The sequence below is a fragment of the Streptomyces sp. KL116D genome, from assembly GCF_030766975.1.
Classification (GTDB): domain Bacteria; phylum Actinomycetota; class Actinomycetes; order Streptomycetales; family Streptomycetaceae; genus Streptomyces; species Streptomyces longispororuber_A.
The window spans coordinates 1-57,546 of record NZ_JASERH010000035.1 but is presented as its reverse complement, the minus strand read 5'-3'; the positions used below and the strand labels follow the sequence as shown (position 1 = coordinate 57,546).

The window sequence follows — 57,546 nt, the reverse complement described above, 5'->3', positions numbered from 1 at the left end:
CTTGGATCAGCAGGTCAGTTGGGGCGCTTGGCGTGGTACACGATTTCGATCATGGTGTGGTCGGGATCGTGGATGTAGCAGAACTTCGACTGGTTCTCGGGGCGCTGGATCGGGCGGGTGTGCCGGACGCCCAGCTCCTTGAGGTGGGCGAGGAAGTCGTCCCAGTCGTCGACCTCGACGGCGAAGTGGTAGGGCGCCATGCGCTCCATCTCCTCGACCGGGGTGAAGTGCAGGTCGAAGGCGCCCCGGGTCATCAGCACCACGCGGGTGTTGGACTTGGGCATGATCCGCTTCATCCCGAAGACGGCCGTGTACCAGGCCGCGGTCCTGTCGGGGTCGGTGGTGGGGAAGTTGACGTGGTGGATGTAGCGGGGTTCCTTGCTCACGGGCGGGTCCTTTCGGGAGGGCTTTCCAGGCGGACGGGGTTGGAGAGCACGCCGATGCCGCTGATCTCGACGTCGACGGTGTCGCCCGGCTCCAGCCGGCAGGTGGCCTCCGCGCCCATCCACAGCACGTCGCCGGGGTGCAGCGTGAGGTGCCGGCTCATCTCGACGATGTAGTCGTAGGGGTCGAAGACCATGTCGCCGGTCGGGAACGCGGCGCGGACGGCGCCGTTCACCCGGAGCGTCGTGGTCTGCGCGAGGGCGTCGACGTCGGTCTCGATCCAGGGGCCCATCGGCTTGAAGGTGTCGCTGTTCTTGGCGCGCCAGAACGTGCGGTCGGTGTGCTGCCAGGTGCGGGCGCTGATGTCGTTGCCGATGGTCCAGCCGAAGATCCCGGCCCGCGCCTGGTCGTACGAGGCGTGCCGCAGGGTCGCCCCGATGACGGCGACGAGTTCGGGTTCGGCCTCGAACCGGCCGGTGACGTCGGCGGGCCGCACCACGGGGGAACGGTGGCCGGTGAGCGCGTTGTTGGCGCGGTAGCCGACCTCCGGCCGGTCGGGGGTCGCGGCGTTCGCGTGGGCGATGTGGCGCGGGTAGTTGAAGCCGACGGCGTAGAAGACGGGCGGGACCACCGGGGGCAGCCAGCGGACCGTGGCCAGGGGCGCCGTGCCGGTGACCGTGGGCGTGCCCTCCAGCGGGGAGGCGGCGAGCAGCTCGACCACGTCACCGGTGACGCGCCCCCAGCGGGCCCGCCCGCCGGCCTCGACGCGGGTGTATCTCATGGGTGTTCACTCCAGCCGGTGGGAGACGCGCTTGGTGACGAGGTAGGCGTCGAGGGCCTCGGGGCCGCCCTCGCGCCCGTAGCCGCTCTCCTTCACCCCGCCGGAGGGCGCCTCGTGGACGGAGCCGCCGCAGTGGTTGATCGAGAGGATCCCGGCCTCCAGTTCGGCGGACAGCTTCGCGGCGGTCGCGGCGGACTCGGTGAAGCCGTACGCGGCGAGCCCGAACGGCAGGGAGTTGGCGACGGCGAGCGCGTCGTCCAGGTCGCGGAAGGGCAGGATCGGCGCGAGCGGCGCGAACGGCTCCTCGGTGAGGATCTGCGCGTCGTCCGGTACGTCGGTGAGGACGGTCGGCGGGAAGAAGTAGCCGGCCCGGTCGGGGCGCAGCCCTCCGGTGCGCACGGTGGCGCCGCGGCGCACGGCGTCGGCGGTGAGGCGTTCGGCGGCGGCCAGCCTGCGGTCGTTGGCGAGCGGCCCCATGGTGGTCGTGCCGTCGGCGCCGTCGCCGACCACGACTTCCTCCGCCGCCTTCACGAACGCGGCGGTGAAGTCGTCGTAGTGGCTCTCGTGGACCAGGAAGCGGCTGGGCGAGGTGCACACCTGGCCCGCGTTGAGGAACTTGGCGCGGGCGGCGCGGCGGGCGGCGCGCACCGGGTCGGCGTCCGCGCAGACGATGACCGGGGCGTGGCCGCCGAGCTCCATGAGGGACGGCTTCATGACGGTGCCGGCCTGGGCGGCGAGCAGCTTGCCGACCGGTACCGACCCGGTGAACGCGACGAGCCGGGTGACCGGTGAGGCGATCAAGTGGGCGGAGACGGCGGCCGGTTCGCCGAAGACCAGGTTGAGGACACCGGGCGGCAGGCCCGCGTCGGCGTAGCAGGCGACCAGGGCGGCAGCCGTCGCCGGGGTCTCCTCGGACGCCTTGATGATCATCGAGCAGCCCGCGGCGAGCGCGGAGGAGATCTTCCGGTTCGGGCCGCCGACGGGGAAGTTCCACGGCACGAACGCGGCGACCGGGCCGACCGGTTCGCGGCGCACGGACAGCAGCGTGCCGGGCGCGGCGGGGATCGTGCGGCCGTAGGCGCGGCGGGCGTCCTCGACGTGCCAGCGCAGGGTGTCCGCGGTGCGGATCGCTTCGCCGGTCGCCTCCTTGACCGGCTTGCCCTGCTCCAGGGTCATGACGCGGCCGATCTCCGGGGCGCGTGCGGTGATCAGGTCGGCGGCCCGGTGCAGGATCGCGGTGCGCTCGGCGACCGGGGTGCCGCGCCAGGTGCGAAAGCCGTGGTCGGCGGCGGTCAGGGCGTCGTCGAGGTCGGCGGTGGTGGCGAGCGGGACGGCGCCGATGACTTCTTCGGTGGCGGGGTTGACGACGGGCGCGCTCGCTCCGGAGCCGGAGTCGCGCCACTCGCCGGATATGTGGAGGCGGACGGTGGGATAGGTGGCGGTCATGAGGGCTGAACCTCTCGTGTCAACGCCGTTGCAGGCTGAGGATTCGTCGACGGGTGCGGGTCTCGTCGTGGCTGGTCGCGCAGTTCCCCGCGCCCCTAGGCCCGATTGGTGCGCAGCGACCAGAGGGTGTGCGGCGGAGCCGTCTCGTGGACGCGGGTCTCGTACGAGGCGTCGGCGCGGTCCATGTCGCAGGCGTACTCGACGCGGCCGCCGCAGGGTGCGTGCAGGAAGCGGAAGATGTTGGAGCCGATGGTGTGCCGGCCGAGCTTGCGGGCCTCGCGCCAGCCCCGGGCGATCATGTGGTTGCCGCCTTCGATGACGTCGTCGACGCCCGGGACCTCGTACGCGACGTGGTTGACGCCGGCCTTGTCGGGGCGGTGGCAGAGCAGGAACGTGTGCTGGTCGTCGTCGCCCGGCGCCTGCAGGAAGACGCCCATCGGCTCGACGACGTCGGTGGGGCGGAAGCCGAGGAGGTCGGTGTAGAAGGCGACCGCGGCCTCGCGGCCCGCCTTGGGGATGTTGAGGGCGACGTGGCACATCCGCAGCGGCCTGACCCGGCCGACCGGCTCCAGCGGGGTGTTCCAGCGGGTCACGCTGCCCGAGACGTTGGCCGGGCGCGGGGTGACGTGCAGCGGGCGGGGCCGGGCGAGGGTGAGGCCGACGCCGAATCCGGTCTCGTCGACGGTGTGGTGCACGCCGTCCGCGCTCGCGCGGACCGTCCGGTCCGCGCCGAGTCCGGTGACGAGGCGGTCGAGGGCGTCGGCGGTGTCCACGCCCCAGACGACCTCGCGCAGCGTCGGGCCGCTCTCGACGGGCGGCGGGAGGTGTGCCGCGGGGTCGGTGTCCAGCTGGACCGTCTGTCCGGCGAGCGTCTCGCACACGGCGTGTTCGGCGGTCCGCTCCACCAGGACCAGTCCGAAATCCTCGAAGAACCGCACAGCTTCTTCGAGCATTTCGGCGTCTGCGACGCCGTAGGTGACGGACTCTATTCGCTGGATCCCCATCGGTTCCTCACTCCAGATCTTTTTCCCCGGCGATCGTAGATTTGCTCACCGGCCGTCTCAACGGCCTTGCCGCGCAGGGTCCGCAATCGTTGGTTGCGTGCGCGGTCGGGTCAGACGGATTCGGCGGCGATCCGCGGAATGGGGTTCTTGGAGAACCATCGGGTGAGGAACTCCAGGAACACCGCGACCTTTTTGGGCGTGGACTGTCCCGGCCCGTAGATCGCGTACAGCGGGCGGTCGGGGACGCCAAGGCCGGGCAGCAGCACTTCGAGCGCGCCCGACAGCAGGTCGTCGTAGGCGGGGCGCTGCGGCAGCAGTCCGATGCCGCGGCCGTGCACGGCGGCCTTCTGCAGGGCGATGTACGAGTTGGACGAGAAGGCCACGTTGCGGATCTTGTGCAGGGTCGAGGCGTGGCCGTGCCCGACGCGCCACACCGGGTCGTTGAGGTGCACCAGGCAGTCGTGGCCCGCGATCGCGTTGGGCTCGGCGAGCCGGCCGTGCCGCTCCAGGTAGTCCGGGGCGGCGCAGAGCACGAAGGGCAGCGAGGCGATCTTCTTCAGGCGCACTCCGGAATCCCGGAGGTCCCGGGTGTGGAACGCCACGTCGAATCCACTGTCCAGGAAGTCGTACGTCCGGTCGGACATGCCGCCGAGTTCGAAACGCACCTGGATCTTGGGGTGTGCGGCGGAAAAGGCGGCGATGGCGTCACCCAGGTCGAGACTTCCGATCCATTTGGGGCAGATGATGCTGAGCGCCCCTTCGGCCCGGTCGTGGAGCCGCCCTATGGAGACGTCCTCCGCCGCTATTTCCTCGAGTATCCGTGAGCAGAATTCGGCATGGCGCAGCCCTTGTTCGGTGAGGCTGACCGAGCGGGCCGTGCGATTGACGAGGCGGACGCCGACCTGCCGCTCCAGTTCGGCGACGTGCCGTGACACCAGGGAGCCCGACGAACCGAGCTTCTTGGCGGCGCCGTTGAAGCTGCCGGTCTGGGCGACGGTCACGAAGCTGTGCATGAGCAGCAGGCGGTCCATGTTCCCTCGATTTCAGCTGTTTCTCAGAAAGCACTGATTACTTGGGGCAGTACTGGGGCGCCTGGTCAACGTTGTCCGCGGTGATCAAAGTAAGGGGGACCTTACTGACTTTGTCAACCTTTTTGTCACCAAGAAGGTCGACGGTCTGCTCGACCGCCGTCTCGCCGATCGTGAGGGCCGAGTTGGACACCGTGGCCTGGAGCCGGCCGTCCTTGACGGCGGCGATCCCGTCCTCGGAGCCGTTCACCGAGACGATCTTGACCTTCTTGGCGCCGGCCGCGTCGAACGCCTTGCGCACGGCGAGGGCCATCTCCTCGTTCGCGACGAACGCGTAGTCCAGGTCGGGATGGGCCTGGATCATGTTCTCGGCGACGTCCTGCGCCTTGGCCGGGTTGAACATGCCGGGCTGGTTGGCGACGACCTTCGCGCTGCTCGGGAGCTGCTTCTCGAAGCCGCCGACGAGCAGGTCGGAGGCGGCGCCGGGGGCCCCGGCCACGATCCCGACGGTGACGTCCTCGGACCCCGCGTCCTTCGCGATCCAGTCGGCGTCCATCCGGCCGACCTCGGTGAGGTCGACGACGGCCGCACCGAGGATGTCGGAGACCTTGTCGGTGCTGACGGACGTCAGGTAGATCGGCACGCCCGCGGCCTTGGCCTTGGCGATGTCCCCGTCGAGGGCGTCGACGTTGACCGTCTGCACGATCAGGGCGTCCACGTTCCGGGAGATCATGTCCTCGATGTTGGACAGCTCGGTCCCGGCGTCCTGCTTGGAGTTGGCCGAGTAGACCTTCGCGTCCTTCGTCTTCGCGGTCTGCTCGACGGCCTTCTGCAGACAGGTGTGGAAGTGGGTGTTGGCGCCGTTGACGAAGCCGAGGGTGACGGAGCCGTCGCCGGCCCCTCCGCTGTCCGCGCTGCTGTCGGCACAGCCGGAGAGCAGCAGCGCGGTGACACCGGCGATCGAGGCCGCGAGGAGTCTGCGGGAGCGGGCGGTGGAGGTCATGTGGGTCTCACCTTTCAGTGGTGGCCGGGGTCGTTGCGGTGCTGGAAGCCGTTGATGATCGCGGCGACGAGCAACACGGCGCCGGTGACGACGAGTTGGTAGTTGCTGTTGACCTGGAGCAGGTTGAGGGCGTTGGCGACGACGCCGAGCAGGACCACGCCGAGCGCGGTGCCGACGACGGTGCCGCGGCCGCCCGCCAGTGACGTACCGCCGATGACCACGGCGGCGACGGCGGTCAACTGGGTCTGCAGCCCTGCCGTGTTGGGCGCGCTGGCGCCGAGGCGGGAGAGCAGCATCAGGCCCGCGAGACCGGCGAGGGCGCCGGCGAGCGCGTAGAGGGCGAGCTTGCGCGCGGGCACGTTGATGCCGCTGAGCCGGGCGACGTGCTCGTTGCCGCCCATCGCGAAGGCGTCCCGGCCGAACGTGGTGAACCGCATGACGAGCCCGATGAGCAGCAGGACGAGGACGGCGACCACGAGCAGCCACGGGAGGCCGGCGACGGTCGAGTTGCCGAGGGCCTGCATCTTGTCGCCGATGGTGACGCTCATGCCGTTCAGGACGAGCAGGGCGACGCCGTCGAGCAGCATCGCGGTGGCGAGCGTCGCGACGAACGGGGCGACGTTCGTGTACGTCACGACCAGCCCGTTGACCAGGCCGATCACGGCCGCGAGGACGAGCGCGACGACCACGGTCAGCGCCGTGGACCGTCCGCCGGACAGCAGCTGCGCGGCGACCGCGGTGGTCACGGCGGCGTTCGATCCCATGGAGAAGTCCATGCCGCCGGCCGTCATCAGCAGGGTGAGGCCGCCGGCGATGACGGCGTTGACGCTGATCTGGCGCAGCACGTTGAGGAGGTTCTGCGACGTGGTGAACGAGTCGGCGCGCAGGGCCGTGAAGACGATCACCACGAGGAGCACGGCAAGGAGTCCGCCGTGCGGGACGCGCCGCAGGGCGCCGCCGCCCGCGGCCGACGGTGTGTCCACCCGCTCCGGGGCGGCGGACGGGGTCTTGAGACTCACTGGGACGACCTTCCGGGGAGGGGGCGCCCGGTCAGGGGCGCGGGGCAGTTTCGGGTGGCGGCGTCGCCGCGGGACGCGAGCGGAGGGTGCGGGGGCGGCGCCCCGGCCCCGGAGCGGCGCGGCGGGCCCGCCCCCGCCGCTCCGCGCCACGCCCTCACGACGCCGCTCCGCCCACCGCGAGGGCGACCAGGTCGTCCCTGCTCAGGCCCGGCACGTCGCGCTCGGCGACCACCCGGCCCGCGCGGACCACGACGACCCGGTCCGCGAGCCGCAGCACCTCCTCGGCCGACGACGAGGCGAGCAGTACGGCGACGCCGCGCGCGGCGAGTGCGTCGACGAGGGCGTGGATGTCGGCCATCGCGGCGATGTCCACGCCGTTCGTGGGGTCCTCCAGGAAGGCGACGACCGGTTCGGTCTCCAGCCACTTGGCGAGCAGCACCTTCTGCTGGTTGCCGCCGGAGAGCGTGCCGACCGGCGGGTTCCCGGCGAGCGCGACCACCCCGTAGTTCTCGCGCAGCGGTTCGGCGCGCCGGGCCAGGTCGCCGGCGCGGTGCCAGCGGCGGCGGGCGAAGCGGTCGCCGGCGAGCATCAGGTTCTCGTCGACGGTGAGTTCGGGGACCAGGCCGAGGGCGCGCCGGTCGCCGGTGACGCAGCGCAGTCCGCTCGCCAGCGAGGCGGCCACCTTCCCGAACGGCACGGCCCGGCCGTCGATCTCGAACGCTCCGGTGTCCGGCCTGGCCCGCCCCGACAGCAGGTCGAAGAGTCCCGACTGGGCGTCCCCGGCGGGCCCGAGGACCGCCACGACCTCGCCCTTGCGCACCTGCACGGAGAAGTCACGGATCACCCGGCCGCGCCCGAGGCCCCGTACCGCCATCCCCAACTCGTCCTTGGGCGCCGGGCGTTCGGGCCGGGTGGACACGACGTCGCGGCCCACCATGTCGCGGACCAGGGACGCCGCGTCGAACTCGGCGGCCGGCCCGCTGCGGACGACGCCGCCGTCGCGCAGCACGGTGACGCGGTCGGCGATGCCCATGACCTCGTCGATGTAGTGCGAGATGTAGACGACGGCGACGCCCTCGTCGCGCAGCCTGCGCACCAGCGTCCGGATCTGCCCGGCCGCCTCGGCGCTCAGGCACGCGGTCGGCTCGTCGAGGACGAGGACCCGGCCGCCGCGCCGCACTTCGCGCGCCACCTCCACCATGGTCTGTTCGGCGACGGTGAGTTCGCCCGCGGGGCGGCGTACGTCGATGGCGAGGCCGAGGCCGGCGAGCGCCTGGCGGGCCCGGGCGTGGACGGCCCGCCAGTCGACGACGCCGCGGCTCACCGGGAGCGCGCCGAGCATGACGTTCTCGGCGACCGTGAGGCCCATCGCCAGTTCGCGGCGCTGCGGGACGAACGCGATGCCGAGGCGGCGGGCGCGGCGCACGGTGAGGCCGGGGTGGGCGTGCCCGTCGACCTCGACCGTGCCGCGATCGGCCTGGTGGACGCCGGAGAGGACCTGGACGAGCGTCGACTTGCCCGCACCGTTCATGCCCATCAGGGCGTGCACCTCGCCGGGGTACAGGTCGAGGTCGACGTCCCGGAGGGCGGCGGCGCCGCCGAAGCTCTTGGTGACGCCGCGGACGCGCAGCACCGGCCCCGTCACGACCGGGCCGCCCGGCCGTACCCGTGGATGTCGGGGAACGGCGGTTCCTTGTCGGCCTGGAGGTCCACCTGGAAGGTGTTGAGGCACATGCCGAGCATGGTGAAGTTGCCCAGCGCCCCGATCGTGTCGACGAGTCCCTGCGGGCCGAAGTGGCCGAGGGCGGCGGCGAAGGTCGCGTCGGAGACGAAGTGGTCGTCGAGCACCTCGTGCGCGAACTGGAAGAAGGCCTGGTCGGCGGGGTCGTCGAAGGCGACGTCGGCGTACCGCCGCTCGGCGATCGCGCGGACGGCCGGCTCCGGGACGCCGGCCTCGACCGCCTGGTGCACATGGGCGTTCCAGGAGTACTGGGCGTCCCAGTGCCGCGCCGCAAGGAGCAGCGCCAGTTCCCGCAGCCGCTTGGGCAGCGAGCAGTCGAAGCGGGCGAACGCCCCCAGGGAGTCGGCCCGTTCGGCCATCTCGGGGCTGTGCAGCCAGACCCGGAACGGGCCGCGCACCGCACCCCGCCTGCCGGCGATCCGCGCGGCCAGCTCCCGCTGGCGCTCGGTCATTTCCTCTTCGGTGAGTACGGGGAGCCTCATGGCCGGGATCCGCCTTTACATCCGGGCACGGTCCGGTTTCGCCGTGCGACGGTGGCCGACCGTACCCCCGCATCCACCGCCGTCGATCCCTCCGGGAATGCAAGGTAAAGCTGCACGCCGGACGGCATCCGCCGACGCTGAAAGGCTCTTAATCTCGGTCGGCGCGGCACCCGTGGAGAGCTCCGGGCCGCATCCCACCGGACCCAGGGAAGGACCCGGATGACCACGATCATCAAGGCGGCGGAGGTCGCGCTCCTCGACCGCGGCGGCGCCGTCGTGACGACCCCGCTGATCACCACCTCGTCCGCGGGCGGCGAGAACCGGATCACCAGCGGCATCAGCGTGTATCCGGTCGGTTCCGGCGCCCCGCTGCACTCGCACAACTGCGACGAGCACGTCACGGTCCTCGACGGCGAGGCCGAGGTCGTGGTCGACGGCGAGGTGACGCGGCTGACCCGCCACGACACCACGTACGTCCCGTCGCCGATCCCCCACCTCTTCCGCAACGTGGGAGACGGCCCGCTGCGCATCCTGTGGGTCTACAGCTCGGGTCACGTCACGCGGACGTTCACGGAGACCGGCCGGACCGTGGAGCACCTGTCGGCCGACGACCAGATGGGCAAGGACTGACCCGCCCGCCCTGCATGGCACCCCTCACGGTATTTTGAACGTGTTCAACTCACCGTCGGGGGAGCCATGAAGGGGGAGCCATGAAGGTCGTACTGCCGGGCGGCACGGGACAGGTGGGCGGCGTGCTGCGCCGCGCGCTGACGGCGGCGGGGCACGAGGTGACCGTCCTGAGCCGGCGCCCCACGCGCGCGGGCGACGTGAAGTGGGACGGTCGCACCAGGGGCCGTGGGCGAAGGAGCTCGACGGCTGCGACGTCGTCGTCAACCTGGCCGGGCGCAGCGTCAGTTGCCGCTACACCCCCGCCAACCTCCAGGCGAGGATGGACTCCCGCGTCGACTCGGCCCGCGCCGTCGGCGAGGCGATCGCGGGCGCGGCCCGGCCGCCCGCCCTGTGGCTGCAGATGAGCACCGCCACGATCTACGCCCACTCCCACGACACCGCGCACGACGAGGCGAGCGGCGTCATCGGCGGCACCGAACCCGGCGTCCCCGCCTACTGGGCGTACAGCGTGCGGATCGCCAGGGCGTGGGAGCGGGCGCAGGAGGAGGCCGACACCCCGGACACCCGCAAGGTCGCCCTGCGCGCGGCCATGGTCATGAGCCCGGACCGGGGCGGGGTCTTCGACGTGCTGTCCCGGATGGTCCGCCTCGGCCTCGGCGGACCGGTCGCGGGCGGCCGCCAGTACATGTCGTGGATCCACGACCGGGACTTCGTGCGCGCGGTCGAGTTCCTCACCGCCCGCGAGGACCTGACGGGACCGGTGAACCTCGCGGCCCCGCAGCCGCTCCCCCAGCGCGACTTCATGCGCGTCCTGCGCCGGGCCCGGCGCGTCCCCGTCGGCCTGCCGGCCACGCGCGCGATGGCGGAGCTCGGCGCCTTCGCGCTGCGTTCGGACACGGAGCTGCTCCTCAAGAGCCGCCGGGTGGTCCCCGGCCGGCTCCTGGACGCCGGTTTCTCCTTCGCGCACGAGCGGTGGGAGACGGCCGCACGGGATCTCGTGAGCCGCTGAGGCCCCGGCCGCAGGGGGCGCGGCCGTCACCGGGCGTGACCGCCCACGGACGCCTTCGGGCCTGGTCAGTGGCCGGTCCCAGCTGGCAGGATCGCGACATGCCACCGGCCCCCTTCCAGACGTTCCGCCCGACCCGCCGTCGCGCCCTCACCGGCTCGACGGTCGGCCTCGTGGTGTTCGGGCTGCTGCTGTGGTGGCTGCTGCCGCTGGGCGAGCGGTCGCCCAGCGGCTCGGTGACCTTCTCCACGGGAGCGCGCACCGGCGTCTACGAGAAGTACGGGAACCTCCTCAAGACGGCGCTGGCCCGCGACCTGCCCGGCCTCGACGTCTCGCTCACCGGCAGCGAGGGCTCCTGGGACAACGTGGAGCGGGTGGCCACCGGCAAGGCGGACTTCACCATCGCGGCGGCCGACGCGGTGGCGAAGTACCAGTTCCAGGACCGCCCCGGCGCCCTGCGGCTGCGCGGCTGCGCCCGGCTCTACGACGACTACATGCAGCTCGTCGTGCCGCGGGACTCCCCCGTGCAGAACGTCGCCGACCTGCGGGGCAAGCGGGTGGCCGTGGGAGGCGGGGCGTCCGGGGTGCGGCTGATCGCGGACCGGGTGCTGCAGGCGGCCGGGCTCGACCTCGACACGGACATCACGCCCGTGGGGATCGGCATAGACACCATGCCGAGCGCCCTCAAGTCCGGCGAGATCGACGCGTTCTTCTGGTCGGGCGGACTGCCCACCAACCACGTCCGCGAGCTGTCGAAGGAGTTCCCTGTCCGGCTCGTCGAGCTCGGCAGGCTCGTGGAGAAACTGCACAAACTGGGCGAATCCTCGCGCTACTACCGTGCTGCGGTGATGCCCGCCGACGCCTATCCGGCCGCGCAGCGCGGCAAGGCCGTCAGCACGCTGGCCGTGGCGAACCTGCTGGTGACGACCGACCGCACGGATCCCGCGCTGACCGAGGCCGTGACCCGTACGGTCATCGACAGCCGCGACCACATCGGCACCGAGGTGCACGCGGCCCAGCTCGTCGACCTGAGGACCGCCGTCTACACGGACCCGCTCGCGCTGCACGAGGGCGCGCGCCGCTACTACCGCTCGGTCAAACCCTGAACCGTCGTCGGCGCCGGGGCCGTGCGCGGCACCCGGACCGTCACCTTCAGGCCGTGCGGCTCGTGGTGCGCGTACGCGATGGAGCCGCCGCCCGCCGTGAGCAGCGCGCGCGAGATGGACAGGCCGAGTCCTGAGCCCTTGACGTTCTGGTGCCGGCCACTGCGCCAGAACCGGTCGCCGATCCGGGCCAGCTCCTCCGCGCGCAGGCCGGGGCCGCCGTCGGCGACCTCGACGGACGTGCTCCCGCCGTTCGCCCGGACGGTGACGCGGACCTCCTGCCCCGGGGGCGTGAACTTCAGCGCGTTGTCCACCACCGCGTCCAGGGCGCTGGACAGCGCGACCGGGTCGGCCCAGCCGGTCACCGCGGGGCAGTCGGCGACCAGCCGTACGCCCTTCTCGTCGGCGGTCAGCCGCCACGCCTCGACCCGCTCGGCGGCCAGCTCACCGATGTCGGTCAGCCGCAGGTCAGCCGCCGTGTGCTCGGCAAGCGCCAGGTCGAGCAGATCGTCCAGGACCCGGGCCAGGCGCTTGCCCTCGGCCCGTACGGACGCGATCTCCTCGTTCCCCTCCGGCAGTTCGTACGACAGGACCTCGATGCGCAGCAGCAGGGCGGCCAGCGGATTGCGCAGCTGGTGCGAGGCGTCGGCGACGAAGGCGCGCTGCTGCTCCAGGACGTCCTCGACGTTGTCGGCCATCTCGTTGAACGACCGGGCCAGGCGGCGCAGTTCCGGCGGGCCGCCGGCCGCCGCGACGCGCGACTTGAGCCGCCCCGTGGCGATGTCGTGCGTCGTCGCGTCGAGCACCCGCACGGGGCGCAGCACCCACCCCGTCAGGCGCAGCGCGGCGCCCACCGCCAGCAGCATCGCCGCCGCCTCGCCCGCCGCGATGATCAGCCAGCCGCGCAGCGTCTTGGCGCGCATCGTGCCGGTCGGCGACTCGGTGACGACGACGGCGACCACGTCCCCGTCCCTGACCACCGGCGAGGCGACCACGAGACGGCCCTGCTGCCACGGCCACACCTGCGGCGGGTCGTGGCTGCCGCGCGAGTACATCGCCTCGTCGAACGCCGACCGCAGCTGCCCGTCGCCCGGCACCCGGAAGTCGCCCGGCGCCCGCCCCATGGGGTCGAGGTTCCGGTAGAAGACGCCCGCCTTTATGCCGTACACGTCGTGGTAGCGGGCGAGTTCCTTCTGCAGGGTCTGCTGCCGCTCGTCCGTCACGTCCACCCCGTCCTCGCTCGCCCGCGTGGTCACGAACTGGGCGAGGGAGGCGAACCGGGCGGTGTCGTCGATCCGGTCCACGACGACCTTCTGCTGCTGCGCGGACGCGACGCTGACCGCCAGCGGGAAGCCGAGCGCGAGCAGCACGCCGGCCATGAGGACGATGAGGAGCGGAAGCAGGCGTGCGCGCACGCGGCGACCCTACGGCTTCCGCTACGCGGCCGGAGCGACGAGCCGGTACCCGACGCCGCGCACGGTCTCGATGAGGGCGGGCATCCGCAGCTTGGACCGCAGGGACGCGACGTGCACCTCCAGGGTGCGCCCCGTCCCCTCCCAACTGGTGCGCCACACCTCGCTGATGATCTGCTCACGCCGGAAGACGACCCCCGGCCGCTGCGCGAGCAGGGCCAGCAGGTCGAACTCCTTGCGGGTGAGCTGGACGGCCGCGCCGTCCACCGTGACCTGCCGGGTGGGCAGGTCGATCACCACGCCGCCGAGCTGCACCTCGTGCTCGCTCGTGGGGGCGGGCTCCTCCTGGGCGGTGCGCCGGCTGACGGCGTGGATGCGGGCCAGCAGCTCGCCGGTGTCGTACGGCTTCACCACGTAGTCGTCCGCGCCGAGGTTGAGCCCGTGGATGCGGGACCGTACGTCCGCGCGCGCGGTCACCATGATCACCGGCGTCGACGTCCGCTTGCGGATCTTCCCGCACACCTCGTAGCCGTCCTGGTCGGGCAGCCCCAGGTCGAGCAGCACGACCCCGAAGGCGTCCGCCTCCGGGACGAGCGCCTGGAGCGCCTCCTCGCCACTGCGCGCGTGCCGCACCGTGAAGCCGTGCCGGGCCAGGACGGCCGACAGCGCGGCGGCCACATGATCGTCGTCCTCGACGAGCAGCAGTCTCATTTCGGCCCCCTCACCCGGTCCGGTCCCTGAAGTTCACCAAGGCATCCACGCCGATACATAAGGACGACGTCAAGAGGCTTCTGGTTACGTCCGGGTTCCGTTATGCAGCCGGTACGTACCACCCACGCCCCCTTCACGCGTAGTGTCCGGTTGCGGCCGGATCGTTATGCTCAATTTCCCCTCAGATGTAATGACGCTGGTCGTACCGGGTTACTACTGTCCTCCCAACCGAGGAGGATGGAGCAAGACCCCGATGACCGAAGTTTCGGTGACCAAGGACGCCACTCCCCCTGCGGGCGACGCACTGGTCGCACTGAGCCAAGTGAACAAGCACTTCGGCGCCCTGCACGTGCTCCAGGACATCGACCTGACCATCGCCCGGGGCGAGGTCGTCGTCGTCATCGGCCCGTCGGGCTCCGGCAAGTCGACGCTGTGCCGCACGATCAACCGCCTGGAGGCGGTGGATTCCGGCGCGATCACGATCGACGGCAAGCCGCTGCCCCAGGAGGGCAAGGAGCTGGCCCGGCTGCGCGCGGACGTGGGCATGGTCTTCCAGTCCTTCAACCTCTTCGCGCACAAGACGGTGCTCGAGAACGTGATGCTGGGCCAGGTCAAGGTCCGCAAGACGGACAAGAAGGCCGCCGAGGAGAAGGCGCGAGCCCTCCTCGACCGGGTCGGCGTCGGCACGCAGGCGGACAAGTACCCCGCCCAGCTCTCCGGCGGTCAGCAGCAGCGCGTCGCCATCGCGCGGGCGCTGGCGATGGACCCGAAGGTGATGCTCTTCGACGAGCCGACCTCCGCGCTCGACCCGGAGATGATCAACGAGGTCCTCGAGGTGATGCAGCAGCTCGCCCGGGACGGCATGACGATGGTGGTGGTCACGCACGAGATGGGCTTCGCCCGCTCCGCGGCCAACCGCGTCGTCTTCATGGCGGACGGCCGCATCGTCGAGGAGGCCGTCCCCGACCAGTTCTTCAGCAACCCGCGCAGCGATCGGGCCAAGGACTTCCTGTCGAAGATCCTGCACCACTAGACACACGCCGCGCCCGTGGCGCCGACCGGCCCCCCGCGCGCGTGTGTTGACCTCTCCCTCCTGCTGAATCTGCCGACACGAAGGATGTTCACCATGAAGCTCCGCAAGGTCACCGCGGCGGCCTCCGTCGCCCTCGCCCTCGCCGTCACCGCCACTGCTTGCGGTGGCGACGACAGCGACGGCGACAAGGGTTCGTCGGGCGGCAAGAAGATCACCATCGGTATCAAGTTCGACCAGCCGGGCATCGGCCAGAAGACGCCGGACGGCAAGTACACCGGCTTCGACGTCGACGTCGCCACGTACGTCGCCAAGCAGCTCGGTTACAGCGCGGGCAACATCGAGTGGAAGGAAGCCAAGAGCGCCGACCGCGAGACGATGCTGCAGCGCGGCGACGTGGACTTCATCGCCGCCTCGTACTCGATCAACGACGAGCGCGCCGCCAAGGTCGACTTCGCCGGCCCGTACCTCCTGGCCCACCAGGACGTCCTGATCCGTGCGAACGACAACACGATCAAGGACCCGAAGGACCTGAACAACAAGAAGCTCTGTTCGGTCACGGGCTCCACGTCGGCGCAGAACGTCAAGGACGAGCTGGCCCCCAAGGCCCAGCTCCAGGAGTACGGCGGCTACTCGGAGTGCCTGACGGGTGTCGAGAACAAGGCGATCGACGCCCTCACCACCGATGACTCGATCCTCGCCGGTTACGCCTCGCAGGCCGAGTTCAAGGGCAAGTTCAAGCTCGGCGGCTTCAAGATGACCAACGAGAACTACGGCATCGGCGTCAAGAAGGGCAGCGACCTCAAGGCCAAGATCAACACGGCCCTGGAGAAGATGGTCTCGGACGGTTCCTGGGACAAGGCCGTGAAGGCCAACTTCGGCCCGGCGAACTACAAGAACGAGCCCGCGCCGAAGATCGGCAACATCGTCAAGTGACGCGGTGACGCAGGGCGCGGCCGTCCGTCCGAAAGGGTGGACCGCCGCGCCCTCCTCACATCTGGCAGCCCTCCACACACGCGGAAGCGCGGGAGATCGTGTTCGACTTTCTTGAAGGTTACGACCTGCTGGGAGCGTTCTGGGTGACGGTGAAACTCACCGCTCTCTCAGCCGTCGGCTCCCTCATATGGGGAACCCTGCTGGCCGGCATGCGAGTCGGCCCGGTCCCCGTGATGCGCGGCTTCGGCACCGCGTACGTCAACATCGTGCGGAACATTCCGCTGACCATCATCATCGTGTTCACCTCGCTGGGTCTGAACCAGACGATGAACATCACGCTCGGCGCCACGGACTTCAGCGCGATCAACTTCCGCCTGGCGGTGCTCGGGCTGACCGCCTACACGTCGGCGTTCGTCTGCGAGGCACTGCGCTCCGGCATCAACACGGTGCCGCTCGGCCAGGCCGAGGCCGCCCGTGCGATCGGTCTGAGCTTCAGCCAGACCCTGCGCCTGGTGATCCTCCCGCAGGCCTTCCGCTCCGTCGTGGGCCCCCTGACGAACGTGCTGATCGCCCTCACCAAGAACACCACGGTCGCCTCGGCGATCGGTGTGGCTGAGGCCGCGTACCTCATGAAGGGCATGATCGAGAACGAGGCCCAGCTCCTCCTCATCTCGGCCGTCTTCGCCTTCGGCTTCATCGTCCTGACCCTTCCGACCGGTCTGATCCTCAATTGGGTCGGCAAGAAGCTGGCGGTGAAGCGATGACCTCGGTCCTCTTCGACACGCCCGGCCCCCGGGCCAAGCGGCGCAACCTCCTCTACACGCTGCTCTTCGTGGTCGTCTTCGCCGCCGTCGCCTGGTGGGTGTTCAAGGCGCTCGACGACAAGAACCAGCTCGACTGGGTGAAGTGGAAGCCGTTCTTCACCGACAGCCGCGCCTGGTCGACGTACATCTGGCCGGGTCTCGAGAACACCCTCAAGGCCGCCGCGTTCGCCATGGTGATCGCGCTGCCGCTCGGTGCGTTCTTCGGGATCGCGCGCCTCTCCGACCACCTGTCGGTGCGTCTCCCGTCCAGCGTGGTCATCGAGTTCTTCCGCGCCATCCCGGTCCTCCTGCTGATGCTGTTCGCGAACGAGGCGTACGCCAAGTTCACCAACGTGTCCACGGAAGACCGTCCGCTCTACGCCGTCGTCACCGGCCTGGTGCTCTACAACGCCTCGGTGCTCGCCGAGGTCGTCCGCGCCGGCATCCTGGCCCTGCCCAGGGGCCAGTCCGAGGCGGCCTACGCCATCGGTCTGCGCAAGGGCCAGACGATGCGCTCGATCCTGCTCCCGCAATCGGTGACCGCGATGCTGCCGGCCATCGTCAGCCAGCTGGTCGTCATCGTGAAGGACACCGCGCTGGGCGGCGCCATGCTCACGTTCTCCGAACTGCTCGCGTCCGTCCGCCCGCTGAGCGCCGCCTACGGAGCGAACACCATCGCGTGCTTCACGATCGTGGCGTGCATCTTCGTGGCGATCAACTTCGCGCTCACCACGTTCGCCTCGTGGCTCGAGAAGCGGCTGCGGCGGGCGAAGAAGTCGACGGGCGCGGTGCTGCCCGCGGCAGCCGTCGCCGGCAGCCAGTCGGCAGGCGCCGAGTTCTGACAGATCGTCGGACGGGTCACTCGACCGGTCGAGGTACCACGGAGGCAGTGGCATGATCGCCACTGCCTCCGTCACTTGACGCAAGCACCGGCAATGGGTTGCATACGCTCTGTGAACGCGCACCCCGCTCCAACTGCCCGTCCTTGCACGTCCAGTACGCCGCCCGCACCGTCTCACGGGCCGCTTCTCGGGGCAGGAGGAGCTGCGCCGTGGATCCGGTGATCGTCGTCGGCGCGGGCCCCGTGGGGCTCACGCTGTCCCTCGCCCTCGCGCGTCAGGGCGTACCGTCCGTGGTGCTCGACGAGGGCCCGGGCAAGGACGAGCAGCGGCCCGCCCGCACCGTCGTCCTGCGGGAGGACACCGCGGCACTCGTCGAACGGCTCGCCGGCCCGGCCTTCGACGGCCTCGGCGCCCGCTGGACCGGCTGGCGCTCGCTGCGCCGCAAACAGGAGATGCGCGCCCTGACCTTCGGGGAGCCGGGCGACCCGATGCCCGCCCCGCTGCACGTCGCCCAGCACGATCTGACCGGCGCGCTGCGCGCGGCCGTCGCGCAGGAACGCCTGATCAAGGTCGCCGTCGACAGCCGCCTGGACTCCATCGAGGAGGAGCGGACCGGTCTGACCGCGCACACCCGCGGCCCCAAGGGCACCTGGTGGCGGGGCAGTTATCTGGTCGGCTGCGACGGCCCCCGCTCCACGGTCCGCAAGCTCCTCGACATCCGCTTCCCCGGCCGCACCGCCGTCGAACGACACGCGGTGGCCGCGCTGCGCACGGAACTTCCGTGGCCCGGTGAGGCGTTGCTCCATCGGAGCCCTCCGTGGCGGACCTCGGGTCCCTCGGGCTCGGAGGTCGTCGGCCGCCCCCTCGCCGACGGCGTCTGGCGCCTGGACTGGCTGCTGCCGCCCCGCAGCGACCTGGTGACCCCGGACGTCCTGGTGACGCGCATCCGGGAGACCCTCGCGGGCTGGTGCGGAGGCTCCACCCCGCCGTACGAGCTGCTCGACACGGGCGTGCACACCGTCCACCACCGGCTCGCCCGCCGCTGGCGCGTGGGCCGGGCCTTCCTCGCGGGGGACGCCGCGCACCTGCTGGGCGCACTCGGCACCCAGGGCCTGGACGAGGGGCTGCGCGACGCGGACAACCTCGCCTGGAAGCTGGCCCTGGCCTGGCACGAAGGCCCGCGCCCGGTGCCCGGCACGCTGCTCGACAGCTATCAGGCCGAGCGCCGCGCCGTCGTCGCGGGCCGGCTGCGCGCCGCCGACCAGGCGCTGCCGATACTGCGCGGCGGCGGAGGGCTGCGGTCCTACGTGCCCGGGTCGGCGCGCGGCCATGACACGTTGCTCACGGACGGTCACCTGGGGCACGGTCCGCTCGGTGCGCCGGGGGCGTACGCCGATTCCCCGCTCGCGCCCGAACGCACCGAGTCGCAGGTGGAGGTCGGCACGGCGATCGGCGCACCGATCGCCGACGTGCGGGTGACGGCGCCCGACGGCTCGTTCGCCCGCCTCCGCGACCGGCTCGGCCTCGGGCAACTGCTCGTCGTCCTCGTCGCGCCCGGCACCGGCGTGTGGGAGCGCAAGCACTGGGTGTCGGCGGGCCTGATGCCCCGGCTCGCGGCGGCGGTCACCGCGCTGCCCCACGAGGCCGAGCTGCTCGTCGCGGAGAGCTACCCGGAGGCCGCCGCGCACACCGTGCTGCTGATCCGGCCCGACGGCCACCTGGTGACCGCACTGAGCGGGGTCCGCCCCGCCGAGCTGTACGAGGCGGCGCGCACGGCCCTCGGCGGGCCGGCACCGGACGGAGAGCCGGTGGAGAGCGCGGCCGGCGCCTGATGAGCGGGGCGGTGGGTGCGCCGGTCGCCGGTTGACCGGCACCCACCGCCATGGTGTACTCCGGAGCGTGACGACGATCGACACCAATGTGCGCCTGTGGCGGAGGGTCCATATGGACCTCGTCCGCTATGCGGGCTGCGTGTGTCGCCCGTCCTGCTGAATTCGCATCCTTCCTCCTTCCGCGCGCCCGCCCTCCGGTGCGGTGCCTCCGGCACCCCTGCACCCGGCACCCGTGGCGCGCGTCCTTCGCGAACTCCAGGACGGCACCCGTGTCACTGCCCACGTCTTCCCGTACTTCCACGGCCACCGCGACCGGCGAACAGACCGCGCCCACCCAGGCCGACCTCCTCGACTTCGTCCGCCGCACGGCCGCGGACCGCGACCTCATCGACTCCCTCCCGCTCGACCCCGAGGGCCGCACCTGGGTCCGGCTCGAAGGGCCGGGCGGCAGCGAGGCCTGGCTGATCGGCTGGCCGCCGGGCACCGGCACCGGCTGGCACGACCACGCCGAGTCCGTCGGCGCGTTCCTCACCGCGTCCGGCGAGCTCACCGAGAACTCGCTCGCCGCCCGGCTCCCCACCGACGGCTGGCAGACCCTGGAGCTCTCCGAAGGAGTCGACAGGGAGCGGCAGTTGACGGCGGGCAAGGGCCGCGCCTTCGGCCGCCACCACGTCCACGAGGTCCTGAACGAGTCCACCACCGAGCACGCCGTCTCGGTGCACGCCTACTACCCACCACTGCCGCAGATCCGCCGCTACAGCCGTACGGGCCAGGTGCTGCGTCTCGAGTCGGTGGAGCGCCCGGAGGACTGGCAGTGAGCACCCACGATCGCGTCGGGATCGACGAGTTGCTGGAGCGGGTACGCGCCGGGCTCGACCGTGTGGAGCCCCGCGACGCCTTCGCCGCGGCCACCGCCGGCCGGGCCCTCCTGGTCGACATCCGGTACGCCGCACTGCGCGAGCGCGACGGGCTGATCCCCGGCGCCCTGGTGGTCGAGCGCAACGAACTGGAGTGGCGCCTCGACCCGCAGGGCAGCCACCGCGCCCCGGAGGCCACGGACCACGACCTCCACGTCGTGGTCGTCTGCAACGAGGGCTACGCGTCGAGCCTCGCGGCCGCGTCCCTGCGGCAGCTGGGGCTGCACCGGGCGACGGACCTGGTGGGCGGGTTCCAGGCGTGGCGGGCCGCGGGTCTGCCGGTGGCCGAGGAGTGAGGGCCGGCGGCGAGGCATGACGGTGGGCGCCCCTTGCGTAAGGGGCGCCCACCATTGCGAAGTAACCCCTACTCCTTCATTGCGAAGTGGCCGTTACTCCTTGCTCGTTACTCCTTGCTCGTCACTCCTCGCCCGTCACTCCTCGCCCGTCACTCCTTGCCTGTCGCGAGGGTGACCGGGCGCGTCCTCAGGGCGAACCGTCCGGGCAGCGACGTCGCGGTGAGGGCGAGCAGTCCGGCCACCGCGACCACGGCGACGTAGACCAGCGGCAGGACCGCCGGGGCCGCCGTGCCCGTCATCCCGAGGCTGAAGGCGGTGAGCACGGCCAGCGCGATGCCGCTGCCGAGGCCCACCCCCATGAGGACGACGGTCAGGGCCTCCACCCGCAGCATCCGCAGGACCTGCCGCCGGGTCGCCCCGGCGAGGCGGAGCAGCGCGAACTCGCGCATCCGCTCGGACACCGACATCGCCAGGGTGTTGACGACGGCGATGGCGGTGAAGGCGAGGACGAGTGCCATGGCCAGGAGGTTGACCTCGGCGTTGGCCTGCTGGCGCGCCTCCTGGAGCCCGTCGGCCGCGCTCGGCGAGAGGACCCGCACGCCCGGGAACTCACGCAGGGTCGCCGCGAGTTGTCCGTGTGTACGGCTGGTGGAGACGAGCACGGAGGAGGCGAGCGGATTGTCGACGTGGCGGGACAGCAGGGTGTGGGCGACGGTCAGATCGCCGAAGCCGAGCCCTCGGGCGTAGACGGCGGCGACCGTGAGCGTGACGGGCGTGCCGTCGCCGAGCGTCACCTTCAAGGGGCTGCCGGGCCTCAAGTGCAGCTGATCGGCGGCGAGTTCACTGACGGCGACCGAGCGCGCCCCGAAACCGTCGAGTGAGCCCCGGGTGACGTCCGGGTCCCAGGTGCGGGTGAGTCCGGCCGTCGTGACGCCCTGCGCCGGGTACTTGTCGAGGCCGACGCGGACGGTGGAGCGGACGATCTCCGTGGCGGTGGTGCCCCGGTCCGTACGCAGCGTGCGCACGGCTCCTTCGGGTACGCCAGGACCCTGCGCCGCGAGCACCCAGTCGGCACGGACCCCGTCGCGCACCTGGGCGCGGGCGGCGTCGCCGAGGGTGGGCTGGACGAACAGGACGGTGCAGGTCATGCCGACGAGGAGGGTGAGCGGGGTGACGGCGGCGGCCATCCGCGCGGCGTTGCCCCGGAGGTTGGCGACGGCGAGCCGGGCCCCGGGACCGGCCAGCCGCATCGGCCGGCCGATGACGCCCATGGTCGCCCGGACGAGCAGCGGTCCGAGCAGGGAGACGGCGACGGCGAGGACGACAACGGCCAGGAAGGTCACGGGGGTCGACGCCGCCTCGGTGCGCAGCCCGCCGAGGACCACGACGAGCACGGTGCCGCCCGCGAGGGCGACGAGCCCGGCGACGATCCGTGCCACGGCGGGGCGGGGTGCCTCCGCGCTCGCCTCGGAGAGGGCCTCGGCGGGCCGGATCCGGGCGATGCGGCGGGCGGCCAGGCGGGCGGCGGCCCAGGCGCCCAGCAGGGTCGCGGCGAGGGCGGCGGCCATCGGGAAGAAGCTCACGGTCCGCTCCAAGGTGGGCGGCACGGCGCCGAGTTCGACGAACCGCCGGTACAGCACGCCACCGAGCGGCAGCCCGGCCAGTGCGCCCGCGGCCCCGGCCACGGCACCGACGAGCAGCGCCTCACGGCCGAGCAGCCCCCGGATCTGGCGCGGGGTGGCGGCGATGGCGCGCAGCAGCGCCAGTTCGCGGTGCCGCTGCTGCACCGACAGGGCGAAGGTGCCGACGACCACGAGGACCGCGACGAGCAGGGACGTGCCGCCCATGGCGCCGCCCATGCTGACGAGCTTCACGCGGGCGGCGGAGGCGTCCAGGAACTCGACCGGGCCCCGCGCGTCCCCCACGGTCACACGGGCCTTCGTCCCGTCGAGCGCCTTCACGAGCGCCTGCTTCAACGCGCCGGTGTCCTGGCCCCGTTCGGGCACGACACCGATGGCCGTGACCTGCCCGGGCCGGGCGGCGAGCCGCTCCGCCTCAGCGGCGGAGAAGAACAACGACGTCTGGTGGGTGACGCTCGCACCCGCGCCCGGTGCGGCGACGCCCGAGACCCGGTAGGTGCGCGGGTCCTGCGTGGACTGCACGGTGAGCCGGTCGCCGGGCGCGAGACGGGCCCGCGCCGCGAGGTCCCGGTCCACCACGACGTCATGGGCGGAGCGGGGCGCGGTACCGGCGGCCAGTCGATAGGGCGTCAGCTCCGCGGACGCCCAGGCGTGCCCGAGGGCGGGCCGCTCGGCGTCCGCCACCCCGGGGGCCAACGGCTGTGCGGGAAAGGTGAGTTCGGGCAGAGCCCGCCGCACACCGGGTACGGCCCGGACGGTCCGTACGGCGTCCTGCGTCAGCCAGGCCCGCTCGGCGAGCGGCTTGGCCTTGTGCTTGACCTTCGTCTTGCCCTTCTTGTGCTTGACGATGGTCTGGTGGACGTCCTGGTCCGCGGAGACGAGCAGCGGGGCCGCCGCATAGCGCTCGGTGCGGACCTTGCCACGCAGCCCGGTCTCCAGGAGCGTGCCGCAGGCCGTGATGAGTGCGGCCGCGCACATGAGGGCGAGGAAGGCGCCCAGGAAACCGCCCTTGCGGTCCCGGACGGTCTGCAGGGCGTACCGCAGCATCATGAGGTCCCGCCCGGGTGAGCCGTGCGCATCGTCGAAGTCATGCGCTCACGATCGCCCTCATGCCCCCTCCGTGGCATTGCGGCGATCCGGCGTCTTGACCCGGGGGTAAACCCCACCGTCGTGAGCCGCACCGCCCGTCAGGGCGACGCCGCGCGGCACGGCCGGCGCAACGCTCAGTCCCCGAACTCCAGGTCCTCGGTCTCCTCCCCCTCTTCCTCCAACGCCTGGCGCACCACGCGCAGCGCCATGCCTTCCGGGTAGCCCTTGCGGGCGAGCATGCCCGCGAGGCGTCGCAGCCGCTTGTCCCGGTCGAGGCCGCGCGTGGAGCGGAGCTTGCGCGCGACGAGTTCCCGCGCGGTCTCCTCCTCGCGCTCGGCGTCGAGCTGCCCGACCGCTTCGTCGATCACCGTGCTGTCCACGCCCTTGGTGCGCAGCTCGCGGGCGAGCGCCCGACGGGCCAGGCCCCGGCCGTGGTGCCGCGACTCCACCCAGGCGTCGGCGAAGGCGCTGTCGTTGATCAGCCCGACCTCTTCGAACCGGGACAGCACCTCCTCCGCCACCTCGTCCGGGATCTCCCGCTTGCGCAGGGCGTCGGCGAGCTGCTTGCGGGTGCGCGGGGTCCCGGTGAGCAGACGCAGACAGATGTTCCGCGCCCGCTCCGCCGGGTCCCCTGACGACTCCCCCCGCTCGGCCCTCGACGAAGGAGGGGGGCCGTCGTCCTCTGCGGCGCCGCCGGACGGATCACCGAATCCGCCGCGCCGTCGACGCCCGCGCGGCCCGGTGCCGCCCCGCGCACGTCTGCCCCGGCGCGGTCCGTCCGCCGCGCCGTCCCCCGCTTCGACGTCGTCCCCGGCCTCCCCGTACACGGCGTCGTCGTACGCCCCGTCGTCACCGCGCCCCGGGCTCGCGGTGACAGGGGGGCGGGCGTCGTACTCGGCCCAGTCGGTTCGTCGTGTCACGGACTAGCTCTTGGCCGCCGCGGCCTTGGACTTGGTGGCCTTGGGCGCGGGCACCGTCTTGGCCGCGTCCTCGGCCGGGGCAGCCGCCGCGTCCGCGCTCGGCTCGGCGGCCGGCTCCTCGGTCTTCTTCACACCGACGCCCAGCTTTTCCTTGATCTTCTTCTCGATCTCGTTGGCCAGGTCGGGGTTGTCCTTGAGGAAGTTGCGCGCGTTCTCCTTGCCCTGGCCGAGCTGGTCGCCCTCGTACGTGTACCAGGCGCCGGCCTTGCGGACGAAGCCGTGCTCCACGCCCATGTCGATCAGACCGCCCTCGCGGGAGATGCCCTGTCCGTAGAGGATGTCGAACTCGGCCTGCTTGAAGGGCGGCGCGACCTTGTTCTTGACGACCTTGACGCGGGTGCGGTTGCCCACCGCGTCCGTGCCGTCCTTGAGGGTCTCGATGCGGCGGATGTCCATGCGCACCGAGGCGTAGAACTTCAGCGCCCGGCCACCGGTCGTGGTCTCCGGCGAGCCGAACATCACACCGATCTTCTCGCGGAGCTGGTTGATGAAGATCGCGGTGGTCTTGGACTGGTTGAGCGCGCTGGTGATCTTCCGGAGCGCCTGGCTCATCAGGCGGGCCTGGAGACCCACGTGCGAGTCACCCATCTCGCCCTCGATCTCCGCGCGCGGCACCAGGGCGGCGACGGAGTCGATGACGATGAGGTCGAGGGCGCCGGAGCGGACCAGCATGTCGACGATCTCGAGGGCCTGCTCGCCGTTGTCCGGCTGGGACAGGATGAGGTTGTCGATGTCGACGCCGAGCTTCTTCGCGTACTCGGGGTCGAGGGCGTGCTCCGCGTCCACGAAGGCCACCGCGCCGCCCGCCCGCTGGGCATTGGCCACGGCGTGCAGGGTCAGGGTCGTCTTACCGGAGGACTCCGGGCCGTACACCTCCACCACACGGCCGCGCGGGATGCCGCCGACGCCGAGCGCGACGTCGAGCGCGGTCGACCCGGTGGGGATGACCTCGATGGGCTCGTTCGGCCGCTCGCCCATGCGCATCACTGCGCCCTTGCCGAATTGCCGTTCAATCTGTGCGAGCGCGGCGTCGAGCGCCTTCTCGCGGTCGGTTCCTGCCATGGGTTCCACCCGGTTTGCTTGAGTCGATCGCTTCACGTCAAAGACGCTAACGCCTGCCACTGACAATCGGCCTCGACGCCCGTCCGCCTGTGGATAACTCGAGGCTCTTCGCCGGGCCACTCTTCTCGAAACCCTTGGGATTCCTGGGAAGAGAGTCCCCGGACACTCCATAAGAATGGATGTTCGATTTTGGTGTCAAGCGCACCACGCGGGCACCCGCCGCCACCCGGAGCCGTCCCCTCCGCCGGCTCCGCCGGGTCCCGCACCCTCTGCTCCCCACGGCGTACGCCGAGTGCTTCCGGCCGGACGACGACCCGCAGGGCCTGCGCGACGAACCTGGTCCCATGAAGCCCCACGCACCCCGCCCGAAACCCCAAGCACCCCGGCCGGCGCTCCCCCGCCCTCCCGAGCCGGCTCCCCGGGGTACGGGAACGCCCCGGTGGCAGGCGGCCCGCCACCGCCGAGCGCCTCTGCTACACGACCGGCGCCGTCCTGGTCGCGTCCGGCCTCGCCCACCTCGTCGTCCTCACGGTCGACGGCGGCCCGTGGAACGCTCACGAGGACGGGGCACCAGGAGGCGGCCTACCACTCGACGGCCGCCCTCAAGCCGCTGCACGGCGTCAGCCTGCACGCCGTGCTCGTGCTGGCGGCCCTGGCCCTGCTGCTGTCCCGCACGGGCTGGAGCGACCGCACCAGGAACCGCGTCATGTACGCGGCGGTCGGCTGCTACGCGGCAGCGGTACTCGCCGCCGGCGCCCGGGCCGTGGTCGCGCAGCTACCGGTCCTCGGCCTCGGCGTGCGGCTCGTTCGGCCCCCGCAGGGCGCGCCGCGCCCGCGCGACGAGGGACGCTCCGCCCCGCCGGCGGTGGCCGTGCACCCGCGGGTCGTCCGTGACGTCGTAGCGCTTCACGTAGGCGCCCAGGAACGCCTGCAGCGTCGCGACGGCCGGGATCGCGATCAGCGCGCCGACCGCGCCGAGCAGCGCGGTGCCCGCGATGACGGACCCGAAGGCGACGGCCGGGTGGATGTCCACCGTCTTGGCGGTCAGCTTCGGCTGCAGCACGTAGTTCTCGAACTGCTGGTAGACGACCACGAAGACGAGCACCCACAGCGCGTACCAGGGGTCCACGGTGAAGGCGATCAGCATCGGCAGGGCGCCCGCCAGATACGTACCGATGGTCGGGATGAACTGCGAGACGAGGCCCACCCACATGCCCAGGACGGGCGCGTACGGCACGTCCAGGGCCGCGAGCAGGATGTAGTGCGCGATCCCGGAGATCAGCGCCATCAGACCGCGCGAGTACAGATAGCCGCCGGTCTTGTCGACGGCGATCTCCCAGGCCCGCAGCACCTCCGCCTGCTTGGCCGGCGGCAGGACCGAGCACAGGGCGCGGCGCAGCCGCGGCCCGTCGGCGGCGAAGTAGAACGAGAACAGCAGGATCGTCAGCAGCTGGAAGAGGCCGCCGAGCACCTGCGCGGACACGTCCAGCACACCGGTCGCGCTGTTCTGCACGTACTTCTGGAGCCAGTCCGAGTGCAGCAGGCTGTCCTGGACCTCGACCCTGTTGAGGTCCGTGTGGAACGTCTGGTTGACCCAGCTGATGACCTGGTCGAGGTATTTCGGGAAGTCCTCGACCATGTCCACGATCTGGCCCGCGAGCATCGAGCCGAGCAGCACGACGAAGCCCGCGCCGGCGATCATGACGCCGAGGAAGGTGATGGCCGTGGCCAGGCCGCGGCGCAGACCGCGCGCCGCCATCCAGCTCACCGCGGGCTCCACGGCGAGCGCCAGGAAGAACGCGATCAGTACGTTGATCAGCAGCCCGGTGACCTGGTGGAAGGCCCAACTACCCAGCTGGAAGCAGGCGATGAGGGCGAGGGCGAGCACCATGGCGCGCGGCAGCCAGCGCGGCATCCGCGCGTGCGGGGCCGGCGCCGGGCCCGGCGGGCGCTCGGGCGGCGTCGTGCCGGGCGGTGCGGCGTCGGCCGCCACCTGGAGGGTCTCGTCTGTCGCTGCCACGGTGCCAGTCTCGCCCACGCCGCCGACAATCGGTGGCCGCCCCCGGATCACGATGTGATCAGCGCTTCTCGGCGGGCACGTCCATCGTGCTGCACACCACCTGCCAGACGTCCTTCGCCTCCCAGCCGGAGTCGAGCGCCTCGTGGACCGTACGGCCGCCGAGGCCCGCCATCACGTGGTCGCGCGCGAAAGTGTCGGCGTACCCGGACCCGAAGTGATCCGCCATCCGCTGCCAGAAGACCGTCAACCGCATGACTCCAGTATCCCGCCCCTGAGAGTGCAGCCGTGCCCGGGAGGCTTGCCGAGAACGCTTTCCGCCCTACGGTCGGTGCATGGCCGAAACCGGAGCTTCCCCACTCCCCTCATCGCCCTCGGCACGCTCCCCGCTCTCCCGTGCCGAACCGTTCGTCTGGCTGACCGCGCGCGTTCTGGAACAGCGCCGGTTCGCCTATCACTTCCTGGAGGGCTCGCCCGCGGCGGCGGACGCCGTCGAGACCGCCCTGGCCGCCTACCTCAACGAGGACGACGGCTACGGGCACGCCCTGGAGCCCGATCTGCGCGGCCCCGTCAGCCAGCCCCTGCACACCGGTCACGCGCTGCGCGTCCTGGACTCGATCGGGCGCTGCTCGGGCCGGCGGGTGGAGCGCGTGTGCCGCTACCTCACCGCCGTCTCCACCCCGGAAGGGGCCCTTCCGGCGGTGCATCCCAGCCAACGGGACTATCCGCACGCCCCGTTCGTCCCCGTGGTGGACGACCCGCCGAGCGAGCTGCTCGCGACCGGACCCGTCGTCGGCCTGCTGCACCGCAACGAGGTGTGGCACGCCTGGCTGTTCCGGGCCACCGACTTCTGCTGGGCCGCCGTCGAGTCCCTGAAGACGTCGCACCCCTACGAGGTGGAGGCGGCGGTCGCCTTCCTCGACGGCGTTCCCGACCGCGCACGCGCGCGGGTGGCCGCCGACCGGCTCGGCCGCCTGGTGCGCGAGCAGCGCCTCGCGGTGCTGGATCCGGCACGCAAGGACGACTATCCGGTCGCGCCGGGCTACGCCCCGGGCGAGCGCCACTACCCGTACGACTACGCGCGGACGCCCGAATCGCTGGCGCGCTCCTGGTTCACGGACGAGGAGATGAGCCGCGCGCTCGACCACCTGGAGAGCGAGCAGCAGGACGACGGCGGCTGGCCGGTCAACTGGCGGCAGTGGAGTCCGGGCATCGCCCTGGAGGCGCGCCCCATGGTGACGATCCAGGCGTTGCGCACCCTGCGCGCCTACGGACGGTCCCTGTAGGAGCGGTACCCGATCCCGTCCGCGTGGGAGCCGGAACCCGATCCGTCCGCGGAGGAAGGGTTCCGGTCCGGCGGCTCCGGCTCACGCCTCGGCGTCCCGCAGCAGCAGGGCGGCGAGCGCGAGGGCCGTGCCGCGCGGCGACGACAGGTCGATGCCGCTCGTCTCGGCGATCTTCGCGAGCCGGTTGTCGACGGTGTTCGGGTGCAGTCCGAGCGCACCGGCGGTGGCCCTGCGGTCCTGCTGGTGCGCCAGGTGGGTGCGCAGCGTCTCCAGGAGCTCGGGCCGCTCGGCGACCGGGTCGAGCAGGGCGGCGATGCGGTGGCTGCTCTCGTTGCGGCGGGAGAGGTGGTACTCCAGCAGGACGTCGTCGAGGCGGTGCAGTCCGGGAGGCATCCCGCACGCGCGCGCGATGCGCAGGATCTCGGTGGCGGTGCGGGCCGCGTCGGTGATGTGCGCGGGCCCGTCCGCCCGCACCGCCGCCACCCGCACCCGCAGACCGCTCGCCCTGCTCAGGCGCCGGGGCAGCTCGTCGGGCGGGGCGCAGTCCGCGGGCACGACGACGCGGCCCCCGTCGCCCTCCAGGAGGGCCAGGACGTCCACGTCGAAGGCGTGGTCGAGGACGGTCTGCACGCGGCGCAGCCGGCGCCGCACCGCGACCGGCCCCTCGGCGGGCGGGACGTCGACGCCGAGCGCGAGCACGAGGGCCGGGCCCTCCAGGCGCAGCTGGTCGAGCAGCACGTGCCCCGGCGGGACCATCCCGTCGAGCAGGCCGCGCACCAACGAGCGCTGCTGTGCGCGCTGTTCGGCCTCCAGGGCGGACCGCTCGTCCAGGTAGGTCTCGGCGACGGCGCCGACGATGGCGGGGTGACTGCGCAGCAGGACGTCGACCAGTTCGACGAGGGCGGCCTCCTCGCCGGGGCGGGCCACGTCGCGCAGCGCCTGCCACAGGACGTAGGTGCCGAGCGCGTGGGTGCGCAGCAGGAGGTGCAGCGGCATGCCCTCCTCGGCCCGCTGTGCGGCCCTCTCGCGGAACAGGCGGTGGCTGCCGGGCCGGTCCGCGTCCCGCTCGCCGACGTGCCGCAGGAACAGCCGTACGCCGTGCCGGGCGGTCGCCGCGATCTCCAGGTCCTTCACGTCGTCGGGCAGCTCCGGGTAGCCCGGCAGCTCCTCGAAGGCCTCCCGGGCCATGCGGCGGGCCAGCTCGTTGACGCGGGGTTCGCAGCGCGCGGCGAGCGAGCGCGCCTCGGGCGACAGGGGCACGGTCCCTCCCTCGGGGCGGAGCGCGGGGCGCTTCGTTGTGACGCGTCACATTATCGAGCCGGCCCACCGGCGGAGGTCACCCGGTGAGCGCCCGCACCCCTGCCGTGACGACCACCGCCGCCGCGACCACCACCAGGAAGGGCGCGCGCAGCACCAGCGCGACGGCGGCCGCGCCGAGCCCTGCGGCCTTGGCGTCGAGGAGCAGCGTCTGCCCCTCGGCGAACGTCTGCTGGGCCGTGAGCGCGGCCAGCAGGGCGACCGGCAGCAGCGCCGCGAGTCGCTTCACGACAGGCCGTTCCAGGGCTCCCGCGGGCACGAGGAGACCGATGAGCTTGACGGCGTAGCAGCCGACCGCGGTGACGCCGATGGCGATCCAGATGTTCAACGGTCCTGTCCTTGCGGTGTGTCGGTGGTGGCGCGGCGACGCCCTTCTACGTAGAGCACGGCCGGGGCGGCGAGCGCGGCCACGAGGACGGGAACCCCGGCGGGCAGCACCGGCAGCAGGCCGAGCCCGAGCACGACGGCGAGGCCCGCCACCGCGCGCTCCGTGGTCGTCCTCAGCATGGGCGCGAGCAGCGCCAGGAAGACGGCGGGTCCCGCCGCGTCGATCCCCCACGCGTCGGTGTCGCCGATAGCCTCGGCCCCCAGGGCGCCGAGGAGCGTGGTCAGGTTCCACAGGACGTACAGGGTCAGCCCGGTCACGGTGAAGCCGATCCGCGCGCTGCGCCGGGTGGACTGCGCCAGCGAGACGGCCGACGTCTCGTCGATGACCCAGTGCGCGGCGAACGGCCGCACCGCGCGCGGGAGGGCGAGCAGCTGCGACAGGCGGAGCCCGTAGAACGCGTTGCGCACGCCGAGGAAGAACGCGCCCGCGGCGGCGGTGAACGGGTTGCCGCCGGCCGCCAGCGCCCCCACGAGGGCGAACTGCGAGGCCCCGGTGAAGACGAGGAGGCTGAGCACGCAGGTCTGCCACACGCTGAGGCCGCTGCCCGCCGAGGTCACTCCGAAGGCGAATCCGGAGAGGCCCACGGCGATGCCGACCCCGAGCGCGTCACGGACGACGGCGGCTTCGGACCTGCCGGCTCCCGCGGTGCGCTCGGCAGCGTGCTCGGCGGGGGCCCCGTCGGCTGTTCGTATGTCGGTGGGTGTTGTCTGTTCTGCCACGTCCCCGACGGTACGAGGAGGTGCGCGTCGCGGTCTTGTACGTTCTTGCGCTCCCGCTGGTAGGCCCCGGGAGGCACCCCGACGATCCGGGTGAAGTGCCGGTTCAGGTGCGGCTGGTCGGTGAAGCCGACGGCCACGGCGGCGTCCGCGGGCGCCGTGCCCGACTCCAGGAGGCGCCGGGCCGCGCGCACCCGGGCATTGGTGAGCCAGGTGTGCGGCGGCATCCCGTAGGCGTCGCGGAACGCCCGCAGGAGCGCGAACGGGCTGGATCCCAGCTCGGCGGCGAGCGCTTCCAGGGACGGCGGGTCGGTCATCCGCGCCTCCAGCAGCTCACGCGCGCGTGACGCCGCCCCGGCCCCGGCGGACCGTCCGGGCCGCACCCCGAGCGCGGTGCCGTGATCGTGCAGCAGCCGGGCGAGCGCGACCCGCAGCAGGCTGTCGGCGGCCAGCGCGTTGCCCTGTTCGGCGGCCCGGTGCACCTCGGTGATCAGCCGTGAGGTCTGCGGGTCCATGACGATGGGCTCGGCGAAACCCGCGGTGCCGCGGACCGTGGTGATCTCGGCGGCGATCTCCGCGACGACGTCGGCGGCCGGGTAGAGCGTGGAGTACGCCCAGCCGTCCGGGCCGCCCGCCTTCGCGGTGTGCGCCACCTCCGGATTGATCATGACGACGCTGCCCGGGCCCGCCTGCAGCGTCCCGCCGGGCATGCCGACGGCCTCGACGCCCCGGGTGACCGCGCCGATCACGTAGCCGTCGTGGCTGTGGCGGGGGAACGTGTGCCGGAGGTAGTTGGCGCGCAGCAGATCGAGGCCCGGCAGTCGCTCGTACCGCCAGTGCCGTGCCCATTCGCCCTTGCCCGCCATGGCACCCATTCTGCGCCATGACACCCTCGGTGAACTCCTCGTTTCCGCAGGTCACGGCCTTTGTCAGTGGTGGGGTGCAGGATGGGGGCATGGTCAGGCCCAGGCAGGGGGCCCACAGCGCCCTCGAAGGATTCACCCCCGCGACCCGCGGCTGGTTCACGGGGGCCTTTCCCGCGCCCACGTCCGCGCAGGCCGGGGCGTGGAAGGCGATCGGCGAGGGCTCGGACGTCCTGGTCGTCGCGCCGACCGGCTCCGGCAAGACACTCGCCGCGTTCCTCGCCGCCCTCGACCAGCTCGCGTCGACCCCGCCGCCCGCCGACCCGAAGAAGCGCTGCCGCGTCCTGTACGTGTCGCCCTTGAAGGCCCTCGCGGTCGACGTGGAGCGCAATCTGCGCAGCCCGCTCACCGGGATCCGCCAGGAGGCCGTCCGCCTCGGCCTGCCCGAGCCCGAGGTGAAGGTCGGCATCCGGTCGGGCGACACCCCGCCCGCCGAGCGCCGCGCCCTGGCCACCCGCCCGCCGGACATCCTGATCACGACGCCGGAGTCGCTGTTCCTGATGCTGACGTCGGCCACGCGCGACGCGCTGACCGGCATCGAGACGGTGATCCTGGACGAGGTCCACGCGGTGGCCGGCACCAAGCGCGGCGCGCACCTGGCCCTCTCCCTGGAGCGGCTCGACGAGCTGCTGCCCCGCCCGGCCCGCCGGATCGGCCTGTCGGCGACGGTCCGCCCGGTGGACGAGGTGGCGCGGTACCTGTCGCCGCAGCGCCGGGTGGAGATCGTCCAGCCGCCGTCGGGCAAGGAGTTCGACCTGTCGGTCGTCGTCCCGGTCGAGGACCTGGCCGAGCTGGGCGGCTCCCCCGTGGCCGACTCCGACCAGGGGGCGGAGCGCCCCTCGATCTGGCCGCACGTCGAGGAGCGCATCGCCGACCTCATCGAGGCCCACCGGTCGACGATCGTGTTCGCCAACTCGCGCCGCCTGGCGGAGCGCCTGTGCAACAGGCTGAACGAGATCGCGTACGAGCGCGCCACCGGCGAGGCCCTCCCGGAGGACCACTCCCCGGCCGAGCTGATGGGCGGCTCCGGTGCGGCGGCGGGAGCTCCCCCGGTCATCGCGCGCGCCCACCACGGGTCGGTCTCCAAGGAGCAGCGCGCGCTGGTCGAGGAGGACCTGAAGGCGGGCCGGCTGCCGGCCGTCGTGGCCACGTCCAGTCTCGAGCTGGGCATCGACATGGGCGCGGTCGACCTCGTCGTCCAGGTGGAGTCGCCGCCCTCCGTGGCCTCCGGTCTGCAGCGCGTGGGCCGGGCGGGTCACCAGGTGGGCGCGGTGTCCACGGGTGTGGTGTTCCCGAAGTACCGCGGGGACCTGGTCCAGTCGGCGGTCGTCACCGAGCGCATGCGGTCGGGCTCCATCGAGTCCCTCCGCGTCCCGGCGAACCCGCTGGACGTGCTCGCGCAGCAGCTGGTGGCGACCACGGCGCTCGACACCTGGCAGGTCGACGACCTCCTCGCCCTGGTCCGCCGGGCGGCGCCCTTCGCGTCCCTCCCCGAGTCCGCCTTCACCGGCGTCCTCGACATGCTGGCGGGCCGCTATCCCTCGGACGCCTTCGCCGAGCTCCGGCCCCGCGTGGTCTGGGACCGGGTCGCCGGCACCGTCACCGGCCGCCCCGGCGCACAGCGTCTGGCGGTCACCTCCGGGGGCACGATCCCCGACCGCGGCCTCTTCGGAGTCTTCCTCGCGGGCGCCGACCCCAAGAAGGGCGGCGGCCGCGTAGGAGAGCTCGACGAGGAGATGGTCTACGAGTCCCGGGTCGGGGACGTCTTCACGCTCGGCACCAGCTCCTGGCGCATCGAGGACATCACCCGCGACCGCGTCCTCGTCTCCCCGGCCCCGGGTGTCCCCGGCCGCCTCCCGTTCTGGAAGGGCGACCAGCTGGGCCGCCCGCTCGAACTGGGCCGTGCGGTGGGCGCGTTCCTCCGCGAGATCGGCTCCCTGAAGCCCGACGACGCGCGCGTGCGCCTCGCCTCCGCGGGCCTCGACACCTGGGCCGCGGACAATGTGCTGGCGTACCTGGCCGAGCAGCGGGAGGCGTGCGGCCACGTCCCGGACGACCGGACCATCGTGGTCGAGCGGTTCCGGGACGAGCTGGGCGACTGGCGCGTGGTCGTCCACTCGCCGTTCGGCGCGCAGGTGCACGCCCCGTGGGCGCTCGCCCTCGGCGCTCGGCTCAGCGAGAAGTACGGCATGGACGCCCAGGTGATGCACGCCGACGACGGCATCGTGCTGCGCCTGCCCGATGCCGACCTGATGGGCCTGGACCTCCTCGACCAGGAGCCCGCCAAGCAGGGCACGGAGTACGACGCCGAGCAGGCCCCCATCGGAGCGGCCGACGTCGCCTTCGACAAGGGGGACGTGGACCAGCTGGTCACCGACCAGGTGGGCGGCTCGGCCCTGTTCGCCTCCCGCTTCCGCGAGTGCGCCGCCCGCGCGCTGCTGCTCCCGAAGCGCAATCCGGGCAAGCGCACCCCGCTGTGGCAGCAGCGCCAGCGTGCCGCCCAACTGCTGGAAGTGGCCAGCGAGTTCGGCTCGTTCCCGATCGTCCTGGAGGCGGTGCGGGAGTGCCTCCAGGACGTCTTCGACGTACCGGGGCTCGCCGAGCTGATGGGGGACATCGAGGCCCGCAAGGTCCGCCTCGTCGAGGTCACCACCCCGGAGGCGTCACCGTTCGCCCGCTCGCTCCTGTTCGGGTACGTGGCGCAGTTCCTGTACGAGGGCGACTCCCCGCTCGCCGAGCGCCGCGCGGCGGCGCTGTCCCTGGACGCACGTCTCCTGGCCGAGCTGCTCGGCCAGGCGGAGCTGCGCGAGCTGCTCGACGCGGACGTCCTGGCCGAGCTGGAGCAGGAGCTGCAGTGGCGCACGGAGGACCGTCGCGTCAGGGACGCCGAGGGTGTCGCGGACCTGCTGCGCCTCCTCGGGCCGCTCACCGACGCCGAGTTGGCCGAGCGCGGCGCCGAGCCCGGCTGGGCGCAGGAGCTGGCGGCCGCGCGGCGCGCCATCCGGGTCCGCGTCGCCGGCGGCGACCACTGGGCGGCGATCGAGGACGCGGGCCGGCTGCGCGACGCCCTCGGCACGGCGCTCCCGGTCGGCGTCCCCGAGGCCTTCACGGAGCCGGTCAAGGACCCGCTGGGCGATCTGCTGGCCCGGTTCGCCCGCACCCACGGCCCGTTCACCTCCACGCAGGCCGCGGCCCGCTTCGGCCTCGGCCCGGCGGTCACCGAGGGTGCCCTCCAGCGCCTCGCCGCGAGCGGCCGCGTCGTCCAGGGCGAGTTCCATCCGGCGGGCATCGGCCAGGAGTGGTGCGACGCCACGGTCCTGCGCCGTCTGCGCCGCCGCTCGCTCGCGGCGCTGCGGCACGAGCTGGAGCCGGTGCCGCCCGCCGCCCTGGCCCAGTTCCTGCCCCAGTGGCAGCACTTGGGCGGTCACGGCCTGCGCGGGGTCGACGGCCTGGTCCGCGCGATCGAGCAACTGCAGGGCGCGTCCGTGCCCGCCTCCGCCCTGGAGAAGCTGGTGCTGCCGTCCCGCGTCTCCGGCTACGCGCCCGCGATGCTGGACGAACTGACCGCGTCCGGCGAGGTGTTGTGGGCCGGGGCGGGTTCGCTCCCCGGCAAGGACGGCTGGGTCAGCCTCTATCTGGCCGACGCCGCCCCGCTGCTCCTGCCGCCCCCGCACCCCCTGGAGCCCACGGCGCTCCACGAGTCCGTCCTGAACAGCCTCTCCGGAGGCTACGGCCTGTTCTTCCGCCAGATCGCCGACCAGGTCCGCGCCACCACCCACCCCGAAGTCTCCGATCCCGAACTGGCCGACGCGCTCTGGGAGTTGGCCTGGTCGGGTCGACTCACGAACGACACGCTGGCCCCGATGCGCGCCCTCCTCGGCTCGGGCCGCACCGCAGGCTCCACCGCGCACCGCGCCCGCCGGGCGGTCCCCCGGGGGCGCTACGGAAGCCTCACCGCGGCGGCCAGGGCCACCTCGCGCACCGGCCCGCCCACGGTCGCCGGCCGCTGGTCCCTGCTGCCCGCCCTCGAACCGGACCCGACCGTGCGCGCCCACGCCCTGGCCCGCACGCTCCTCGACCGGCACGGTGTGGTCACCCGGGGAGCGGTGGCCGCCGAAGGCGTCGAGGGCGGCTTCTCCGCGACGTACCGGATCCTGTCCGCCTTCGAGGAGAGCGGTCAGGCGCGGCGCGGCTATGTCGTCGAGGGACTCGGCGCGGCACAGTTCGCGATGGACGGCGCGGTGGACCGCCTGCGCGCGGCGGCGAACGCGCGGGAGCGGGGTGCGGCACCCCCGGACCCGTACGCCCCGGTCGACGCCCCGGCCCCGGCGAAGTCCACCGGCACCCGCGCCCTCGTCCTGGCCGCCGCCGACCCGGCCAATGCCTACGGCGCGGCCCTGACCTGGCCCGAGCCGCCCACGGGCGCGGGCCACAAGCCGGGCCGCAAGGCGGGTTCCCTGGTGGTCCTGGTCGACGGCGAGCTGACGCTCTACATGGAGCGCGGCGGCAAGACGCTCCTGGCCTGGCCCACCCCGGACACGACGACGGCCGTGCCCGACCCGACCGCCGCCCAGCTCATGGACGACCCGCGGCTGCCCGCCGCCGCCGGCGCCCTCGCCGACGCGGCCCGCTCCGGCGCGCTCGGCACGATCACGGTCGAGCGGATCAACGGCACGGCGGCGCTCACCTCGCCGTACGCCTCCCTCCTGGAAGGAGCCGGTTTCCACGCGACCCCGCGCGGCCTGCGCCTGCGCGCGTGACGCCCCGACGCCGGCGTCGCACGCACCACGGCACGACACCACACCGCGCGCACCCCCACGCCGCGCCCAGCACCACACGCCACCACGCCGCGCACAGCACCACGACTCGCAGCGACGTCGCGCGCGCCCCGGCACGACACCACGCCGCGCACAGCGCCACGACACACAGCGACGTCGCGCGCACCACGGCACGACACCACACCGCGCGCACCCCCACACCGCGCGCACCCCCACGCCGCGCACAGCACCACACGCCACCGCGCCGCGCACAGCACCACGGCACGCCACCACGCCGCCCGCAGCACCACGGCACGCCACCACGCCCGACACGGCCCGCCGCCACCCACACCCCGCCTCAGCCCCGCCCAACGCCCCGGCCCCACCGCCTACCCTTGCCCCATGCCCGAAGGAGACACGGTCCTACAGGCCGCGAAGCGACTGCACAGCGCCCTCGCGGGCCAGGTGCTCACCCGCTCCGACCTGCGCGTACCCCAGTTCGCCACGGCCGATCTGACCGGCCGCACCGTCCTGGACGTGACCCCGCGCGGCAAGCACCTGCTGACCCGCGTCGAGGGCGGCCTCACGCTCCACTCGCACCTGCGGATGGACGGCTCCTGGAAGATCTACGCGCCGGGCGAGCGCTGGCGCGGCGGCCCCACGCACCAGATCCGGGCGATCCTGGCCAACGACGCGCACACGGCGGTGGGCTACCGGCTGCCCGTGCTGGAACTGCTGCGCACCAGCGAGGAGTTCAAGGCCGTCGGCCACCTGGGCCCCGACCTGCTCGGCCCCGACTGGGACCCGGACCGGGCCCTGCGCAACCTCCTCGCGGACCCCGCCCGCCCCCTCGGCGAGGCCCTCCTCGACCAGCGCAACCTCGCGGGCATCGGCAACGTCTACAAGTCCGAGCTCTGCTTCCTCCTGCGGGCCACCCCGTGGCTCCCGGTCGGCGAGCTGCCGCCCGAGTCCGCCGACCGCCTCCCGCTGCTCGCCAAGAAGCTCCTGGAGGCCAACCGCGACCGCCCGGCCCGCGTCACGACGGGCCGCCCCCGCCCCGACGAGCGCCTGTACGTGTACGGCCGCGCCCCGCGTCCCTGTCTGCGCTGCCGCACCCCGATCCGGCTGGCCGACCAGGGCGACGGCTCCCGTGAACGCCCCACCTACTGGTGCCCCACCTGCCAGTCGGGCCCGTCCCCCACGCCGTAGCGGCACCACCGTCCCCACGCCCCGCCCGGCCCCCGCGGAACAGTCGACCGACCAACCCCCGCAAGACAATTGACGATCCGTCAGAAAAGCTCGTACGGTCCCCTCATGCCCGTCAAGGCGTACGACCTCACCGGACGCACCGCATTCGTCACCGGCGCGGCGAGCGGCATCGGCCGCGCCTCGGCCGTGCTGCTCGCCGAAGCCGGCGCCACCGTCCACTGCGCGGACCGCGACGCACAGGGCCTGCACGAGACGGCGGCCCTCGTCAAAGAGGGCGGCGGCACGGCCCACACCCACACCCTGGACGTGAGCGACCGCGCCCAGCTCACCGAGGCGATCGCCGCGGCCGGCGCGACCACCGGCAGCCTCGACATCATGGCCGCCGTCGCCGGGATCATGCACAGCAGCCCGGTCCTGGAGACCCGCGACGAGGACCTCGACCGGGTACTCGCCATCAACTTCAAGGGCGTGCTCTACGCCTGTCAGGAGGCGGCCCGCACGATGATCGCGGCCGGCACCCGCGGCAGCATCGTCACGATGGCCTCGGGCGCCGTCGACACCGGCGGCCCCGGACTGCTCTGCTACGGCGTGGCCAAGGCGGCCGTCGTCCAGCTCACGAAGACGCTCGCCACGGAAGTGGGCCCGCACGGCATCCGCGTCAACGCGGTCGCGCCCGGCTGGATCCGCACCCCGATGACGACCCGCCACGGCGACCGGGTCCAGGAGCACACGGAATCCCTCATGGTGCGCATGTCCCCGCTCGGCCGGGTCGGGGAGCCCGAGGAGATCGCCCACGCGGTGCTGCACCTCGCCTCGGACGCCGCCGCCTTCACGACGGGCCAGATCCTCCGCCCGAACGGCGGCGTCGCCATGCCGTGGTGACCTGCCGCCCCAGACCGCCCCCGGCCTCCCGCCCCGCCCGCAGCGCCCTGACCCGCACCCGCCGCGCACCATGCCGCCCCGGCGCCCCGGCCACCCCGGCCGCCCGCGACTTGGGCAGCGCGTGCACGGGCAGCAGACTCAACCCCCAGCCCCCGGCCGCGACGGCCCCCTCGAACGCCCCCGCGTCCGGCGCGAACGCCAGCCGCAGCACACCCCACCACCACAGCGCCCCGAGCAGCACGGCCGGTATCCAGCGCGCCATCCGCCAAGCCACCGACCGCTCACCTCCGCCTGCCTCGGGCACCGCCCTCGACGCTAAGCGCACGTCATTTCCTCCGACAGGGCGCGCAAGGGGCGCGCCATGACCGCGTGACGCGCCCCCGCGAAGGCCACCCGGCCGCCTCAGCTGCCGTTCGCCGCCTGGAACATCCAGTGGTGCTTCTCCAGGTCGGCCGTGACGGCGATGAAGATGTCCTGGCTCACCGGGTCCGCCTCACCGGTCGCCTCGATCCGTTCCCGCATCCGGGTGATCACGGCGCCGAGCGCGTCCACCAGCGTCCCCACCGCGTCCCCGTCCTCGACCCAGCCGTCGGGAACGGCACCGATACCGCTGGTGGCCGCGACCGTCTTCGCGCGGCCGTCCGGCGGGACACCCAGCGTCGAGGCACGCTCGGCCACCGTGTCGGAGTGCAGCCGCGCCGTGTCCACGACCTCGTCGAGCTGAAGGTGCACCGACCTGAACCGGGGGCCGACCACCGTCCAGTGGACCTGCTTCGCCACCAGCGAGAGGTCCACGAGGTCGACGAGGGCGCCCTGCAGCGCCTCGGACACGGTCTTCAGGTCAGCATCGGACAGCGGGCTCTTCACGACGTACATCCGTCACCTCCGTTGAGAAACCACCATCAACAAAACCATCACCAACGATGGCACACCTGAACTATTACGGACATCCCAGGGCCAAGGCCGTGGACCAAGGTCCTGAAGCGGACAGCAGAAAGCCCCCGGCAAGCGGACAGCAGAAGGCCCCCGGCCGATCGATCGGCCGGGGGCCTTCCCCACATCACACGCTGAGCGCAGGCGCTACGCCGCTACGACGTCGACCGCCTCCGCAGGCGCCTTGATCGTCACCCGTTCCGGCGGGACGCCGGTCACGGAGACTGAACCCAGCATCGGGCGAACCGGTGCGGGCACCGGTTCCGACGGGACCGCTGCTGCCGACTCGGCCAGCTCGGCGAGGCTGAGCTCGTCGCTCACCTCGCGCATCAGCTCGGACATCCGTACGTCAAGCGCGTCGCAGATCGCGGAGAGCAGTTCGGAGGAAGCCTCCTTCTGCCCCCGCTCCACCTCGGAGAGATAGCCGAGCGAGACTCGGGCGGACGAGGAGACTTCGCGCAGAGTACGGCCCTGGCGCTGGCGCTGCCGACGCAGCACGTCACCCAGCAGGCGACGGAGCAGAATCATCGGTGGCTCCCTCCTCGGACCGCGTAGCCGCATCCTTCACGCCCCACCGTACCGCCTCGCGCCGCGGCCGTGCGGGGAGCGATGTCGTGTTCACTCAGGGCTGTAAACATCAAAACCCCCCGTTCTGTTCCGTATCCTGTGCCCGTTCATTCCCAGTACGTTCGCCGGAAAGCCCTCCGACCAGCTCTTCCGTGAGCAGCCTGAGCACGCTCCGTACACTCTCCATACGGATTTCCGTCCGCTCGCCGTTCAACCGCAGCTCGAGCACTTTGCGGCTACCAGCGAAATTCGGCGCACTCCCGGAAGCCACCGCTCCGGGTCCCTGCACGGCGACGAAGACGGTCCCCACCGGCCGGCCGTCCTGGGGTTCCGGCCCGGCGACGCCGGTCGTGGCGATCCCCCAGTCGGCGCCCAGCGCCTCCCGCACACCCGCCGCCATCTGCAGCGCGACCTCGGGGTGGACGGGCCCGTGCGCGGCGAGCAGAGCGTCGTCCACGCCGAGGACCTTGTGCTTGAGCTCGGTGGCGTACGCGGTGACGGATCCGCGGAAGGCCTTCGAGGCTCCGGGCACGGCCACCAGCTCCGCGGCCACCAGACCACCGGTCAGCGACTCGGCGACGGCAAGGGTCTCCCCCCGCTCCGTCAACAGCCGCAGCGCCTCGGCAGCCTCGTGGGTCACTTCTCGGCCGCCTCCGAGGCGGCCTGCGAGACGGCCGCGGCGGCCTGCGCCTCGGCCAGTCCGGCCCGGCGCAGCACGATCGCCTGCCGCACGTAGTCGAGCCCGGTGACCACGGTGAGCACGACGGCGACCGCCATCACCCAGAACCGGAACGTCGCGAGCGGCCCGGTCAGGGCCAGTACGTACATGCCCACGGCGGTGCCCTGCGCGAGGGTCTTCATCTTGCCGCCGCGGCTGGCCGGGATGACCCCGTACCGGATCACCACGAAGCGGAGCAGCGTGATGCCCAGCTCACGCCCGAGGATCACGCCGGTGACCCACCACGGCAGATCACCGAGCGAGGAGAGACAGATCAGCGCCGCCCCCATGATCGCCTTGTCGGCGATGGGGTCGGCGATCTTCCCGAAGTCGGTGACCAGGTTGTACGTCCGCGCCAGATGTCCGTCGAAGACGTCCGTGATCATGGCGACGGCGAACGCCGCCCACGCCCACGCCCGCCACACCGGGTCGTACCCGCCGTCCATCAGCATCAGGACGACGAAGAGCGGCACGAGCAGCAGCCGCACCATGGTCAGGATGTTGGCGATGTTCCACAGGCCGGCCTGGGGAACGGCCGCAGTGCCCAGCTTGCCGCCGGGCGCCGGCCTACCGGTGCCGCCGGCAGCGGATGCCGGCACTCCGGTCATCTGCCCGCCTCCTCAGAACTGTCGAGCGGCTCGGCGACGAGGTCGACGCCCTCGGTCCCGACCACCTTTGCCTCGACCATACGGCCGACGGTCAGACCCGCGCCGCCCAGGAGCCGCACCTGTCCGTCCGTCTCGGGCGCCTGGTGCGCGCCGCGGCCGACGACCCCGTCCCCGTCCTCGGACAGGTCCACGGACTCGACGAGCACCTCGACGGTCTCGCCGAGACGGTCCTCGGCCCGCTGCGACACCAGCTGCTCGGCCAGGCGCGAGATGTGCGCGAGGCGCTGCGCGACGACGTCCTCGTCGAGCTTGTTCTCGTACGTCGCCGCTTCCGTGCCCTCCTCGTCGGAGTACCCGAAGACGCCGATGGCGTCCAGCCGCGCGCCGTTCAGGAAGCGCTCCAGCTCGCCGAGGTCGGCCTCGGACTCGCCGGGGAAGCCCACGATGAAGTTCGACCGGACACCGGCCTGCGGGGCCTTGCTCCGAATGGTGTCGAGCAGCTCCAGGAACCGGTCGGTGTCCCCGAAGCGGCGCATCGCGCGCAGCACGCCCGGCGCCGAGTGCTGGAAGGAGAGGTCGAAGTACGGGACGACCTTGTCGGTGCCCGTCAGGACGTCGATGAGTCCGGGGCGCATCTCGGCGGGCTGCAGGTAGCTGACGCGCACCCGCTCGATCCCGTCGACACCGGCGAGCTCGGGCAGCAGCGACTCCAGGAGACGGATGTCTCCCAGGTCCTTGCCGTACGACGTGTTGTTCTCGGAGACCAGCATGACCTCCTTGACGCCCTGCTCGGCGAGCCACCGCGTCTCGTTGAGCACGTCCGAGGGCCGCCGCGAGATGAACGAACCGCGGAACGACGGGATGGCGCAGAACGAGCAGCGCCGGTCGCAGCCGGAGGCCAGCTTCACGGAGGCGACGGGCGCCCCGTCGAGCCGGCGGCGCAGCGGCGCGCGCGGCCCGGACGCGGGCGCGAGCCCGTCCGGCAGGTCCACCGGCGCGTGGCCGGGCAGCGCGATCCCGGATCCCGCCTCCTGGCGCTCGGCCGGGCTGATCGGCAGCAGCTTGCGGCGGTCGCGCGGGGCGTGGGCCTCCACGCTGCCGCCGGAGAGGATGGTCTGGAGGCGACCGGAGATGTCCTCGTAGTCGTCGAAGCCGAGCACGCCGTCGGCCTCGGGCAGCGCCTCGGCGAGCTCCTTGCCGTACCGCTCGGCCATGCAGCCGACGGCGACGACGGCCTGCGTCCGGCCGTGGCCCTTGAGGTCATTGGCTTCGAGGAGGGCGTCGACGGAGTCCTTCTTGGCGGCCTCGACGAAGCCACAGGTGTTCACGACGGCGACATCGGCGGACTCGGCGTCCTCGACGAGCTCCCAGCCGTCCGCCTCCAAGCGGCCTGCGAGCTCCTCCGAGTCCACCTCGTTACGGGCGCAGCCAAGGGTGACGAGTGCGACGGTACGGCGTTTGGGCATGGACTCAAGACTACTTCGTTCCACCGACAGCCCTCGCCGCGAGGGTTACCGAAGGATCGCCGAGGTCATCCGACCTCCGGGTCACCCTTCGTGTACGTGAGCCGCTCGACCTGGCCGGGCTGGAACTCGTCCTCGACCTGCTTGCCGTTCACGAACAGCTGGATGGCGCCCGCGTCACCGAGCACGAGGTCGATCTTCTGGTTGTCCTGGAACGTCTTCGACTGGCCCTGTTCGAGCAGCCCGTCGAACATGATCCGGCCGTTGTGGTCCTTCGCGGAGATCCAGCTGCGCCCGTCCGCCGCGTTGATCTTGACGGTGACCTTGTCCCGGGGCGCGGCCGCGATGGCGCTGTCCGACGGGTCCGGCTTCGGATCGGCGGGCTTCTTGGTGCTGGGGCTGGGCTTCGGGCTCGTCGCCTTGCTGGTGGCGGGCGTGGGGCCCTCGGCGGCCTGCTGCTTGTCGCCGCCGTCGTCCCCGCCGTTCACCGCGGTGTAGCCGACGAAGGCGATGACCGCGACGATCGCGGCGACCATGGCGGCGGTCCAGTTGGGCCTGCGGGGCTCGGAGCGGATGCGCTCGGCCTCGAACAGCGGCGTGGCCGGGGTGGGCGCGGGCCGCCCGCCGTGCTCGGCCCCGTACTGCTCGAGCAGGGGTTCGGGGTCGACACCCACGGCACGCGCGAGCGTGCGGATGTGCCCGCGGGCGTACACGTCGCCACCGCAGCGGGAGAAGTCGTCCTGCTCGATGGCGTGCACGATCGGGATGCGCACCCGGGTCGACTGGCTGACCTCGTCGACGGTGAGACCCGCGTCGATCCGTGCCTGTTGCAGGACACGTCCGATCGACGGCCGGTCGTCGTCCGCGTGCGGGATGCGGTCTTCCGAAGGGCGGTCGTCTTCAGGGGAGTTGCCGATGGACACGGGGGCGCCTTTCGAGCGTGTAGCCACCTGCTGGAGGTTCAGTCTAGGGGGGGTACGAAAGGGTGGGGCAACCGGGCGGTCGGACTTTGTACGCCATCAGAATGGCCCGACATCCTGATGGTGGGACTGCGATCCGTCCCCTCCCTCAACTTGACGTACTCGAAAGGGAAACGGTTGCCCCCGCCGCCCTTACGAGTGATAACGAGATCAGAACGTCTAGGACTGAGCCTCCCCGCGGATCACCGCGAGCACTCCATCCAGCTCATCGGGTTTCACAAGAACGTCACGAGCCTTCGAACCCTCGCTCGGTCCGACGATGCTCCGGGACTCCATGAGGTCCATGAGGCGCCCGGCCTTCGCGAAGCCCACGCGCAGCTTGCGCTGGAGCATGGAGGTCGAGCCGAACTGGGTCGAGACGACCAGCTCGGCGGCCGCGCACAGCAGCTCCAGGTCGTCGCCGATGTCCTCGTCGATCTCCTTCTTCTGCTTGGTGCCGACGACGACGTCCTCGCGGAAGACGGGCGCCATCTGGTCCTTGCAGTGCTGCACGACGGCGTGGATCTCGTCCTCGGTGACGAAGGCGCCCTGCATACGGGTCGGCTTGTTCGCGCCCATGGGCAGGAAGAGCCCGTCGCCCTTGCCGATGAGCTTCTCGGCGCCGGGCTGGTCGAGGATGACGCGGCTGTCGGCGAGCGAGGAGGTGGCGAAGGCGAGCCGGGACGGCACGTTCGCCTTGATCAGACCGGTCACGACGTCGACCGACGGGCGCTGCGTGGCCAGCACCAGGTGGATGCCCGCCGCACGCGCGAGCTGCGTGATGCGGACGATGGCGTCCTCCACGTCCCGCGGCGCGACCATCATCAGGTCGGCGAGCTCGTCGACGATCACCAGCAGGTACGGGTAGGGCTTCAGCTCCCGCTCGCTGCCCTCGGGCGTCTTGAGCTTGCCGTCGCGGATCGCCTGGTTGAAGTCGTCGATGTGCCGGTAGCCGAAGGCCGCCAGGTCGTCGTAGCGCAGGTCCATCTCGCGCACGACCCACTGGAGGGCCTCGGCGGCCCGCTTGGGGTTGGTGATGATCGGCGTGATGAGGTGCGGAATCCCCTCGTACGCCGTCAGCTCGACGCGCTTGGGGTCGACGAGGACCATCCGGACGTCCTCGGGGGTCGCCCGCACCATGATCGAGGTGATGAGGCAGTTGATGCAGGACGACTTTCCTGAGCCGGTGGCGCCGGCGACGAGGATGTGCGGCATCTTCGCGATGTTCGCCATCACGTAGCCGCCCTCGACGTCCTTGCCGAGCGCGACCAGCATCGGGTGGTCGTCCTCGGCGGCGTCCGCCAGGCGCAGCACGTCGCCGACGTTGACCATCTCGCGGTCGGTGTTCGGGATCTCGATGCCGACCGCGGACTTGCCGGGGATGGGGCTGATGATCCGGACGTCGGGGGACGCCACGGCGTAGGCGATGTTCTTCGCGAGCGCCGTGATCTTCTCGACCTTCACGGCGGGGCCGAGCTCGACCTCGTAGCGCGTGACCGTCGGGCCGCGGGTGAAGCCGGTGACGGCGGCGTCGACCTTGAACTCGGTGAAGACGTTCGACAGCGAGTCGACGACGGCGTCGTTGGCGGCGCTGCGCGACTTGCCGGGCCCGCCCCTGGTGAGCAGGTCGAGCGAGGGCAGCGCGTACGTGATGTCCCCGGCGAGCTGCAGCTGCTCGGCGCGCGGCGGCAGGTCCCGTACGTCGTCGGGCGCGGACTTGGTCAGGTCGGGCACGTTGAGCCGCGAGGGGGTCGGCTCGGGCTCCGGAGCGGCCGGCTGGGCCTTGCGGGCGCGGGCCGTCGGTACCGGCGCCGTGCGCTCCGGCGCGGGCGCCTCCCCCGTGCTCTCGCCGCGCTCCGCGCCGACGCCCTGGGTGAGGTCGGCGACGAGCGGCGAGGGCGGCATGCCGTGCAGCACGGCCCCGTCGAGCGCGGCGGCAGCGGCGGCGGCCACGTCCACGGCGTCCATCGGCCGGTCCATGGCGGGCTGCACGGACGTGCGCCGGGGCCTGCGCCGCTTCGAGAGGGCGTCTTCCTCTATGCGGTCGGGGTCGTAGGCCTCCGGGGCCGCGGAGCGCCGCCTGGCGCGCACCGGCGTGGCCTCGCGCCACTCCTCGTCGTACTCGTCCGCGTCGGCGCCCTCCTCGGCCACCGCGTCGTCGTGCACGACGCCGAGCTTCACGCCGAGCAGCCGCAGCCGCTGCGGGATGGCGTTGACGGGCGTCGCGGTGACCACGAGCAGGCCGAAGACGGTGAGCAGGACCAGCAGCGGGACCGCGAGCACCTCGGTCATGGTGAAGCTGAGCGGCGTCGCGGCGGCCCAGCCGATGAGTCCGCCGGCGTCCCTTATGGCCTGCATGCCGTCGTCCCTGGCGGGTGATCCGCACGCGATGTGGACCTGGCCGAGCACGCCGACGACGAGCGCGGAGAGGCCGATGACGATGCGGCCGTTGGCCTCGGGCTTCTCGGGGTGCCGGATGAGGCGCACGGCGATGATGCCGAGCAGCAGCGGTACGAGCAGGTCGAGCCGCCCGAACGCGCCGGTCACCAGCATCTCGACGAGGTCGCCGACCGGCCCGCGGAGATTGGACCAGGTACCGGCCGCGCAGATCAGCGCGACGCCGAGCAGCAGCAGCGCCAGTCCGTCCTTGCGATGCGCCGGATCGAGCCCCTTCGCGCCACGCCCTATGCCGCGGAACATCGCTCCCACGCTGTGCGCGACGCCGAGCCACAGGGCGCGTACGAGCTTGTACAGGCCCCCCGTGGGGTTGGGCGCCGGCTTGGGCGCCGGCTTCTTCGCGGCGGCCTTCTTGGCGGGCGCCTTCTTCGCCGCGGTCTTCTTCGCGGGAGCTTTCTTCGCAGGGGCCTTCTTCGCCGGAGCCTTGGTCGGCGCGGCCGCCTTCTTCGCGGGCGTCTTCTTGGCTGCGGGACGTGAGGCCATGGGTGTGAGGTTACCGGGGGAGGCCACCGGGGACACGTGTGCCTACCGCTTCACCCGTTCGTGTCGCGCTCCGATGTCAGGTGAACTGACGCCGCATCAAAGCCCGGTCCGCCGCTCAGTTCTGCGACGGCAGGGACGGCGCGCCGCTCCCGGCCCCGGGCTCCAGGGCGTCAAGGGCCCTGCGCAGTCCGGTGAGTTTGCGCTCGAGGTGCGCGGCCGTCGCGACCGCGGCCGCGTCCGCCGAGTCGTCGTCGAGCTGCTTCGACAGCGCCTCCGCCTGCTCCTCGACCGCCGCGAGCCGCGCCGACAGCTCGGCGAGCAGCCCCGCGGGCTCCTTGGAGTCCCCGACGGGCTTGGCGCCACCCTCCAGCTGGAGGCGCAGCAGCGCCGCCTGCTCCCGGAGTTGGCAGTTCTTCATGTACAGCTCCACGAAGACCGAGACCTTCGCGCGCAGCACCCACGGGTCGAACGGCTTGGAGATGTAGTCCACCGCGCCCGCCGCGTACCCACGGAACGTGTGGTGCGGACCGTGGTTGATCGCGGTGAGGAAGATGATCGGGATGTCCCGTGTCCGCTCCCGGCGCTTGATGTGCGCGGCGGTTTCGAAACCGTCCATTCCTGGCATCTGAACGTCCAGCAGAATGACCGCGAAGTCGTCCGTGAGCAGTGCTTTGAGCGCTTCCTCCCCGGACGATGCCCGCACCAGCGTCTGATCGAGCGCGGAGAGGATGGCCTCCAGCGCCAGCAGATTCTCCGGCCGGTCATCGACCAGGAGGATCTTGGCCTTCTGCACCATGGCCCGCCCTCCTCGCCCCGGCATGGGGCCGCCCCTGTCCGCAGGACTCGGGGAGGCTCCTTTCGCCGCCCCGGGGAACGACTCCCTTGCGCCGCCCGTCCTTGTGCCGGTCATGGTAGCCGCACCCCGCCTGTCGCCACACCCTGTCACCGCGATGTCACTGTGCACGTAGCAGAAACGCAGTGGGAGACCAGAAGGTTCCCCGAATACCGCACTTCTACACGGCTACGGCCACACTCAGTCAGCAACTCCGCGTGAATATTCCGGTTTCTGGTCACTCACCGCGCATCCACTGCTCCATCACAGACAGCAGATGATCCGGATCGACCGGCTTCGTGACGTAGTCGGACGCACCGGACTCGATCGCCTTCTCCCGGTCGCCCTTCATCGCCTTCGCGGTGAGCGCGATGATCGGGAGCCCGGCGAACTGCGGCATCCTGCGGATCGCCGTCGTCGTCGCGTAGCCGTCCATCTCCGGCATCATGATGTCCATCAGGACGACCGTCACGTCGTCGTGCTGCTCCAGGACTTCGATGCCCTCCCGCCCGTTCTCGGCGTACAGGACCGACAGGCCGTGCTGCTCCAGGACGCTGGTGAGCGCGAAGACGTTGCGGATGTCGTCGTCGACGATGAGGACCTTCTCGCCGCCGAACTGGAAGCCGCGCCGGGTCTTCGGCGTACTCTCCGCCGCGGTCTCCCAGTGCTCCTCCGCACGCTCCTGGGCCGCCGCCGGCTGCCCGGGGAGGGCCGGCCTCGGGTCCGGCGCCGCCTGCTTGCGGCGGCGCCTGAAGAGCGCGGCCGGACCGTGCTGGGTCTCCTGGTAGGACTTCACCTCCGCCGGGGTCTCCACGTCGGCCGGCTCCGGCGCCGCGTCGAGGGCAAGTCGCTCCCCCGGCTCGATGGTCGGGGCGAGCTGTGCGTAACCCTGGGGCGGCAGTTCGCTCGGGTGCAGCGGCAGGTACAGCGTGAACGTCGAGCCGCGGCCCGGCTCGCTCGCCGCGTGGATCTCGCCGCCCAGCAGCCGGGCGATCTCCCGGCTGATGGAGAGCCCGAGGCCGGTGCCGCCGTACTTGCGGCTGGTCGTCCCGTCGGCCTGCTTGAACGCCTCGAAGATGACGCGCATCTTGCTGGCCGCGATGCCGATGCCGGTGTCGGTCACGGAGAAGGCGATCAGATCGCCGTCCGCGTCCCGCAACGAGCCCGCTTCCAGGAGCTGTTCACGGATCGCGTTGGGCACGTCCGCGCCGGCCGGCCTGATGACGAGCTCGACGGCTCCGGAGTCGGTGAACTTCACCGCGTTGGAGAGGAGGTTGCGCAGCACCTGGAGGAGGCGCTGCTCATCGGTGTGCAGCGTGGTGGGCAGCTCCGGCGACACCCGTACGGAGAAGTCGAGTTGCTTCTCCGCGGTCAGCGGCCGGAACGTGGCCTCCACGTAGTCGACCAGCTGCACCAGCGCGATGCGCGTCGGCGAGACGTCCATCTTGCCCGCCTCGACCTTCGACAGGTCCAGGATGTCGTTGATCAGCTGGAGCAGGTCGGAGCCCGCGCCGTGGATCGTCTCGGCGAACTCGACCTGCTTGGGGGTGAGGTTCGCGTCGGCGTTGTCGGCGAGCAGCTTGGCGAGGATCAGCAGCGAGTTGAGCGGCGTACGCAGCTCGTGCGACATGTTGGCGAGGAACTCGCTCTTGTACCGCATCGACACGGCGAGCTGCTCGGCGCGCTCCTCCAGGACCTGCCGCGCCTCTTCGATCTCGGTGTTCTTCACCTCGATGTCGCGGTTCTGCTGGGCGAGCAGTTCGGCCTTCTCCTCCAGCTCCGCGTTGGACGCCTGGAGGGCCTTCTGCCGGCTCTCCAACTCGCCGGAGCGTTCCCGGAGTTGCTCGGTCAGCTCCTGCGACTGCTTCAGCAGCACCTCCGTCTTGGTGTTGACGGAGATGGTGTTGACGCTCGTCGCGATCATCTCCGCGATCTGGCCCAGGAAGTCCTTCTGGATCTGCGTGAACGGCGTGAAGGACGCCAGCTCGATCACGCCGAGCACCGTGCCCTCGAAGAGCACCGGGATCACGATGACCTGCGCCGGAGGCGCCTCACCGAGCCCCGAGGCGATCTTCAGGTAGCCGCTGGGCGCGTTGTCCACGAGGATCGTGCGCCGCTCCTGCGCGGCCGTCCCGATGAGCGTCTCGCCGGGCCGGAAGGAGGTCGGCATGGACCCCATCGAGTAGCCGTAGCTGCCGAGCATGCGCAGCTCGTACGCGTCCTCGTCGCCGCCCGCCGCGTCGGCCCCGTCGTCCAGCGGCATGGCCACGAAGAAGGCGCCGTGCTGCGCCGAGACGACCGGCGTCAGTTCGCTCATCGTGAGCGAGGCGACGTCGTCGAGGTCGCGGCGGCCCTGGAGGAGGCCGGAGATACGGGCCAGGTTGCCCTTGAGCCAGTCCTGCTCCTCGTTGGCGATCGTGGTGTCCCGCAGGTTCGAGATCATCTTGTTGATGTTGTCCTGGAGGACCTGGATCTCGCCCGCGGCGTCGACGTCGATCTTGAGGTTGAGGTCGCCGCGGGTCACCGCGGTGGCGACGGCCGCGATGGCGCGCACCTGACGGGTCAGGTTCCCGGCCATCTCGTTCACGGACTCGGTCAGGTCGCGCCAGGTGCCGTCCACGTCGCGCACCCGCGCCTGGCCGCCCAGCTGGCCCTCCGTGCCCACCTCGCGGGCGACCCGGGTGACCTCCTCGGCGAACGAGGACAGCTGGTCGACCATCGTGTTGATCGTCGTCTTCAGTTCGAGGATCTCGCCGCGCGCGTCGATGTCGATCTTCTTGGTCAGGTCGCCCTTGGCGATGGCCGTCGTGACCATCGCGATGTTGCGCACCTGGCCCGTGAGGTTCGAGGCCATGCCGTTCACGGACTCGGTGAGGTCCTTCCACGTACCGGACACGCCGGGGACGCGGGCCTGGCCGCCGAGGATGCCGTCCGTACCCACCTCACGGGCCACCTTGGTGACCTGGTCGGCGAACGAACTCAGCGTCCGCACCATGGTGTTGAACGTGTCGGCGAGCTGGGCGACCTCGCCCCGCGCCTCGATCGTGACCGTACGGGTCAGGTCGCCGTTGGCGACCGCGGAGGCGACCTGCGAGATGTTGCGCACCTGGCTGGTCAGGTTGTTGGCCATCAGGTTGACGTTGTCGCTGAGTTCCTTCCAGATGCCCGTGACACCCGGAACCCGCGCCTGACCGCCCAGTTGACCCTCGGTGCCCACCTCACGGGCCACCCTGGTCACCTGCTCGGCGAACGACGACAGCTGGTCGACCATCGTGTTCACCGTGGTGACGAGTTCGAGGATCTCGCCCTTGGCGTCGACGGTGATCTTCTTGGAGAGGTCGCCGCGCGCCACGGCCGTCGTGACCTCGGCGATGTTCCGCACCTGAAGGGTGAGGTTGTTCGCCATGCCGTTCACGGACTGCGTCAGGTCCTTCCACGTACCCGACACACCCTGCACCTCGGCCTGTCCGCCGAGGATGCCGTCCGTACCCACCTCGCGGGCCACCCGCGTCACCTGCTCGGCGAAGGCCGACAGCTGGTCCACCATCGTGTTGAGGGTGTTCTTCAGCTCCAGGATCTCGCCGCGCGCGTCCACGTCGATCTTCTGCGACAGGTCACCGCGCGCCACCGCGGTGGCGACCTGCGCGATGTTGCGCACCTGGGCCGTGAGGTTTCCGGCCATGCCGTTCACGGAATCCGTCAGATCCCGCCACACGCCGGCGACGCCGGGCACCTGCGCCTGACCGCCGAGGCGGCCCTCCGTGCCCACCTCGCGGGCCACGCGGGTCACCTGGTCGGCGAAGGCGGAGAGCTGGTCGACCATCGTGTTGATGGTGTTCTTCAGCTCCAGGATCTCGCCGCGCGCGTCCACGTCGATCTTCTGCGACAGGTCACCGCGCGCCACGGCCGTGGTGACCTGAGCGATCTGCCGCACCTGTGACGTCAGGTTTCCGGCCATGAAGTTGACGGAGTCGGTGAGCTCCTTCCAGGTACCGCTCACGCCGTCCACGCGGGCCTGCCCGCCGAGGCGGCCCTCCGTGCCCACGTCGCGCGCCATACGGGTCACCTGGTCGGCGAAGCTCGACAGCTGGTCCACCATCGTGTTCACGGTGTTCTTCAGCTGGAGCATCTCGCCGGACACGTCGACGGTGACCTTCTGCGAGAGGTCACCGTTCGCCACGGCCGTCGTCACCTGCGCGATGTTGCGCACCTGACCGGTGAGGTTGCGGAAGGCCGTGTTCACCGAGTCGGTGAGGTCCTTCCACGTACCGGCGGCCCCCACCACCAGCGCCTGCCCGCCGAGCTCACCCTCGACGCCGACCTCCCGGGCCACCCGGGTGACCTCGGAACCGAAGGCCGACAGCTGGTCGACCATCGTGTTGACGGTGTTCTTCAGCTCCAGCATCTCGCCGGCCACGTCGACGGTGACCTTCTGCGAGAGGTCACCGTTCGCCACGGCCGTCGTGACCGTCGCGATGTCGCGCACCTGCGTCGTCAGGTTCCGGAAGACCGTGTTGACGGAGTCGGTGAGGTCCTTCCAGGTACCGGCCGCGCCCGGCACGTTGGCCTGCCCGCCCAGCTGGCCCTCGGCCCCGACCTCGTTGGCCACGCGCGTCACTTCGTCCGCGAAGGTCCGCAGCGTCTCGGTCATCTGGTTGATGGTCTCGGCGAGCTGCGCGACCTCGCCGCGCGCCGACACCGTGACCTTCTGGGTCAGATCGCCGTTCGCCACGGCCGTGGTGACCTGGGCGATCCCGCGCACCTGGGCCGTGAGGTTGCCGGCCATGAGGTTCACCGAATCGGTGAGGTCCTTCCACACGCCGGCCACACCGGGCACCTGCGCCTGTCCGCCGAGCTCACCCTCCGTGCCGACCTCCCGGGCCACGCGCGTGACCTCGGAGGAGAAGGACGACAGCTGGTCCACCATCGTGTTCACGGTGTTCTTGAGCTCGAGCATCTCGCCCGCGACGTGAACCGTGACCTTGCGGGACAAGTCGCCCTTGGCCACCGCCGTGGTGACGAGAGCAATGTCACGCACCTGGGCGGTCAGCCGGTACGCCATCGTATTGACCGAATCCGTGAGGTCCTTCCACGAACCGGACATCCCGCGCACCCGCGCCTGCCCACCGAGCTTGCCCTCGGTACCCACCTCACTGGCCACCCGCGTGACCTCGTCCGTGAAGGTGGAGAGCTGGTCGACCAGATTGTTGACCGTCCGCCCGACCTTGAGGAACTCGCCGCGCAGCGGATGCCCGGCCCCCTCCGGCACCTGCGCCCGCAGCTCCATCCGGGGCGACAGATCACCCTCGGCGACCGCCGTGAGCACCCGGCTGACCTCGGACACCGGCCGCACGAGGTCGTCGACCAGGGCGTTCGACGCGTTGATGGCGGCCGCCCAGGAGCCCTCGCAGGCGCCCGACTCCAGCCGCTCGGTCAGCTTCCCCTCGCGGCCGACCATGCGCCGCACCCGCGACAGCTCACCCGTCAGATGCAGGTTCCGGTCCGCCACCTCGTTGAAGACGGCAGCGATCTCGGCCATGACGCCGTCGCCGTTGACCGTCAGGCGCTTGCGGAAGTTGCCGTCCCGCATCGCCACCAGACCGGCGAGAAGGCGGTTCAGCGCCGCGGTGTCGACGGTCGTCGTGCCACTGCCGTTGCGCGATTTGCGCTGTTTCGCCAGGGACTGTCCGCCTTCTGCGCGCGCTTTCTTGCCCCGCGTCGCTGCGCCAGACTCCACTGTGTCCCTCCCGCAGGGGTCGACCTGTACTGCTCGGGTTGATCCGGTTGATCGAGTGCTCGGATTCGCTTCTACCGCCGCACCGGCTTTTCGATGCGTCCTCATCGGAAGCTTGCCCAGTGTTTCACCATGGCTGAACCAGGCCATAACAGTTCGGCAGCTTCGCACACCGTCCGCACACCCTCCGGGCGGAAACACTGGCGACCGGCATCCGCATGGACGGCGAAGGTAAGTAACCTTGCATGCGGCTGTCCACCCACCCCGGTCCGCCCGGCCTGGGCGGTGGCGGAAAACGAGCGGGCATCGGAGGGGCGGCCGAGACATGGGTACGGGAGACCTGGGCCTCGACACTCGTACAGCGAGTACAACTCGTACAGGGAGTTCTGTGATCACCGCGCGCGCGGCTGCCACCTTCGAACCGGTCGGGCGATCCGTCGCGACCGCCCGGTCCTTCGTGCGCGACACCCTCCAAGGATGGGGCCACTCCGACATCATCGACGATGCGGTGGTCCTGACCAGCGAACTCGTGACAAATGCCGTGGTTCACGCGGGCACATCTGCGGAAGTTCTGTGTCTGCGCAGTGACGACCACGTCCGCATCGAGGTCTCCGACCGCTATCCGGAGCGGGAGATCCCGCTCCAGTCGGCGGCGATCAACATGGGCAGCCCCGACCGGGAGGGCGGCCGCGGCCTCCAGCTCTGCGCGGCGCTCGCGGGCCGCTGGGGCGTCGACTATTCGGCCACGCACAAGCAGGTCTGGTTCCAACTCGACCTGCCGGAGCGCTCGGTGGGCACCCGCACGGCGGGCCCCGTGCTCCCCACGGACCTCCTCCCCCTCGCCGACGAGCACGTCCGCGTCGCCGTCGTCCAGATCGACAAGACCGGCGCGATCACCTCCTGGAACGAGGACGCGGAGCACCTCTTCGGCTACGCGGCCGAGCAGGTCTCCGGCAAGCCCCTCACGGACTTCGCCGCCTGGCCGCACACCCCCGGCATCAGCACGGGCATCGCCGACGCGCTCCAACTCTCGCGCTGGGAAGGCAGCTACGGCATCCGCGGCGCCAGCGGCCGGGTGACCCCGGTCTACGCCTCGCACCTCCGGGTCCGCGACACCGACGGCTCCCCGTCCACGGTCCTCCTGCTCGTCCGCGACCACGAGCGCGCCGTCCTCCAGACCCCGCTGCGCGGACCCGCCTCCGACACCGGCGCCCACGCGGAGAGCCAGGGCTCGGACCCCTTCGAGGTCTTCATCGGCTCCCCGGCCCCCGACGACCTCGACGGCCTCCTGCAGCGCACGGTGGAGCGCGCCCGCGACATGCTCGACGGCGACTCCGCGTTCCTGCTCCTGGCCACGGACGACGAGACGGAACTGGAGGTCCGCGCGTCGACCGGCCTCCCCTCCGCCCGCCAGCGCTTCGCCCGCGTCCCCGTCGAGGTCGGCCCCGGCCGCTACGGCTCGGCCCGGATGCCCGCCGTGCACGAGGACCTCACCCAGGTCCCGGGCGCCGTCCCCCTGTTGAGCGGCACCGGCATGCGCTCGGTGGTCACCGTGCCCCTCAAGGTGGAAGGCCGCCTCACGGGCTCGCTCGGCGTCGCGGCGGAGTCCCCCGACCGCTACTCGAACGAGGAGGCCCTGCGCCTCCAGTTCGCGGCGGACCGGATCGCCCTGGCCGTGGAGTCGGCCCGTCTCGGCGAGCTGGAGAAGCTCCGCCGCGGCTCGCTCAGCTTCCTCGTCGAGGCCTCCGACCTCCTGGCCGGCACGCTCGACCGGGACCAGACCCTCGCGCTCATGGCGCAGATGACGGTCCCGACGCTGGCCACGTGGTGCGCGGTCTACACGATCGCCGACCAGGCCTCCGAGCCCTACCTCTCCTACGTCCTGCACGAGGACGAGGAGCGCATCGACGGCCTGAAGGCCCTCCTCTCCAAGATCGCGCCCCCGGACCCGGTCCCGACCCCGGGCGCCCGCGTGTGGCCGGCGCCCGCGGAGGCGGCCCATCAGGCGGCTCTCCGTACGTCCATGCGCAGCCTGGGCCTCGGCGAACCGGCCAGCGTCAGCTCCGGCATCGGCACCACGTTGCAGACGGCATCGGCAGTAGGCGGCGAGACGGTCGTCCTCCCCCTGGTGGCCCGCAACCGCGTCATCGGCATGCTGACGCTCGGCAAGCCCACGGACGAGCACTTCCGCCAGGAGATCCTGGAGCTGGCCGAGGACCTGAGCCGCCGCGCGGCCCTCGCCCTCGACAACGCCCGCCTGTACTCGGAGCGCATGGCGATCAGCCAGTCCCTCCAGCGCAGCCTCCTCCCGCCCGAGCTCCCGAACGTCCCGGGCGTCGAGGTCGAGGTCATCTACCGCGCGGCGGGCGAGGGCAACGAAGTGGGCGGCGACTTCTACGACTTGTTCCCCATCCGCGACGGCGCGTACGGGTTCGCGATCGGCGACGTCTGCGGCACGGGCCCGGAGGCCGCGGCCGTCACGGGCCTCGCCCGCCACGCCCTGCGCCTGCTGGCCCGCGAGGGCTTCGGCGGTCCGGCGGTCCTGGAGCGTCTGAACGCGGCGATCCTCGACGAGGGCGCCCGCAGCCGCTTCCTGACGCTGCTCTACGGCGAGTTGTGGCCACAGGAGGACGGCTCGGCGGTCCTCAAGATGGTCTGCGCCGGCCACCCGCTCCCCCTCCGCCTCCGCCAGAACGGCACGGTGGAGCCGTACGCGGAACCGCAGCCGCTGCTCGGAGTGATGGACGACCTGGAGCTGTACGAGCAGACGATGACGCTCGACCCGGGTGACGTCCTGCTCTGCGTGACGGACGGCATCACGGAGCGCCGCGAGGGCAGCCGCATGCTCGGCGACGACGGCCTCGCCGAGGTCCTCTCCACGTGTACGGGCCTGACGGCCGGCGCGGTGGCCGCCCGCATCATGCGCGCGGTGGAGCGCTTCGCCGCGGACGCCCCGTCCGACGACATGGCGATCCTGACGATGCGCGTTCCCGGCCTGCACCACGACTGACGGGCCGGGAGGGGCGGGGGAGAAACGAAAAAGGCCCCCGCCCTGATCCAGGGCGGGGGCCTCAATTCCTGAGCCCCCAAGCGGAATCGAACCGCTGACCTTCTCCTTACCATGGAGACGCTCTACCGACTGAGCTATAGGGGCCTGTCGCTCTCGGGGTTTCCCCCGCAGCAACGAAATAGATCATACCTGAAGTTGGGGCTCTCCCGAACCGCCTGCCACTCTCCCGCGCGCGGACACGTCGAGGCACAACCTTGCTGACCGCGCTGCTGCTATCCGTGGCGGCCTGTACGGCCCCCAGTGAACGCGGACGAGGAATGCTCATGGCAAGGGGACTTGATCAGAAGGCGGGCTGCAGCAGACCACCGAGGGCATTGCAGGTCGTCACGAGCCGCTGCAGCTGTCGCCGCGACATGTGCGCGTCGACCGGCAGCGCCAGCGTCTCGTCGGCGGCCCGCTCCGTCTCCGGCAGCACCACGTCGCGCCGGAAGGCCGGCATCCGGTGGACCGGGGTCTTCACCGGCACACTGCAGTCGACTCCCTTGCCGCGCAGCACCCGGGCGAAGGCGTCCCGGTCCGGCCGCCCGTTCCCGGGGACGCGCACCACGTACTGCTGGTACGAGTGCCCGGCGCCACCTGCGGGCGTCCGTACGCCGTTGAGTCGCCCGCTCAAGTAGGCGGCGTGCGCCTGCCGTTGGGCCACTTCACGGAACGGCTGCTCGGTCTCGCCCTGTTCGAGGACGAGCAGCCCGTGCTTCCGCCCGACCTCTTGCAGCCGAGCGACGTCGGCCTTGTGCCCGAAGCGATGGACGGCGACGACGGCCGCGGTCCGCTCGGTCACACAGTCCATGACATGTGAGGGATCGATGCAGTAGGTGTCCGGGTCGATGTCCGCGAAGACGGGAGCGGCCCCGGCCCGCACGACGGCCTCGGCGACCTCGGCGTTGCCGTAGGCCGGCACGATCACTTCATCACCGGCGCCGACTCCTGCGGCCTGCAGCATTGCAACTGTGCCCATGCCCCGGATAGTGGTCGCAGAACGTGAACGAGAAGTGACGGACAACAAAAAAGCCGCTGGCCTCGAGCGAAATGCTCGAGGCCAGCGGCTTT

45 protein-coding genes, 1 tRNA gene and 3 pseudogenes are annotated in these 57,546 nt (G+C 71.8%); 17 read left to right on the top strand and 32 right to left on the bottom strand.

What is annotated here, in order from left to right:
• Positions 1 to 14 precede the first annotated feature (14 nt).
• The 9 genes from RBJ77_RS13500 to RBJ77_RS13460 all read right to left on the bottom strand — a co-directional run bounded on the left by RBJ77_RS13500 (position 15) and on the right by RBJ77_RS13460 (position 8,888).
• Positions 15 to 386 (bottom strand): VOC family protein, encoded by a 372-nt coding sequence (locus RBJ77_RS13500; RefSeq protein WP_372345225.1) that lies wholly within the window; start codon positions 384 to 386, stop codon positions 15 to 17.
• Positions 383 to 1,165: a fumarylacetoacetate hydrolase family protein gene (locus RBJ77_RS13495; protein ID WP_372345224.1), complete on the bottom strand. Its 783-nt coding sequence runs from the start codon at positions 1,163 to 1,165 to the stop codon at positions 383 to 385. Before RBJ77_RS13495 ends, RBJ77_RS13500 begins: the two co-directional genes overlap by 4 nt.
• A 6-nt stretch (positions 1,166 to 1,171) precedes the next feature.
• Entirely contained in the window at positions 1,172 to 2,611 is a 1,440-nt protein-coding gene (locus RBJ77_RS13490; RefSeq protein WP_372345223.1) for an NAD-dependent succinate-semialdehyde dehydrogenase, read from the bottom strand.
• 95 nt (positions 2,612 to 2,706) lie between these two features.
• Complete coding sequence (locus tag RBJ77_RS13485; RefSeq protein WP_372345222.1) at positions 2,707 to 3,615, bottom strand: VOC family protein; 909 nt, start codon at positions 3,613 to 3,615, stop codon at positions 2,707 to 2,709.
• Between the two features lie 110 nt (positions 3,616 to 3,725).
• Positions 3,726 to 4,646: a LysR family transcriptional regulator gene (locus RBJ77_RS13480; RefSeq protein WP_372345221.1), complete on the bottom strand. Its 921-nt coding sequence runs from the start codon at positions 4,644 to 4,646 to the stop codon at positions 3,726 to 3,728.
• 37 nt (positions 4,647 to 4,683) lie between these two features.
• Positions 4,684 to 5,646 (bottom strand): sugar ABC transporter substrate-binding protein, encoded by a 963-nt coding sequence (locus RBJ77_RS13475; RefSeq protein ID WP_372345220.1) that lies wholly within the window; start codon positions 5,644 to 5,646, stop codon positions 4,684 to 4,686.
• 14 nt (positions 5,647 to 5,660) lie between these two features.
• On the bottom strand, positions 5,661 to 6,665 hold the full coding sequence (locus tag RBJ77_RS13470; RefSeq protein WP_372345219.1) for an ABC transporter permease: 1,005 nt from the start codon (positions 6,663 to 6,665) through the stop codon (positions 5,661 to 5,663).
• Between the two features lie 154 nt (positions 6,666 to 6,819).
• The gene (locus RBJ77_RS13465) at positions 6,820 to 8,310 is read right to left on the bottom strand and encodes a sugar ABC transporter ATP-binding protein (protein WP_372345218.1); all 1,491 of its coding nucleotides are present in this window, start codon (positions 8,308 to 8,310) and stop codon (positions 6,820 to 6,822) included.
• Positions 8,307 to 8,888, bottom strand: coding sequence for a carboxymuconolactone decarboxylase family protein (locus RBJ77_RS13460; protein ID WP_372345217.1), 582 nt, complete (start codon positions 8,886 to 8,888; stop codon positions 8,307 to 8,309). The genes RBJ77_RS13465 and RBJ77_RS13460 overlap by 4 nt, the downstream gene beginning before the upstream one ends.
• Positions 8,889 to 9,107: 219 nt before the next feature.
• Between RBJ77_RS13460 and RBJ77_RS13455 the strand changes: the two genes are divergently transcribed.
• From RBJ77_RS13455 to RBJ77_RS13445, 3 genes and pseudogenes are all read left to right on the top strand, one after another.
• Complete coding sequence (locus RBJ77_RS13455) at positions 9,108 to 9,518, top strand: cupin domain-containing protein (protein ID WP_372345216.1); 411 nt, start codon at positions 9,108 to 9,110, stop codon at positions 9,516 to 9,518.
• Between the two features lie 80 nt (positions 9,519 to 9,598).
• Positions 9,599 to 10,527, top strand: a pseudogene (locus tag RBJ77_RS13450) (TIGR01777 family oxidoreductase).
• Between the two features lie 98 nt (positions 10,528 to 10,625).
• Positions 10,626 to 11,630 (top strand): TAXI family TRAP transporter solute-binding subunit, encoded by a 1,005-nt coding sequence (locus RBJ77_RS13445; protein ID WP_372345215.1) that lies wholly within the window; start codon positions 10,626 to 10,628, stop codon positions 11,628 to 11,630.
• On the opposite strand, the gene RBJ77_RS13440 is transcribed toward RBJ77_RS13445, so the two are convergent.
• Both RBJ77_RS13440 and RBJ77_RS13435 read right to left on the bottom strand, forming a co-directional pair.
• Positions 11,609 to 13,042: a sensor histidine kinase gene (locus tag RBJ77_RS13440; protein ID WP_372345214.1), complete on the bottom strand. Its 1,434-nt coding sequence runs from the start codon at positions 13,040 to 13,042 to the stop codon at positions 11,609 to 11,611. The genes RBJ77_RS13445 and RBJ77_RS13440 overlap by 22 nt on opposite strands.
• A gap of 21 nt (positions 13,043 to 13,063) precedes the next feature.
• Complete coding sequence (locus RBJ77_RS13435; RefSeq protein ID WP_255976185.1) at positions 13,064 to 13,750, bottom strand: response regulator transcription factor; 687 nt, start codon at positions 13,748 to 13,750, stop codon at positions 13,064 to 13,066.
• Between the two features lie 253 nt (positions 13,751 to 14,003).
• On the opposite strand from RBJ77_RS13435, the gene RBJ77_RS13430 reads away from it, so the two are divergent.
• The 8 genes from RBJ77_RS13430 (at position 14,004) to RBJ77_RS13395 (ending at position 20,406) form a co-directional block, all read left to right on the top strand.
• Positions 14,004 to 14,783 (top strand): amino acid ABC transporter ATP-binding protein, encoded by a 780-nt coding sequence (locus RBJ77_RS13430; RefSeq protein WP_372345213.1) that lies wholly within the window; start codon positions 14,004 to 14,006, stop codon positions 14,781 to 14,783.
• A 93-nt stretch (positions 14,784 to 14,876) separates the two neighbouring features.
• The gene (locus tag RBJ77_RS13425) at positions 14,877 to 15,716 is read left to right on the top strand and encodes a glutamate ABC transporter substrate-binding protein (RefSeq protein WP_372345212.1); all 840 of its coding nucleotides are present in this window, start codon (positions 14,877 to 14,879) and stop codon (positions 15,714 to 15,716) included.
• Positions 15,717 to 15,814: 98 nt separating this feature from the next.
• Positions 15,815 to 16,480, top strand: a complete 666-nt coding sequence (locus RBJ77_RS13420; RefSeq protein WP_372345211.1) for an amino acid ABC transporter permease — start codon at positions 15,815 to 15,817, stop codon at positions 16,478 to 16,480.
• Positions 16,477 to 17,361 (top strand): amino acid ABC transporter permease, encoded by an 885-nt coding sequence (locus tag RBJ77_RS13415; protein WP_372345210.1) that lies wholly within the window; start codon positions 16,477 to 16,479, stop codon positions 17,359 to 17,361. Before RBJ77_RS13420 ends, RBJ77_RS13415 begins: the two co-directional genes overlap by 4 nt.
• 209 nt (positions 17,362 to 17,570) lie before the next feature.
• Positions 17,571 to 19,193, top strand: a complete 1,623-nt coding sequence (locus tag RBJ77_RS13410) for an FAD-dependent monooxygenase (protein ID WP_372345209.1) — start codon at positions 17,571 to 17,573, stop codon at positions 19,191 to 19,193.
• Between the two features lie 67 nt (positions 19,194 to 19,260).
• Complete coding sequence (locus RBJ77_RS13405; protein WP_361552783.1) at positions 19,261 to 19,353, top strand: putative leader peptide; 93 nt, start codon at positions 19,261 to 19,263, stop codon at positions 19,351 to 19,353.
• Between the two features lie 109 nt (positions 19,354 to 19,462).
• Positions 19,463 to 20,011, top strand: a complete 549-nt coding sequence (locus RBJ77_RS13400; RefSeq protein ID WP_372345208.1) for a cysteine dioxygenase — start codon at positions 19,463 to 19,465, stop codon at positions 20,009 to 20,011.
• Positions 20,008 to 20,406, top strand: a complete 399-nt coding sequence (locus RBJ77_RS13395) for a rhodanese-like domain-containing protein (RefSeq protein WP_372345207.1) — start codon at positions 20,008 to 20,010, stop codon at positions 20,404 to 20,406. The genes RBJ77_RS13400 and RBJ77_RS13395 overlap by 4 nt, the downstream gene beginning before the upstream one ends.
• A 149-nt stretch (positions 20,407 to 20,555) precedes the next feature.
• Here the strand turns inward: RBJ77_RS13395 and RBJ77_RS13390 are convergent, their stop codons facing one another.
• From RBJ77_RS13390 to recA, 3 genes are all read right to left on the bottom strand, one after another.
• Positions 20,556 to 23,096, bottom strand: coding sequence for an FtsX-like permease family protein (locus tag RBJ77_RS13390; RefSeq protein WP_372345206.1), 2,541 nt, complete (start codon positions 23,094 to 23,096; stop codon positions 20,556 to 20,558).
• A 173-nt stretch (positions 23,097 to 23,269) separates the two neighbouring features.
• The gene (gene recX, locus RBJ77_RS13385) at positions 23,270 to 24,055 is read right to left on the bottom strand and encodes a recombination regulator RecX (RefSeq protein WP_372345205.1); all 786 of its coding nucleotides are present in this window, start codon (positions 24,053 to 24,055) and stop codon (positions 23,270 to 23,272) included.
• Positions 24,056 to 24,058: 3 nt separating this feature from the next.
• Positions 24,059 to 25,177: a recombinase RecA gene (gene recA, locus RBJ77_RS13380; protein ID WP_255976203.1), complete on the bottom strand. Its 1,119-nt coding sequence runs from the start codon at positions 25,175 to 25,177 to the stop codon at positions 24,059 to 24,061.
• A 538-nt stretch (positions 25,178 to 25,715) separates the two neighbouring features.
• On the opposite strand from recA, the pseudogene RBJ77_RS13375 reads away from it, so the two are divergent.
• Positions 25,716 to 25,946, top strand: a pseudogene (locus RBJ77_RS13375) (hypothetical protein); the annotation flags it as partial.
• A gap of 6 nt (positions 25,947 to 25,952) precedes the next feature.
• Here RBJ77_RS13375 and RBJ77_RS13370 read toward each other — a convergent pair.
• Both RBJ77_RS13370 and RBJ77_RS13365 read right to left on the bottom strand, forming a co-directional pair.
• Positions 25,953 to 27,197: an AI-2E family transporter gene (locus tag RBJ77_RS13370; protein WP_372345204.1), complete on the bottom strand. Its 1,245-nt coding sequence runs from the start codon at positions 27,195 to 27,197 to the stop codon at positions 25,953 to 25,955.
• Between the two features lie 58 nt (positions 27,198 to 27,255).
• Positions 27,256 to 27,450, bottom strand: a complete 195-nt coding sequence (locus RBJ77_RS13365; protein WP_372345203.1) for a DUF3046 domain-containing protein — start codon at positions 27,448 to 27,450, stop codon at positions 27,256 to 27,258.
• 79 nt (positions 27,451 to 27,529) lie between these two features.
• Here RBJ77_RS13365 and RBJ77_RS13360 point away from each other — a divergent pair, with 79 nt between their 5' ends.
• On the top strand, positions 27,530 to 28,480 hold the full coding sequence (locus RBJ77_RS13360; protein ID WP_372345202.1) for a hypothetical protein: 951 nt from the start codon (positions 27,530 to 27,532) through the stop codon (positions 28,478 to 28,480).
• Between the two features lie 81 nt (positions 28,481 to 28,561).
• Here the strand turns inward: RBJ77_RS13360 and RBJ77_RS13355 are convergent, their stop codons facing one another.
• From RBJ77_RS13355 to RBJ77_RS13340, 4 genes and pseudogenes are all read right to left on the bottom strand, one after another.
• Positions 28,562 to 29,740, bottom strand: a complete 1,179-nt coding sequence (locus RBJ77_RS13355; protein ID WP_372345201.1) for a PucR family transcriptional regulator — start codon at positions 29,738 to 29,740, stop codon at positions 28,562 to 28,564.
• 76 nt (positions 29,741 to 29,816) lie between these two features.
• Positions 29,817 to 30,125, bottom strand: a complete 309-nt coding sequence (locus tag RBJ77_RS13350; protein WP_372345200.1) for an AzlD domain-containing protein — start codon at positions 30,123 to 30,125, stop codon at positions 29,817 to 29,819.
• Complete coding sequence (locus RBJ77_RS13345; RefSeq protein ID WP_372345199.1) at positions 30,122 to 30,904, bottom strand: AzlC family ABC transporter permease; 783 nt, start codon at positions 30,902 to 30,904, stop codon at positions 30,122 to 30,124. Before RBJ77_RS13345 ends, RBJ77_RS13350 begins: the two co-directional genes overlap by 4 nt.
• Before the next feature lie 113 nt (positions 30,905 to 31,017).
• Positions 31,018 to 31,767: pseudogene (locus tag RBJ77_RS13340) on the bottom strand (AraC family transcriptional regulator); the annotation flags it as partial.
• Positions 31,768 to 31,856: 89 nt separating this feature from the next.
• Between RBJ77_RS13340 and RBJ77_RS13335 the strand changes: the two are divergent.
• From RBJ77_RS13335 to RBJ77_RS13325, 3 genes are all read left to right on the top strand, one after another.
• Positions 31,857 to 36,584, top strand: coding sequence for an ATP-dependent helicase (locus RBJ77_RS13335; RefSeq protein WP_372345198.1), 4,728 nt, complete (start codon positions 31,857 to 31,859; stop codon positions 36,582 to 36,584).
• 399 nt (positions 36,585 to 36,983) lie between these two features.
• Positions 36,984 to 37,790, top strand: a complete 807-nt coding sequence (locus RBJ77_RS13330; protein WP_372345197.1) for an Fpg/Nei family DNA glycosylase — start codon at positions 36,984 to 36,986, stop codon at positions 37,788 to 37,790.
• Between the two features lie 105 nt (positions 37,791 to 37,895).
• Positions 37,896 to 38,672: an SDR family NAD(P)-dependent oxidoreductase gene (locus RBJ77_RS13325; protein ID WP_372345196.1), complete on the top strand. Its 777-nt coding sequence runs from the start codon at positions 37,896 to 37,898 to the stop codon at positions 38,670 to 38,672.
• Here RBJ77_RS13325 and RBJ77_RS13320 read toward each other — a convergent pair.
• The 10 genes from RBJ77_RS13320 to RBJ77_RS13275 all read right to left on the bottom strand — a co-directional run bounded on the left by RBJ77_RS13320 (position 38,620) and on the right by RBJ77_RS13275 (position 53,429).
• Complete coding sequence (locus RBJ77_RS13320) at positions 38,620 to 38,934, bottom strand: hypothetical protein (RefSeq protein ID WP_372345195.1); 315 nt, start codon at positions 38,932 to 38,934, stop codon at positions 38,620 to 38,622. The two genes, RBJ77_RS13325 and RBJ77_RS13320, sit on opposite strands and share 53 nt — an antisense overlap.
• A gap of 140 nt (positions 38,935 to 39,074) precedes the next feature.
• Positions 39,075 to 39,548, bottom strand: a complete 474-nt coding sequence (locus RBJ77_RS13315) for a Dps family protein (RefSeq protein WP_372345194.1) — start codon at positions 39,546 to 39,548, stop codon at positions 39,075 to 39,077.
• A gap of 204 nt (positions 39,549 to 39,752) precedes the next feature.
• On the bottom strand, positions 39,753 to 40,133 hold the full coding sequence (locus RBJ77_RS13310) for a helix-turn-helix domain-containing protein (protein ID WP_255979848.1): 381 nt from the start codon (positions 40,131 to 40,133) through the stop codon (positions 39,753 to 39,755).
• A gap of 109 nt (positions 40,134 to 40,242) precedes the next feature.
• Positions 40,243 to 40,812 carry a CinA family protein gene (locus RBJ77_RS13305; protein ID WP_372345193.1) on the bottom strand — a complete coding sequence of 190 codons (570 nt, stop codon included), beginning with the start codon at positions 40,810 to 40,812 and terminating at the stop codon, positions 40,243 to 40,245.
• Complete coding sequence (gene pgsA, locus RBJ77_RS13300; protein ID WP_255979851.1) at positions 40,809 to 41,498, bottom strand: CDP-diacylglycerol--glycerol-3-phosphate 3-phosphatidyltransferase; 690 nt, start codon at positions 41,496 to 41,498, stop codon at positions 40,809 to 40,811. Before pgsA ends, RBJ77_RS13305 begins: the two co-directional genes overlap by 4 nt.
• Positions 41,495 to 42,964: a 30S ribosomal protein S12 methylthiotransferase RimO gene (rimO, locus tag RBJ77_RS13295; RefSeq protein ID WP_372345192.1), complete on the bottom strand. Its 1,470-nt coding sequence runs from the start codon at positions 42,962 to 42,964 to the stop codon at positions 41,495 to 41,497. The genes pgsA and rimO overlap by 4 nt, the downstream gene beginning before the upstream one ends.
• A 65-nt stretch (positions 42,965 to 43,029) precedes the next feature.
• Positions 43,030 to 43,884: a helix-turn-helix domain-containing protein gene (locus RBJ77_RS13290; RefSeq protein ID WP_372345191.1), complete on the bottom strand. Its 855-nt coding sequence runs from the start codon at positions 43,882 to 43,884 to the stop codon at positions 43,030 to 43,032.
• A gap of 216 nt (positions 43,885 to 44,100) precedes the next feature.
• Positions 44,101 to 46,860 carry a DNA translocase FtsK gene (locus tag RBJ77_RS13285; protein WP_372345190.1) on the bottom strand — a complete coding sequence of 920 codons (2,760 nt, stop codon included), beginning with the start codon at positions 46,858 to 46,860 and terminating at the stop codon, positions 44,101 to 44,103.
• A 115-nt stretch (positions 46,861 to 46,975) separates the two neighbouring features.
• A complete protein-coding gene (locus tag RBJ77_RS13280) occupies positions 46,976 to 47,656 on the bottom strand; it encodes a two-component system response regulator (RefSeq protein WP_372345189.1) in 681 nt (226 codons plus the stop codon).
• 274 nt (positions 47,657 to 47,930) lie between these two features.
• Positions 47,931 to 53,429 (bottom strand): HAMP domain-containing protein, encoded by a 5,499-nt coding sequence (locus tag RBJ77_RS13275; protein ID WP_372345188.1) that lies wholly within the window; start codon positions 53,427 to 53,429, stop codon positions 47,931 to 47,933.
• A gap of 385 nt (positions 53,430 to 53,814) precedes the next feature.
• On the opposite strand from RBJ77_RS13275, the gene RBJ77_RS13270 reads away from it, so the two are divergent.
• Complete coding sequence (locus RBJ77_RS13270; RefSeq protein WP_255979863.1) at positions 53,815 to 56,436, top strand: SpoIIE family protein phosphatase; 2,622 nt, start codon at positions 53,815 to 53,817, stop codon at positions 56,434 to 56,436.
• A gap of 71 nt (positions 56,437 to 56,507) precedes the next feature.
• Here the strand turns inward: RBJ77_RS13270 and RBJ77_RS13265 are convergent.
• Together RBJ77_RS13265 and RBJ77_RS13260 are read right to left on the bottom strand one after the other, a co-directional pair.
• Positions 56,508 to 56,580 (bottom strand) — tRNA-Thr (locus RBJ77_RS13265).
• 196 nt (positions 56,581 to 56,776) lie between these two features.
• Positions 56,777 to 57,439 (bottom strand): DegT/DnrJ/EryC1/StrS family aminotransferase, encoded by a 663-nt coding sequence (locus tag RBJ77_RS13260; RefSeq protein ID WP_372345454.1) that lies wholly within the window; start codon positions 57,437 to 57,439, stop codon positions 56,777 to 56,779.
• Between the last annotated feature and the right edge of the window lie 107 nt (positions 57,440 to 57,546).

What these genes read in the sequence shown, in the direction of transcription:
- RBJ77_RS13495 (WP_372345224.1), bottom strand. Translation starts at nt 1,165, where the DNA reads ATGAGATACACCCGCGTCGAGGCCGGCGGGCGGGCCCGCTGGGGGCGC.
- RBJ77_RS13490 (WP_372345223.1), bottom strand. Translation starts at nt 2,611, where the DNA reads ATGACCGCCACCTATCCCACCGTCCGCCTCCACATATCCGGCGAGTGG.
- RBJ77_RS13485 (WP_372345222.1), bottom strand. Translation starts at nt 3,615, where the DNA reads ATGGGGATCCAGCGAATAGAGTCCGTCACCTACGGCGTCGCAGACGCC.
- RBJ77_RS13480 (WP_372345221.1), bottom strand. Translation starts at nt 4,646, where the DNA reads ATGGACCGCCTGCTGCTCATGCACAGCTTCGTGACCGTCGCCCAGACC.
- RBJ77_RS13475 (WP_372345220.1), bottom strand. Translation starts at nt 5,646, where the DNA reads ATGACCTCCACCGCCCGCTCCCGCAGACTCCTCGCGGCCTCGATCGCC.
- RBJ77_RS13460 (WP_372345217.1), bottom strand. Translation starts at nt 8,888, where the DNA reads ATGAGGCTCCCCGTACTCACCGAAGAGGAAATGACCGAGCGCCAGCGG.
- RBJ77_RS13455 (WP_372345216.1), top strand. Translation starts at nt 9,108, where the DNA reads ATGACCACGATCATCAAGGCGGCGGAGGTCGCGCTCCTCGACCGCGGC.
- RBJ77_RS13445 (WP_372345215.1), top strand. Translation starts at nt 10,626, where the DNA reads ATGCCACCGGCCCCCTTCCAGACGTTCCGCCCGACCCGCCGTCGCGCC.
- RBJ77_RS13435 (WP_255976185.1), bottom strand. Translation starts at nt 13,750, where the DNA reads ATGAGACTGCTGCTCGTCGAGGACGACGATCATGTGGCCGCCGCGCTG.
- RBJ77_RS13430 (WP_372345213.1), top strand. Translation starts at nt 14,004, where the DNA reads ATGACCGAAGTTTCGGTGACCAAGGACGCCACTCCCCCTGCGGGCGAC.
- RBJ77_RS13425 (WP_372345212.1), top strand. Translation starts at nt 14,877, where the DNA reads ATGAAGCTCCGCAAGGTCACCGCGGCGGCCTCCGTCGCCCTCGCCCTC.
- RBJ77_RS13415 (WP_372345210.1), top strand. Translation starts at nt 16,477, where the DNA reads ATGACCTCGGTCCTCTTCGACACGCCCGGCCCCCGGGCCAAGCGGCGC.
- RBJ77_RS13390 (WP_372345206.1), bottom strand. Translation starts at nt 23,096, where the DNA reads ATGATGCTGCGGTACGCCCTGCAGACCGTCCGGGACCGCAAGGGCGGT.
- recA (WP_255976203.1), bottom strand. Translation starts at nt 25,177, where the DNA reads ATGGCAGGAACCGACCGCGAGAAGGCGCTCGACGCCGCGCTCGCACAG.
- RBJ77_RS13365 (WP_372345203.1), bottom strand. Translation starts at nt 27,450, where the DNA reads ATGCGGTTGACGGTCTTCTGGCAGCGGATGGCGGATCACTTCGGGTCC.
- RBJ77_RS13360 (WP_372345202.1), top strand. Translation starts at nt 27,530, where the DNA reads ATGGCCGAAACCGGAGCTTCCCCACTCCCCTCATCGCCCTCGGCACGC.
- RBJ77_RS13335 (WP_372345198.1), top strand. Translation starts at nt 31,857, where the DNA reads ATGGTCAGGCCCAGGCAGGGGGCCCACAGCGCCCTCGAAGGATTCACC.
- RBJ77_RS13330 (WP_372345197.1), top strand. Translation starts at nt 36,984, where the DNA reads ATGCCCGAAGGAGACACGGTCCTACAGGCCGCGAAGCGACTGCACAGC.
- RBJ77_RS13325 (WP_372345196.1), top strand. Translation starts at nt 37,896, where the DNA reads ATGCCCGTCAAGGCGTACGACCTCACCGGACGCACCGCATTCGTCACC.
- RBJ77_RS13320 (WP_372345195.1), bottom strand. Translation starts at nt 38,934, where the DNA reads ATGGCGCGCTGGATACCGGCCGTGCTGCTCGGGGCGCTGTGGTGGTGG.
- RBJ77_RS13315 (WP_372345194.1), bottom strand. Translation starts at nt 39,548, where the DNA reads ATGTACGTCGTGAAGAGCCCGCTGTCCGATGCTGACCTGAAGACCGTG.
- RBJ77_RS13310 (WP_255979848.1), bottom strand. Translation starts at nt 40,133, where the DNA reads ATGATTCTGCTCCGTCGCCTGCTGGGTGACGTGCTGCGTCGGCAGCGC.
- pgsA (WP_255979851.1), bottom strand. Translation starts at nt 41,498, where the DNA reads ATGACCGGAGTGCCGGCATCCGCTGCCGGCGGCACCGGTAGGCCGGCG.
- rimO (WP_372345192.1), bottom strand. Translation starts at nt 42,964, where the DNA reads ATGCCCAAACGCCGTACCGTCGCACTCGTCACCCTTGGCTGCGCCCGT.
- RBJ77_RS13285 (WP_372345190.1), bottom strand. Translation starts at nt 46,860, where the DNA reads ATGGCCTCACGTCCCGCAGCCAAGAAGACGCCCGCGAAGAAGGCGGCC.
- RBJ77_RS13280 (WP_372345189.1), bottom strand. Translation starts at nt 47,656, where the DNA reads ATGGTGCAGAAGGCCAAGATCCTCCTGGTCGATGACCGGCCGGAGAAT.
- RBJ77_RS13260 (WP_372345454.1), bottom strand. Translation starts at nt 57,439, where the DNA reads ATGCTGCAGGCCGCAGGAGTCGGCGCCGGTGATGAAGTGATCGTGCCG.